The following is a 52091-nucleotide window of genomic DNA, read 5'->3' on the forward strand; positions in this document are numbered from 1 at the left end:
TAGGTAAAACCCAACTTTTACAATGGAACCATGCGGTTCCTTTGATTATTCGGTATTAGCCCCGGTTTCCCGGAGTTATCCCAATCTGTGAGGCAGGTTGCCCACGTGTTACTCACCCGTCCGCCGCTGACGTCAGGGGAGCAAGCTCCCCATCAGTCCGCTCGACTTGCATGTATTAGGCACGCCGCCAGCGTTCGTCCTGAGCCAGGATCAAACTCTCCATAGAAAGTTTGATGTCTCTGACATCATGTCTTGCTTTATTGACGGGATAATGTGTCATTATCCCACGTTTCGCTTGGCTTTTTGTTTAGTTTTCAAAGGTCAAAATTAAATGGTGGGCCTGAGTGGACTCGAACCACCGACCTCACGCTTATCAGGCGTGCGCTCTAACCAGCTGAGCTACAGGCCCTCAAGCAACTTTTCAATCATACCGTTTCCGGCAAGGAATTGCAAGAGGTTTTTTAAAAGTTTTTTTGGAGCGGGTGATGGGAATCGAACCCACATCATCAGCTTGGAAGGCTGAGGTTTTACCACTAAACTACACCCGCATACATTTTAAATTAAATGGTCGGGAAGACAGGATTTGAACCTGCGACCCCTTGGTCCCAAACCAAGTGCTCTGCCAAGCTGAGCTACTTCCCGTATAAAAATAATGGCGCGCCCGAGAGGAGTCGAACCCCTAACCTTCTGATCCGTAGTCAGACGCTCTATCCAATTGAGCTACGGGCGCCTAGTTATATAGGCGTTTATGTCATTCGTTACATTTGCAACAAATATGTATGGTGCGGTCGAGAGGAGTCGAACCTCCACGGGGTCTCCCCCACTAGGCCCTCAACCTAGCGCGTCTGCCATTCCGCCACGACCGCTAAATAAATGGTGCGGGTGAAGGGAGTCGAACCCCCACGCCCGAAGGCACTAGATCCTAAGTCTAGCGCGTCTGCCAATTCCGCCACACCCGCACAAAAAATGGCGGTCCCGACCGGGATCGAACCGGCGATCTCCTGCGTGACAGGCAGGCATGTTAACCGCTACACCACGGGACCATCATTTGTGATTAAATGGTGGAGGATGACGGGCTCGAACCGCCGACCCCCTGCTTGTAAGGCAGGTGCTCTCCCAACTGAGCTAATCCTCCGCTATAAAGTTTTACGTGTCTTGTAAACTTTGTAAATGGTGACCCGTACGGGATTCGAACCCGTGTTACCGCCGTGAAAGGGCGGTGTCTTAACCACTTGACCAACGGGCCAGTTTAAAATGAAACTGGCGGAGAAGGAGGGATTTGAACCCTCGCGCCGCTTGCGCGACCTACACCCTTAGCAGGGGCGCCTCTTCAGCCACTTGAGTACTTCTCCGTATGGCTCCACAGGTAGGACTCGAACCTACGACCGATCGGTTAACAGCCGATTGCTCTACCACTGAGCTACTGTGGAATAATGTTTGACGTCGTTAGCGCGACGTTTTATATCTTAGCACAGCCAACCTCTCTTCGTCAATAACTTATTTGTTATTTTTTAAGAAGTCGTTGTGTGCCGCTTGTCCGTTTCAGCGACTTTTATAATGTACCACAGTTAAAAATCACCGTCAATATTTTATTAAGAAATTGTTTTTATTTTCTCAAGCTTACCTTTACAACGCCCACAAACAAATCTCTTCACATTAATAAGACGCTTCCTTTTGTATTCCAAACCACACTTTGTACATCTATATAGATGTACAGTCTTGATTTCTCTTCGCATTCCCGGGACTACATTACAGTACCTCGATCCCCCTACCTTCCGAAGAAGTGTCTTGAAATCAGCATCCTTATGTTGATACCCCTTCCCCTCTAGGTGCAAGTGGTAATGACATAACTCGTGCTTAATAATCTTCATAAACTCCCCTTCCCCGAAAAGCTCAAGTTGCTTCGGGTTCATTTCAATATTGTGGGATTGGAGCATATAGCGTCCGCCCGTCGTACGCAAACGAGCGTTGAATGTGGCTTTATGTTTAAAAGCTTTGCCAAAATGTTTTAGAGATACACGCTCCACAAGAATTTGCAACTCTTCATTGTTCATAAGAGACCCCTCCCCTACCTCATATAGGACAAGATTACTTTATTACAATAACACAGACAACCACCTGCGCATATAGTATGTAATACTACGAAACCGTCCCACGATATCAGGCTCATCTCCATGTAAAGGAGGACCTTTTATGCCCGCGTGGCTAAAAAAACAACTAAAAGAAGCCTATTACAAAAAGGACAGACGAAGGATTAAGGTTTTAAATCAGTGTTGGTTTTATTACAAAAACAGCGATCAGGAGGCCTGATTTATTGAACCTTTCTTTACTCTCCTTCTTTTAAAAGCAATTTACACAATATTGTGCGGGGACAGACCCCGATCTAAGACACTCAATCTACCCAATCAAAACCAAATCTCTAGCCCCAGCCCTACCACATAATCTGTCGCCATCTCCTACCTTATAAAGAGATAAAAGAACCCGCTGCTTCGTGGCAACGGGTTTACTTTCTTCTATATGAAGGATAGTGAATTACGTCGTTTGTTTTTCCGGTTGGAGCATCGTTAAAGAGATGCGACCTTTTTGTGTGTCCACATCGCCTACCCACACGGTTACAACATCCCCCACAGAAACAACCTCCATCGGATGCTTCACGAAACGATTTGTAAGTTTGGAAATGTGAACGAGCCCATCTTGTTTTACGCCGATGTCAACAAAAGCTCCGAAATCAACTACGTTACGAACCGTCCCCTTTAACTCCATCCCCTTCTCCAAATCTTCCATAGACAAGACGTCTTGCTTGAGTACTGGAGGTGGAACGTCATCACGCGGATCCCTTCCCGGTTTCACAAGAGCATCAAGAATATCCTTCACCGTCGGTTCGCCTGCCCCAAGAGCTTCCGCAAGCTCACGAGCATTGACTCCTTTTAACTTCTCAACGGCTGCCGGGGTTCCCAAGTCTTTAGGTCCAACACCAAGCTTCGCCATGATCTCTTTTGTTACAGCGTAACTCTCTGGATGAATACTTGTTTGATCAAGCGGTTGCTTCCCGCCTGAGATTCTCATGAATCCAATGGCTTGTTCATAGGTTTTCGCACCTAATCGCGGTACTTTCTTCAGTTCTGTACGGCTAGTATAACGCCCTTCTTCTTCTCTTCTTTTTACAATATTGGTCGCAACGGATTTGGACAGTCCTGAAACATATTGCAATAATGAAACAGAGGCCGTATTGACGTTTACACCCACTTTATTTACGACGGTTTCTACAACAAAAGAAAGGGAGTCGTTAAGTTGAGATTGAGAAACGTCGTGCTGGTATTGGCCAACACCTACGGATTTAGGATCGATTTTCACAAGCTCCGCTAACGGATCTTGCAAACGCCTTCCGATGGATATAGCACTTCTTTCTTCTACTTGAAGATCAGGGAATTCTTCTTTCCCTAGCTTTGAGGCGGAATACACACTCGCCCCCGCTTCATTAACAATCACGTAAAACACTTCTTCTTTTACCTCTTTGATCGTATCGGCTACGAATTGTTCTGTTTCACGAGAAGCTGTTCCGTTTCCGACAGCCACAACACTTACACCGTGCTTGGCGATCAGTTTTTTTACTACCTCTCGAGATTTGTCCACTTCATTCCTCGGTGGTGTTGGATAGATAACGGTAATATCCAGAACTTTACCCGTCCCATCTACTACCGCCAACTTACATCCTGTTCGATAGGCCGGGTCGACGGCGAGGACAATTTTATCTTTTAATGGCTGTTGCAATAGGAGGTTTCTTAAGTTTTCAGAGAAAATATGGATTGCCTGCTTTTCAGCAACCTCCGTGGCTTCTTTTCGTATTTCTCGTTCCACAGACGGTTCGATCAATCGTTTGTACCCGTCTTCGATCGCTTCTTTTAACTGGTCTTCCGAAACGCCAGCCTTTGTAATATACTGCTTTTCAATGAAAGAAAGGATCCGATCTTTTGGTGGGCGTATCCCTACTTTAAGGATCTTTTCTTTTTCTCCACGGTTCATGGCAAGTACTCGGTGAGGAACAATCTTCTTAACCGCTTCTTCGTATGTATAATACATCTCATAGATGCCCTTTTCATCAGCGGCTTCATCCTTCACTTGAGAAACAAACCAACCTTCGGCACTCGTTAGCTCACGGGCCCTTTTGCGGACGTCAGGATCATCAGAAACCACCTCACTGATAATATCACGCGCCCCTTGAAGAGCATCGTCTACCGTGGCAACTTCTTTTTCTTCATTAACATATGTCGTTGCTTCTTCGATTACGTTTCCAGTGGTAGGGATCGAAAGGAGCCATTCAGCCAGTGGTTCAAGGCCTTTCTCTTTTGCCACTGTCGCTTTCGTTCTCCGTTTTTGTTTATATGGACGATAGAGGTCCTCTAACTCCTGAAGCTTAACCGCAGCTTCAATACTCGCTTTAAGTTCTGGTGTAAGCTTTTGCTGCTCGTCAATGAGCCTTAGCACTTCACTTTTACGGTTGGCAAGGCTGTTTGCATATTCCCACTCTTTAAGAATGGCACGAATTTGCTCTTCATCCATGCCCCCTGTTAACTCTTTACGGTACCTCGCAATGAAGGGAACGGTGTTTCCCTCTTCAGATAAATCAATGACGTTCTTTACACGGCTCTCTTTAAGCTTGACCGCGCCAGTTACTTGGGTGAGTAACGTTTTTTGTTCATCAGTCCAATCCATGTGTTCATCCTCCTGTCCCTATTCTAGTCTTTATTTTAGCGAACTACCAAGTAAAATACCACCGGCGATAGGCCTCCTTGTTTAAGAACACCTGACTTCATATAGCCTCATCAGCCTTCATACAATTGAAGCCCTACACCTTCGTCTTGTTCCCCAAAAACGGGCTAGCTTCAAAGCTTCCCTTTGATAAGCTCACCTTGGGTTGGAATAGAAGTCACGCCATGCATTTCGGAGCGGCGCACTCCACTTACAGTCATCGTTACGAAAAAGAAAAACAAAAAGGCGCCCCCTACTCTTTTACGAGCCTAGAGACACCTTACCGATCAGTATTGTTGTATCATCAGAGGAATCGACCATCCCCCCAACCACTTGTTCCATTGCCTTTTGCGTGGATGGTAGCTTGGTCATGTAATGATGAAAAACCGGATCAAACTTCAACCCGTCAGAGTAAAGGATAAAACTCATTCCATCTTCATAGCTGATGCGCTGAGCCTTAAACTGACGCTTCTTGCCCGACATGTAACCCCTTGAGGGGATGGGCCGGACCAGCTTCCCAGTGGGAGGGTAGAAGATACAACCGATGTTTCCAACGTTACTATAAACAATCTCTTGAGCATCCTGATCAATCTTAATAATGGTTAAAACAGCGCCACGTTTATGCCATAATGCCTCATTGCATTTATCCATCAGGGTTTCAACAGGGTCTTCTTTACATTTCTCAATCACCCTAACGACTGCCGACGAAGCTTCCATGGCCTCTTCTCCACTACCAAGCCCATCTGCAATCGCGCAGATCACATAGCCATCATCTTTCGAAACATAGAAGGCATCTCCTGAACACCAATTACCTTCCTTCGCGGTATAATAAGATGTAATTTCAATGTCGTCAAGTTGGTGGTATTTGATCATTTATAGACACTCCGATGGTTCGATACGAATCGATTCTCTTAATTTCTGAAGTGCTCTCCTTTGCAAACGAGATACATGCATCTGTGAAATTCCCAGTTGCTCACCGGTTTCTTTTTGACTCATGTTCTCGAAGTACGTGTAATGGAGGATTTGGCGCTCTCGCTCAGTCAGAACGTGGAACGCTTTTTGAAGAAGCATTTGCTGATCTGTTTTTTCATAGCCTTCTTCATTTGAGCCCACGAGATCGAGAAGGGTGACCGCACTGCCCTCATCGTCCGCTTCAATGGAGCGGTCGACCGATAAGGCTTGATAGCTTTTCCCCATTTCCATCGTTTCCAGAACTTCCTCTTCACTTACCCCAATGTGGTTTGCAATTTCTTCAACACGAGGTGAACGTTGGAGGTTGACAGTCAACTCTTCAACGGCTGCTTTGATCTTCGGACCAAGCTCTTTGATCCTTCTCGGAACATGAACGCTCCACGTCTTATCCCGAATAAATCGCTTGATCTCACCTACGATTGTTGGAACGGCGAAGGACTCAAAACTTCTTGCAAAAGCAGGATCAAATCTCCTTAATGCTGCAATTAATCCGATCATCCCTACTTGAATGAGATCTTCATCGTGCCGTTGCCCTTTGGAGAATTTACGTGCCAAGGAGTGAACAAGACCTTCGTATTCCATGACAAGCTTGGTTTGCACTTCTTCTCCACCATGCTTTTGAAATTCGTCTATCCATTCGTAGATGTACTCTTTATTATTGCGTTGCCGATGTTGAGATTCCGTCGCCATTTCGTTCCACCCCATCTCTATGAAGGAACTTGGTCATCACAATAATGACCCCTGAATCGCCGCTAATCTCCACTTTGTCCATCAAGGTTTCGATCAAGAAGAGGCCAAGCCCTCCTTCCTTAAGTTCTTCGACAGGTTGCTCGGCATTTACCGGACCCAGGTTTTGTTTTAGTTGATCCACGTCGAAGCTATTCCCTTTGTCTGCAACCATAAGTTCAATACGATCTTCGTATACGCCACAGCCAATCGTCATTGCCGCTTCATGGGATGCATCCTCTTTATACGCATGATTGACCACATTTGTACACGCTTCTGCTACAGCAATTTTAATATCTTCTATATCATCGTAGGAATAACCAAGTCGGTTTGCAATTCCTGATACGGTTAGTCGAACAACGCCAACATACTCCGGTTTCGCCGGAAGCTTCATTTCAATGAAATCAGGTTTCGTAGTAGACATGCTCTTTTACGCCTCCTCTCTTTCATTAACTTCAATATCTATCACTTCATCAAGACCAGTGATTGTAAACAGGCGTCTGACACGGTCATTTACACCTGTGATTTTTAACGTGCTTCCGCTTTGATCTGTTGCTTTTAAAGCGCCAATAAAGACACCTAGTCCTGTACTATCTATATAGTTAACGCCTGAAAGGTCCACAATAACGTGTTTATTCGGCTCTTCTGTTACAGGGATCAACTCTTCTTTTAATTTCGGCACAGTATATACATCAATTTCACCTTTAAGTGATACGAGGCTCTCTTGTGCTTTTTCTTTAATATCAATGTGAAGATTCATAACTACCCCTCCTGGAATACGAATATAATCATATTATTGCTATATACCCGATCTAAATACAGGCTAAACCTTCCTTCTTAAGATCAGTAGAGTAAAGTCGTCTTTCAGTTCGAAGTCCTGCATCTTTTCAAGCTCACGATAGACTCGATTCACAATTTCTTGCGCAGGCAGGTCAATGTGCTTTCGAATCATGTCCGTAATTTGCTCTCGTTCAATGAAGCCATCTTCCGTTCGACACTCTGTGACCCCATCTGAAAGCAGAACAAAAAAGTCTCCCGGTTCTACGTTTTTAACGTATTCCTTATAGGAAACCTTTTGGGACAAACCAAGGACCAGACCCTTAGTGGTCAATTCTTCAAAGGAATCGGTTTTCTTGGAATAATAAAAACCCGGCTCATGACCTGCACCTGCATAATAAAAGCGGTGACTACGAGGATCATAAGAGCCGTAGACCATCGTGATAAACATGTTGCTGTCGATGTTGCGTTCCACCACGCGGTTTAAACTCTCAAGGAGAGCTGCCGGTTGTAGGCGTTGTTCAGGTATACTGTCCATCGCATATTTGATCATGGACATACACATGGCAGCCGGAACACCTTTCCCAATAACATCTGCCACCGCCAATCCGATGCACCCGTGGTCGTCTTGGATATAGTGATAATAGTCCCCGCTCATCTTTCCTGCAGGGACACTTAACACACCAAGATCCACGTCTGGCGCATGGATTTCATCTTCAGGTAGAAGAGCCTGTTGCATCCGTGCCGCAACATTAAGCTCGGACTCGAGCTGTCTCTGTCTATCTCTTAAACTCTGATGTTCTCGGTACGCAAGACCATAACCGATCATGACCTCAAGCAAGAGGTCAAACGAATCGACTACTTCCTCAGGAAGTTCAGGAACCATTTCCTGAAAGACCGACATATGCAAGCTAACCATTTCTTCAGGAGACATGTCTTTTTCCATCATCTCTTTACTGAATTGCTGAGCTGCATAGAGAGCATGTTCACTTTTACTGTCTAGATACGTATTCAACATGTCTTTGTATAATTGATACATGGATAGCTTTGTTTTTTCCAAGTCTTAGAACCTCCTTAACGGAGCCACTTAATTGCACTAATTGTTGTGCCTTCGTTGAGTTCTGAGTCAATCTTGAACTCGTCCATTAATCGTTTGACTCCGGGTAACCCAGCGCCTAATCCTCCAGAAGTTGTATATCCGTCTTCCATTACTTTACGAATATCCTTAATACCAGGTCCTTCGTCAGTAGCAATGATTCGGATACCGCGCTTTCCGGAAGAGGTGGCTTCTTCAATATAAATTTGTCCTTTATTTGCGTATAGGTAGATGTTTCGTGCAAGTTCAGAAATCGCCGTCGTTACTCTGGCCTGATCCACAGATCCAAACCCGATTTCTCGGGCTAATTTACGACCAGCTTGCCGAGCAGCCACGATCCCCCACTCACTATGAATATCTACATGGGTTTGGACTTGCATTCATCACCCCTCCAATTCATGCTGGAGTCTCTCTAACCCCTGCTCAAGATCTAAAGCTGTCGGCACCTCATCTAATACTATTCCCATATCAATTAACGTAATGGCAACGGCGGGTTGAATCCCCGTTAAAACGACCTTGGCCCCCATAAGGTTGGACATGTCCACCACGTCCCCGAGGACTTTGGCAATGAATGAGTCAATCATATCAACCGAAGTCAGATCGATAACGACTCCCTTTGAGCCCTCTTGATGAATTTTATTTAACACATCTTCCTGAAACTGAAGAGCGGTCTGATCGTCTAAATCCACTTGCACGGAAATCAACAGATAATCATGAAGTTTTAAAATCGGAATCCTCAAAACGCGTTCCTCCTTACTCGTCGATCTCTACAATTTGTCGTGATGTCATTTCTAATGCTGCTTCTATTCCTTTTTTCAAGCTGCTTTTCGTTGGGAACTTCCCTAAGTCAATGCCCAAGTTAACAATGGTTTGAGCTATTTCAGGACGAATTCCTACTAATATACATTTTGCACCAACAAGGCGCACCGCTTCTGATGCTTGAATAATGTGGTGGGCCACCATCGTATCCACAACCGGGACACCGGTAATATCAATGAGAACCACTTGGGAACGGTGCTCAATTACACCGGTGAGTAAGTTCTCCATGATTTGTTTGGCCCGCTCCGTATCAATCGTTCCGATGAGCGGCATCACACTTATATTGTTGAAAACCGGGATAAGTGGGGCAGATAGCTCTTTAAGGGCCATCTTTTGTAAAAAGAAGGTGTTCTCCCACGTTCCCGAGTAATGACTTACAAGGATATTTACAATTTCGTCTGTCCAGTCTTCAATCTCTTGGTAAAACTCAAGAGCGCGACCTTCTTCTTTTTTAATCAACGTGTCGACTGTTGCTTTGCGGAACTCTTGAAGGCCTCTCGTAATATAGTTTAACGGCCATCCTAACTGAATGAGGCGATCAGTGTATTCACTGATTGAGGCTTTTACGTCTTCTTCTTCACGATCCAACGTTCGAAAAAGCATGTCCACGAACTCTCGGTTTGTATTTTGGTAGACAGTATCAGAGATGGTTTGCAAGTAATTCTCCCCGCGAAACTTCTCTACTTCCTTTAGCCATTCATCCGTTATGGTAGACCGGTATTCATGAATAAGAGCACGTATCTGGTGATTCATTTACACTTTCCCCCATTTTAAGCATCATAGTTAAATTCATTATTTCACTGATTACTAGGGATTGCAATGATTCCGTACCTACTACTTTATGTCAAAGCCCTTCAAAGGACGTGTTAATGATAAAAAAACACGGTTAATTCCCTTTTAAAATAAAGATAAACTGTCATTTTTACAAAAAAATAAATTTCTTGAGGACTCCCAAACAACCATGTTCAACTTCGAGCTTGCCTATTAGTCAGCACTCTGTGCAAAAGGCACGTATCACTTAGGAGACCGATTTGTACAAAGATGATTCAATCGAAAAGCACATGCTTTCCGTCCACGACCAATCATGTGTGCTCTATTTTAATATACGACAAAAAAAGTTGCTTTCCTCTTTGAAAAAGCAACTTTTCTCATATGATCTCCTACCTAGAAGTCGATTAGGCCAAGACTGATCATCAACGCATCATTCACTTTTAACATCATGTCGTCATCCAGATGAGTAATCTTGTCTGTTAGACGCTGTTTATCAATCGTTCTAATTTGTTCCAATAATATTACGGAGTCCCTGTCAAAGCCGTAACGCTTCGCATTAATCTCTACATGAGTAGGAAGCTTGGCTTTTTGAATCTGAGCGGTGATTGCAGCGACAATCACGGTAGGACTGAAACGGTTGCCGATATCATTTTGAATGATTAAAACCGGGCGAACGCCTCCTTGCTCCGAACCAACGACGGGTGATAGGTCCGCAAAATAAACGTCCCCGCGTTTTACAATCAACCGTTACACCCCACTAACTAAGCGATCTAAAGTGTGCTCGGCCTCCTCTTCAACAAGAAAGGCTTCCGTCGCAATGTTAAGATTAATTTTTGCCATCTCCATGTACCCTTGTTGCATGGTTTCACGAATCTTGCTTTTCTTTCTCTCACGCAGGTACATCTTCGTTGCCTGATGAATGATTTCGCTTCGATTTACATCTTCTTTGTCTTCCAGTAATCCGTCCAATTCATTCACTAGATGTTGTGGTAAACTTACCATTATTCTTTTTGTGTTCTCTTCAGACACAAAAAACACCTCCAACGCAGCTAACACCCTGATTTTAGTCCTATTCAATCATATCACTAGCCAGCGGCCTTTGCAAAGTGGCATTTGTAATTTAACAGAGAATCGTGTTTGTCGCATACCGGGTTTTTCCATCAACAACAGTCGCAGTCGTTCCCTCTCGATTGAAAAACAAGCACTATAAATGATATTCGCCGCCCCAATTACTATTCCTCTTTTTATTTTGTGAAATTTGTAGAAGTTTAGTCATAAATAACCAGATTGTTGTAAGAAGATTATAATACTCCGTTTTGGAGGTGAATCCGTTTCCCTTTTTTATAGGTTGCTTTTGGTACTCGGTAGCCAATCATACAAGGAATTTCATAATTGATTGTACCTAGGCGCTTCGCAACGTCATCGACTGAAATCGTATCTGTTCCTTGGGAGCCGATCAAGGTCACTTTCGTTCCTACTGGCACCTCTCCTTCCAGTAGCACCATCATTTGATCCATACATACTCTTCCGATAATCGGTGCTCTTTTACCATTCACCAGAACTTCCCCACCGTTCGCATTCGCTCTGATCCAGCCATCTGCATACCCGATCGGAATCGTAGCGATCCACTCTTCAGAGGAAGCACGATACGTTGCACCATAGCTCACCCCGTCTCCTTTTTGGAGCTGCTTCACATGGGTTATCCTGCTGTGCAAAGAGAAGGCTTGTTGCAATGAGACGCCTAAGCGATCTTTCACTTCCTCTGAAGGAACAAGACCGTACATAGATATGCCTACCCGAACCAGCGTATACGCATACTCTTTGTATCGAAGGGCTGTCGCACTGTTGCCGGTATGAATATAGTCGGGTAAAAAATCAAAGGAACTCTTAAGCCAGTTAAGAAAGGATGTAAACCGTTCATGCTGAGCATCCAGATACGTACGATCAACCTCATCCGCCGTGGCGAAGTGTGTGTACACCCCTTCAATATGAAAAAGTTCAGAATGGTCTTTGACTTGATCTAACAAAAGCTGTCCGTCTTCTGTGGATCGAAGCCCGAGGCGCCCCATCCCCGTGTCGACTTTGATATGAAGGTTGACCTTCGTTTTTTCTTTACTTAAATAAGGTGCGGCCTCTTTTACCCAATCAGCCTGAAAAACCGTAAGTGTGAGAGCATGCTTTTGAGCTAGAGCTACATCGCTTGGCCTTGTGTAACCTAACACCAAGATAGGAGCCTCAATTCCCGCCTGCCTAAGAGCCAAGGCTTCATCCAGTATTGCTACCCCTAAGTATGATGCCCCTGCTTGAAGGGCTGTTTTTGCTACTTCTACAGCCCCGTGACCATAGGCATTTGCTTTTACTACAGCCATGTATGTAACGCCATTAGGTAAGCTCTGTTTAATTGCTTTTACGTTGTGTTCGATCGCGTCCAAATTGACTTCGGCCCACGTATCGCGGTAAAACTCCTGTGATTCTCCCAAAACCGGCACCTCTTTTCTCCGTCATCGTTCACTGTATTCCATTTTAATTGGTTTTAAAGGTGTGTCAACAGAAGGGAGTGATTGGAAGGAGGGGAGAAGTGTTTTTCGAGGTTCGGATGATCCACTTATTCTTCGTTTGATCCACTTATTCGGAGATTGATCCACTTATTTTTCAATCCTTCCAGTTATCAAAAGGTTGCTCCACTTATTTCAGAATTGTTCCAGTTAGCCCAAAACCCACTACGCCGCCCCCACCTCAAACTACACCACAAAAAAACCTCGGCAGCATCACAGCCGCCAAGGCCACATTTTTATTTCTCTTCCGTTCCGTACACGCTTCGTGCGATACTCATCATTTCTTCATCGCTCAAGTGCTGAGAAGCAAGGAAGAAATCCGTTCCTTGATAGGACCAAGACACGTTCGTTGTTTCCCCGTCCCTTGAAATCGCTCCAATCGTAAAGCCAAGATCAACGGGTGAGCCATCAGTAATTTGTACTGGTGTACTCGCTGTTACCGCTTGGCTTCTCTGTTGCACAAGCGTAAACGGCTGATCCCCTTCATAAGACAGAATCACACGTCGTCCGTTTTCCGTTTCAAGCTCTCGCGACTCGCTATATTCCGTTCCTTGTGGAGAGTACATTGGGAAAAAGACCGTGAACATCTCTGCGTCCGCTTCTTCATCCCCCTCTTCCGTTACAACAGATTCCCCATCTGATTCTTCGCCCATCGTTGGCACTTCTGAATTCAGCTGAGCTCCTGTCATGTTGCGATCCATATCGAAGTCTCCATCATCAAACGTCGTGTTCAGTTCGAACTCACTGAAGTTGACTTCAACGAGGACTTTTAGGTCCACATCCATGATTCTGACGGACGTCGGTGTAAGGCTCTTTTTATCAAGCATAATTTCCTGTTGGTTCAAGTTTTTGTTCGTATAGTTCGTATTCGTTTGGAAAACGTAATGATCGTCCGTTGCTGTAAACGTGCGCTCCGGATCCATTAAGATATCATTGACCAGGGATTCGTACAAATAGACTTGACTGTTGTTTTCAGGCCAGTCGCTTTGGAAACGGAAGCTCTTGTTCAAAGCCGGAGTCAATACAAAGACCCCTTCATCGTTTCTTAAGATTATCTGGCTTTGATCGCTTTCAGCATTGCTAAGGGCCACTCTGTAGAAGGTTGGATAGCGATACCACACATCCACTTCGTACGTTTGTGGTTCCTTTCCTGTCTGAAGTGTCATGGAAGCTGTCGCTTTGTATCCTTGGAGATCGTCCAAGTTTTTATCCAACGCGTCAATCACATCTTCTTGACTTTTTTCCCCACAAGCAGCAAGCACCATCGCAAGTGCTGCCAACAATAGAAGAGACATGATCTTCTTCATTTACTCAACCCCTCTGTGTCATTTCGACGACAAAGGAGGGATACGTATTAAGGGTAACGGAGTGACAAGAATGCCGTTTGCAACTGATGAATCACATCTGTTGCCGTAACGCTCATCTCGTCCGCCTTTTGAATAAGCTGGTCTGCTGCATGTCCGTGTACGTACACCGCATTCAGAACGCCTTCGATCGGGTCTTGGTGCTGGTGAAGAGATGCCAAGATCATTCCCGTCAGCACATCGCCACTGCCCCCTTTTGCAAGAGCCGGGTTCCCTGAAAGGTTTACCCATTGCCTCCCATCAGGTGCAGTTGTGATTGTATATGCTCCTTTTAAGACAACGATCATTTGATAGTCTTTAGCGAAGGTACGGGCGATTTGAAAACGATTGGCTTCTACTTCTTGTATGGGCGTGTTCGTCAACAATGCCATCTCCCCCGGATGTGGAGAAATGACGGTTAACCCTTTGCGCCCACCCTTCCAATGGTCTATCTCTTTTGATAGATGGTAAAGGGCATCTGCATCCATGACAACTGCCCCGTCAAAATTCTGAAATCGTTCATACAAATCATACCGGTGGCTTCTTCCCATTCCCGGTCCGATGGCTACGCTATCGTAAGGTGTGAGGTCAAGTCCCTCAAGTCCACTCCAAGGAATCTCCCCGTCTTGTGATGGCATGTTCACCAAGGTCGCTTCAGTAGCAGTCTGGGTCACTAGTAATCGAATGTCTTCAGGCAGAGCCACCGTTAAGAGGCCAATGCCTGTTCTAAGAGCCGCTTGTGTAGTGAGACTCAGCGCTCCTGGCATCTTCTTGGAACCACCAATCACAAGACCTTTCCCGTTCATCCCTTTGTGAGCATTCTTTTTGCGTTTCGGAAGTGTGTGACTCACTTGTTCTTCAGACCATACGAACCGTTTGATCATCGTCTCCTTAAACGAACAGGACGGAATCCCGATATCAAGTACCTCCCATTTTCCATAAGCTTCTGCATAGGGATACAAGAATGTCGTCTCTTTCGGAGATTGCAAAATCAACGTTCGTTCCGCCTGAATATAAAGGTCAGCTTCAACACCTTCATCCGCAGGAACGCCACTTGGGATGTCCACCGAGATAACGGCACACGGGCTATCATTGACCCCTTGAACCACCTCGTCATAAGGAGCTCTCAGCTCGCCGGTCACACCGGTTCCAAGTAAGCAGTCCACAATGTGAGTAGAAGAAGCCAGCTTTTCATAAAACAGCTGGGTATTCTTTTCGTAAAAGGAAAGGTCATATCCGCACAAAGAGAAGATTCGTGCATGCTTTTTCGCTGCCCCTCGAAGTTTCTCTTCAGGTGCTACAACCCACATATCCACATTGAACCCCGCTTCAAGAAGCCTTCTTCCGATAACGAAACCATCTCCACCGTTGTTTCCGGAACCTACCACAACCATGATACGACTGTTAAACGATAGGATGTCCTTTAGCCTTGAAAAAACGGCGTTACCCGCATTTTCCATTAGCATCACGTCACTCAGACCAACTTCATTCATGGCATATGCATCGATTTGGCGCATTTCATCACCCGTTACCACGTACATGTTTGCGTACCCTCCCATCCGCAATAACACTATATGAGGCTGTCCCCAACAATATGCAGACTAGCCATGACAAGCTACACTTCCCATATCACCTGAGCTGCCGCGATCGTTTGTGTATGTGTAATCGAGATATGTACAGTGCCCTCTATACCTTGATGCAACCTTACGTGAGGCTTTCCTCTTTCATCTGCTAAAATAGACGCATCTTGAAAAGAAAATTGCTCTCCAATCCCACAACCGAACGCTTTCGCCAACGCCTCTTTTCCCGCAAACCTCCCTGCTAAAAATTCAATCTGCCGCTTCCCGTCAAGCATATGGAAGACCTCTTTTTCTTCGCCAGTCAATATCCGATCCGCAAAACTCTTTTTTCTTTTATATAACGATTCAATTCGCTCAAGTTCAATGACATCCAACCCGATCCCTTTAATCATTCTTTTTCCTCCAACGTTTTTTTCTAGTGTACCACCAGTAGCCTCATAAAGGCACCGCACCTGTTCATATGATAAAATAAGGAGAAATCATATTGAAACGGAACTTCATTTTAAAGGAGTATTGCCATGTTTATTCGCAATGAAAGCTTTCAATCTTATACTCGTTCTTACCCCATTGTAACGGGATTAATCGCCATTCATATTCTTTTGTTCCTATGGATGAACATCTTCCCTACCCTAGGAGGTAACTTCATCTATACTCGCGGGGTTGGTTACAACCTGTTTGTGATGATGGGAGAGTACTGGCGATTGGTTACACCTATTTTTCTTCACGTGTCCCCTATGCACATGCTCTTTAATTCGTTTTCACTCTTTTTGTTTGGTCCGGCTCTTGAACAGATGCTTGGAAAAAGCAAATTCATTGTCGCTTACTTACTTACAGGAATCCTTGCAAATATCGCCACACTTATGATTGGTGGTGTCGAATACCCACCTCATTTAGGGGCTTCCGGTGCCATTTACGGGTTGTTCGGATTATACCTCTACATGGTTTTACAGCGAAAAGACTTGATTGATTCGTCTAACGGCCAGCTTGTGATTACGATTTTGTTTATTGGATTGATCATGACGTTTCTCAATCCACAAATCAACATCTACGCCCACGTATTCGGCCTTATTGCCGGCCTTGCTCTTGGTCCGTTGATTCTTCAGAATGTGCAACCGTTCAATCCTTGGGCAGCTGCCGCACGAAGGCGTGAGCGTCTTGACGATGACGAGATTGGGTTCGACCCTGATCGCTGGGGAAAAAAAGCTAGAAACAAAGGGCGCACGCAAAAAATACTCTTCGCCATTATCGGTGTCCTTGTCGTCATTGGAATCTTATCGAGATTCTTTTAATCCTTAACTAAAAAAAGGTGCGATTTCACATTGAAATCGCACCTTTTTGAATGCGGTCACCTTTCCCCTTGACAAATCATTCTTTATTTATAATAATTATAAACAAGTAAATATTATAAAGATTTAAGAACCTAAAAAAGCACTTACCCTCTTCATCGTTACAATAAAGGGGTAAATGCTTTTCTAAATACATTAGCTACTCCACAAGAGCAACCAATTCCGGCTTAATATCAAAGGATACGATCGCACCAATTTCAACATCTTGCTCAATAGGGGCATAAAGAATCATCGGCTCTTCTGCAGACAATTCATCTGATTGGAGACGGACGTATAACTCTTGGTATTCTCCACCGTAAGTGACACGCTCGACTTTTCCGCAATATTGCCCTTCTTTCGCAAGGCGGCACCCTTCAGGACGAATAGATAATTTCACGCTATCGCTTTGCAGTCGCTCTTTCCATTGTTCCGGAAGGGCAACTTTACCGATATGAGTATCAATACACTTCTTCTCCATGTCCATCGTTCCTGTGAGAAGGTTTGTCTTTCCAACGAATTGCGCAACGAAACAGTTTTTCGGACAACGGTACATCTCTTTAGGCGCTGCAATCTGTTGAATGACTCCTTCATTCATGACGACAACGCGGTCGGACACGGCAAAGGCATCCTTTTGATCGTGTGTGACGATAATCGCTGTTGTGTTCGCTTTACGCAAAATGTTCGTTACATCAAAGCGCATTTTTTCACGAAGGCCCGCATCCAAGTTACTGAATGGCTCATCCATCAACACAACGTTAGGCTTAGGTGCTAGAGCACGAGCTAACGCCACACGCTGTTGCTGACCTCCAGAAAGTTCGGTAGGATATCGATTGGCATACTCCTCAAGACCAACGAGCTCCAATACCTCTTTCGCTCGCTTTTTCTTCTCACGTACACTCCATCTATTTAACCCAAACATCACGTTTTTTAAAATACTCATATGTGGAAACAGGGCATAGTCCTGAAACACCATACCAATTCCTCTTTTTTCTGGAGGAAGGGATTGTCTGTGGTTGACTACTTCTTGATCGTCAATGACTAGCTCTCCCGTGGACGGTTGCTCAAACCCTGCGATCATACGTAGCGTCGTTGTTTTCCCGCAACCACTTGGACCGAGGAGGGTAATGATTTCCCCTTTCTCAATCGAGAGATCAAGAGAGTCAACGGCTGGCTTTAATGTACTTGGAAAGAATTTCGTTATTCCTTTTAGCTGAATGAAACTCATATGTGTACCTCCAGTTCGCTCAATTCCAACACTCGGTCCCCACATTAGGGAACGTCTGAACTGTATGTGAATTCGTGATCCGTGCTTATTTAGAATCATTATTAGTTAGTTGAGAATGATTTTCATTATATATTGGAATTATAGCACACGACTTTTTTTGACGTCAACGAAGGAAGCGTGATTCGTCGAACTATTTTGTATACGCTTCACTTTTTTTGTACGATTGATTGGTTTCACTCCTGATAAGAGCTCCTCTATAGTGTATTTCTCCTTCATTTGTTTATGTTAGTGTCCTCTTTCCCCTCTAAAAACAGCAATCTTTTTTACTTTGGAAGAATAATGCATAATTCCCATTCTTCGTCGCACGATATAAAGAGCTTGTACGAAAGAGGAGCGGTGAAAGATGGATGAAGTGTTGTTAGCCAGAATGCTATTTGGGTCTTCCATGGCGTTTCATATTATTTTTGCCACATTAGGGGTGGGCATTACCCTGATGATTTTAGTAGCTGAAATTGTGAGGGCAATCAAAAAAGATGATCATTATGGCGTGATGGCGAAGCGTTGGACGAAAGGCTTTGCGGTCCTTCTAGGGGTGGCCATTCCGTCGGGTACGATTGTTGGCGTTATGCTTTCCCTACTATGGCCAGGGTATATGGCTATTGTTGGACGGGTTATTGCCCTTCCATTCCAAGTTGAAATCTTCGCTTTTTTCCTTGAGGCTGTATTCATGTCTATCTACGTATATGCAGCAGATCGCTTGTCTAACACGATGAGGATCATCAGTGTGGCATTGGTGGCACTCGGAGCAACCGCTTCTGCTGTGTTAATTACCGATGCTCATGCATGGATGAACACCCCTCGTGGATTTGACATCATAAACGGTGAAATTACGAATGTCGATCCGTGGGCAGCCGTGTTTAATCCGAGTGTGTATGTAACGGTTCTTCACGTTGTAAGTTCCGCTTATATGGCTGGTGCCTTTGTCTTGGCCTCCATTGCTGCTTTTAAACTATTGAAGAAGGATATCACGCCAGATGAGCGGTCTTATCACCGCAAGGGTCTGACCATTGCGTTAATCATTGGTGCCGTGATGAGCCTTTACACAGCATTGAACGGCCATGATACGGCAAAAATGCTGTACGAACATCTCCCTGTTAAACTGGCAGCGGCTGAAGGTTTGTTTGAAACACAAGACAATGCTCCGCTTGCTATTTTCGGTATTCCGGACCCTGAACGTGGCGAGGTTGTAGGAGGGCTTGAGATTCCCGGCATGTTGAGCTGGCTTGCGTCAGGCTCAACTGATGGCGTTGTGCAAGGTCTCTATGATTTCCCTGAGGAGTACTGGCCACCTCTATTTGTTCACACCTTATTTAATATCATGGTTGGAATCGGGTCTCTTTTGCTTGGGCTCTCTTTTGCAGCCCTCTTTTGGCGCTTTGTGTTCCCGAGAAAACCATTACCAAAGTGGCTTTTGGTCATCCTCGTGACTACGGGACCACTGGCAATGCTTGGTATTGAAACCGGATGGATTTTCAGTTGTACCGGTCGTCAGCCTTGGACCATTTACGGTGTACAACTTACTTCAGAAGCGGCGACCAATTCCGGAAACCTCGGATTCTTGTTCGCTTTATTTGTGACCCTGTACGTCACGCTGCTCGTGTTAACGGGACTTGTACTTAAATTCTACTTTGGGCGTAACCCCGTTCGAACGGAACTCGAAAAATTACAAGGATAGGAGGAAACGGGTATGACAGAGCCATACATTGCGATTACTATCATTTGGGCTTTCCTGTTTGTCTATGCCATCGCCGGGTCCATCGACTTTGGCGCCGGGTTTTGGGCGATGTATTACACTCGTAAAGAAAATACAGAAGCATCCGTTATTGCAAACCGTTACCTCTCCCCGTCTTGGGAAGTGACGAACGTCTTTCTTGTATTACTCGTCGTTGCCCTCGTCGGTTTTTTCCCGGGAGCTGCTTCGTATTTGGGTACGCTTATGATCTTGCCTTTTAGCTTCGTACTCATTTTACTTACCATTCGGGGGACGTTCATGGTGTATGCCTATTCGTCCAAAAAGTATTCCCGAATGCTTACGATCATCTCGGGTACGACAGGGTTGTTTATTCCAGCTTTACTTGTTGCTACGTTACCGATTGCCATTGGTGGATTTGTTTCCATCGGTGGCGATCGTGACTACTTGCTATTTAATGAAATTTTTACTTCACCCACTCTTTACACTCATATCGGCTTCGGGTTGAGTACGGAGTTGTTCTTAGCCGCTCTTTTGTTAAGTGACTATTCTCGAGAAGCCCAAAATGAAGAAACGTACTTGGTTTACCGAAGAAACGCCTTACTTATGGGACCAATCACATTGTTGTTCGCTGTGGCCGCTACATTTACCCTTTTACCGGAAGCAGGCTGGATGGTCGAAAACATGATGAACGTCTGGTATTTATTCGCCCTTTCCCTCGTGGCGTTTATTATTGGATATGGCGCCCTGTTCCTTCCTTCTCGCAAAGAAAATCCGGGGAGACCAAGGCTTGCCGTTATTTTCATTGTCATCCAATTCGGGCTCGCAAGTTTTGGGTACGGGTTCTCTCACATGCCATACATTCTCTATCCCGATCTAACAATCCAAGACGCCTTTACTGATCCAGCTATGTTTCGTTGGCTGTTAGTCGGGTATGGTGTTGGACTGGCTATTTTAGTGCCTGCCTTCGTCGTGTTCTGGCGTCTGTTCATGAAAGACAAGCGCTATTTGCAAGCAGAGAAATAAAGGAAGGCACTGAAAAAGTTCGATTTTAAACTTTTTCAATGCCTTATGGAGCTCGCTCATTCGTGTGCGAGCTCGGTTTTTGGTTTTTTGTTTAAACGTGCACAAAAGTAATGCCGCCGCTCACGAACAATGATACGATAAACAACGTGTCACACATTATTGGAGAGGAGCATGCGTAGTGGATCCCACTCGATTAACCGTGTTAACGATCAAATATTTAAAAGAAGGAAAGCGAAGTGCTCTTCAAACCATTTTGGAAGAACTCCATCCCTTTGACTTCGCTGAACTTTACCGTGCTTTACCGGAAAAACATCATTATAAATTTTTGACGTACCTAGACCCTGACCAGCTCGCCGATTTGATCGGAGAACTAGAGCCCGAGCATCAAATGGAAGTGTTACATAAACTGGGCATTGAAAAATCATCCAAGGTCATGGACATAATGGACAACGATGACTTGGCCGATATGCTCGGAGAATTAAGCGTCGAGCGCCTTGAAGAATATCTAGCTACCATGAAAAAAGAAGAATCCAACACTGTTCAGCAACTCATGAGTTACGAACCGGAAACTGCCGGTGGAATCATGACCAATGAATTTGTGTGGATTCGTAATCACTATACGGTTCGTGATGCCGTTGAAAAATTCAAGACCTTCGCGGAGCTTACAAGAAACATCTATTATTTGTATGTAATCGATGAAGACAAAAAACTCGTAGGGGTTGTTTCTTACCGCGACCTTCTTTTAGCAGACATGGATGAAAGAATCAGTGACATTATGTTTAACCGTGTTATCTCGGTCCCGGTGGAAATGGACCAAGAAGAAGTGGCCCAAATTATTCAACGTTACGACTTTCTCGCCTGTCCCGTCGTGGATGAAAAGAATGTTTTAAAGGGTATTGTTACAGTCGATGACGTCATTGACGTATTTATTGAAGAAGCAAACGAGGACATCGAAAAGCTTTCCGCATCCGGTAAGTCGATCGATTTTAATACGAAGTCCTACGTGGCTGCTTATCGACGTTTGCCATGGCTTGTCTTACTCCTTTTTATCGGACTCATCTCAGGAAGTATCCTTGACGGCTTTGAAGACACGTTGAACCAAGTGGTCGCTTTGATCTTCTTCATGCCGATGATAGCCGGCATGACCGGAAATACGGGAACACAATCGCTGGCCGTTGTCGTACGAGGACTCGTAACCAATGACTTGGATAAAAACACCGTCTTAAAACTCGTCTGGCGTGAGTTTAATGTAGGAATTATTATCGGAATTACTTGTGGTATTTTAGTTTTTTTAATCGCTACCGTATGGCAAGATCCAATGCTCGGTTTTGTAGTAGGTATTTCTTTATTTACAACCTTAATTATTGGAACACTAGCAGGTACGATCATCCCATTAACTTTATATAAGTTAGGGGTAGACCCAGCTGTTGCATCAGGACCATTAATTACAACGATTAATGATATCTTTTCACTCCTCATTTATTTTGGAATTGCATCGGCTTTACTTTTTTATTTGATCTAACCGAATTTTCCGCCGCCCTAAACGGGCGGCTTTTTTATGTTTGAAAACCTGACAAACTCCGCCTGTTCGATAAAGAAATGAGATATGATGATTGTTATTGGATGCTTATTTTTTCCTTTTTCAGGGTATTGAAAACCATCATAGATTGACCACCCTCATACATGATGTAGGAATATCATTCTTGAAGGAGGCTTCGGTTCATTGAATAAGAACGAACCATTACACATTTACTCTGAAATCGGACAATTAGAAACGGTCATCGTTAAACGCCCTGGTTATGAAGTGGAAAACCTTACACCAAATACGTTAAAACGGTTATTATTCGATGACATTCCTTACTTACCCGCAATCCAACGAGAGCATGACGCCTTTACAGATCGCCTTCGAGAACGAGGAACCGAAGTATTATATTTGGAACAGCTTCTAAGCGAAACACTCGATGACTCCATTGTACGCCACCAGTTCCTTGACCAATTGATTACAGAAAGCCAAGCGGATTTATCTTGTTCAAGGCAGACCCTGACCGAGTACCTCAGTTCTTTTCCCGTACCGGAAATGGTCGAAAAAATCATGGGCGGAGTAAGAAAGTCAGAAATTAGCGAGGAACGGAAAACCAATTTATACGAACTCATGGAAGATCACCATCCCTTTTACCTCGATCCTATGCCTAACCTCTACTTCACAAGAGACCCTGCTTGTGTGATGGGAAACGGCATAGCCATTAACACGATGGCAGAACCTGCGAGAAAGCGAGAATCCATGTTTATGGATTACATCATGAAGCACCACCCTTCCTTTGAAGGGAATGCACCTGTGTGGTATGAACGAAACGCCCCCTACTCCATTGAGGGAGGCGATCAATTAGTATTAAATGAACAGACCATTGCCATTGGCGTAAGTGCCCGAACGACACCTCAAGCGATTGAGCAGCTGGCTTCAAACTTGTTCGCCGATCGCCCAACATTTACGCGCATCGTGGCCATTGAAATACCTAAATCTCGTGCTTTCATGCATTTGGACACAGTTTTCACCATGGTCGATCACGCTCAATTTACGATTCATCCGGCCATTCAAGGCCCTGATGGAAGAATGAGAATTTACTTAATTGAAGCGGACCAAGATGAGCCAGGGAAAGTCACGATCAAAGAACGACACCATCTAATCGACACGTTAAAGGAAGTGTTGGTTCTCCCTGAAGTGAACCTTATTCCGTGTGGCGGTGGAGATGAAATCGCTTCTGCAAGGGAGCAATGGAATGACGGGTCGAACACGCTGGCTATTGCACCAGGAGTGGTCGTCACCTATGACCGCAATTACGTGTCGAACCGATGTTTACGTGAAGCTGGTATTGAAGTCATTGAAGTTCCGAGCTCAGAGCTGTCTCGCGGACGGGGTGGACCACGGTGCATGAGTATGCCGATCCGACGGTCTTCGGTGTGACTTTATATCATGAAAGAGAGGGTTCCCGAGTGTGGGAGCTCTTTTTTTGTAGGTAAGGTTGTGCTGAGGTACATGGTTGTGGTTGGGAAGATCTTTCGAGGGTCGTATAACGTACTTATTTTTGGTTTGGCGGAGATAAATGTGTAATTAGCGTACTTATTTTTCAATTGTCGGCGATAAATATGTAATTGACGTACTTATTTAATATTTAGCGGCGTTAGCTCCTCGCGCTCCCTCCCCTCCCACAAAACACCCAAATAAAAGAATAAAACACCCTGCTCTCCACTCTCATGGGAAACAGGGTGCTTGTCCTATGTGTCATCTTACAGTAGCTTTTCTCCAAACAAAGAACCGATTAACCCGACAGCAGCTTCAGCCGTTTGGTTCTTCGAATCCAAAATTGGGTTTACTTCTACAAACTCCACGCTTGTAAGTAAGTCTCGTTCAGCCAACATTTCCATCGCAAGGTGAGTCTCACGATAAGAGGTTCCACCAATAACAGGCGTACCTACACCAGGTGCATCATGTGGGTCGAGGGCATCAAGGTCAAGACTCAAGTGAACGCTGTCCGTGTTTTTGGATACATGTTCAATGGCTTCTTCCATCACTTTTGTCATACCCATACGATCGATCTCATGCATCGTGAACACCTTTATTCCTTTTTCACGAATCAACTCGCGTTCACCTTCGTCCAACGAGCGGGCACCAACGATAACAAGGTTTTCGGGCTTGATCTTCGGCGCGTATCCTCCGATTTCAGTTAGAGAAGGATGTCCGATTCCAAGGCTTACCGCAAGAGGCATCCCATGAATGTTACCGGATGGGGAAGTTTCCCCTGTGTTTAAGTCTCCGTGAGCATCAAACCAAATTACGCCGAGGTTCTCACATTTATTTGCCACACCGGCCAATGTTCCAATGGCAATACTGTGGTCTCCTCCAAGGATTAACGGGAAGTCTCCCTCGTCTACCGCTTTTGTGATTTTATCAGAAAGCTCCTGATTGGCTTTTACTACTTCATTTAAATCTTTTAGGTTGCCTTCTTCAACGACGTCATATTTTTCAGGGCGGCCGATCTCAACGTCTCCGCGATCTTTCACATCGTACCCGAGTTTTTCAAGTCGCTCTACCACTCCTGCATAACGAATAGCGCTTGGTCCCATATCCACGCCACGTCGACGTTGGCCCAAGTCCATTGGTACACCGATGATTGAAATTCGTTTGTTGTTCATTGACACTGCACCTCACCTTTTCCATATGTTTCGAATGTTACTGCGCTCTAAAAACGATCATTCCATTCAACTGAACGACCGCTCGGGAGAAAGCGCCTTCCCGAGCAACTTGTCAGGTGAAGAATGACCGTTTCAATCTACCTACTTTAGTATTACGAAGTTCCACGTCTTTTAGCAAACGGGATAGAGCCATGTATGGGCGTATAGCCCAAGCTTGAAAGGGCTCATATGCGTTCTGCTCCCGTATTCATGGCTTTACTTAGAAAAGAAGCCTCTAAGGGCAAATGATACGTTTTGGGGACGTTCTGCAAGACGCCTCATGAAATATCCGTACCAGTCTTCGCCAAATGGGATGTACACTCGCATTTTGTAACCATCATCGGCAATTTCCTTTTGCAGTTCTGCGCGGAAGCCATATAACATCTGAAATTCAAACTGGTCTCGTGAAATATTATGTTCTTTCACAAACGCTTTAATTTCATTGATGATGTTATGATCGTGTGTAGCAATGGCGGCATAGCTACCATTTAATAAGTGAAGTTTGATAATGTTCAGATAATTTTTGTCGATGTCTTGGTCTCGTTGGTACGCCACTGAAGGAGACTCTTTGTAGGCCCCTTTAATCAATCGGATGTTCGTCCCTTCAAGAGCATTTACGTCTTTTTCAGCGCGGAATAAATACGCTTGGATCGCCGTTCCAACGTTGTCGTATTGTTTACGCAAATCATTTAATAAATCGAGAGTAGGCTGTAAGTGGGTGTAGTCTTCCATATCAATGCGAACGAAATTGTCGTATTTCTTTGCCGTATCTAAAATACGGATCATGTTCTCGCGACAAAGGTCCACATCCACATCAAGACCGAGCTGCGTCAATTTTAGCGAGAGGTTACAGTTAACCCCTGTCTCTGCAATCGCTTCCAAAGTTCGAATACAATAATCAGCTGAGTCAATCGCTTCCTCACGGTTAAAAACAAATTCTCCAAGATGGTCGACTGTACAAACAAGCCCATCTTCATTTAACTTCGCGGCTGTTTCCATTGCTTCTTTAATGGATTCACCGGCAATCACTTGTTTGGCACCTAATCTTGGTCCCCATTTTGTTGCTTTATTTTTAATAAATTTGTTTTGCGCCAGGAAGAGAAAGAAATTTCTTGTGATCATCTCCATCCATGAGCCCCCTTACCCTTCACGCCCAGTGCGTGAAATCTGATGTTTTGACACTACTACCAGCATATTTGCGACTAAGAAATTTAAGCACGGCACCTGCCTACTTATCCTTTTCACCAAATCGCTCAAAACTAAACCCGTCTGCTTTCCCCGTAAGCAAGTCGGTTTAACTAGAGCCGCTGCTCTCTTTAATAGGGGGGATTCCCCTACCGCAAAGAGCAGGCCTACTCTAGATTAATAAAACAATGACGTTATCGGCATTATGCTGATAAGACTTTACGAATGCGCTCCAACGCCCACTCCAGATCCTCTTCAGAGATCACTAGAGGTGGGGCAAAGCGAATTACATTTTCGTGGGTTTCTTTACAAAGAAGACCCAGTTCTTTTAGTTCTTCACAATACGAGCGTGCCGGTTCCGTTAGTTCAACACCAATGAACAACCCTTTTCCGCGCACTTCTTTAATTTTCGGATTGTCAATCTTATTCAGCTCATCCATAAAGTAATTCCCTAGGTTTAGAGAGCGATCCACAAGTCCTTCTTCTTCAATTACTTCAAGAGAGGCAACGGATACGGCACAAGCAAGTGGATTTCCTCCAAATGTAGAACCGTGAGAGCCTGGCTCAAACACCCCAAGCACGTCGTCGTTGGCACAGACAACACTGATTGGCATGACGCCCCCTCCGAGTGCTTTACCGAGAATATACATATCCGGCTCAACGTTTTCCCAATCACAAGCAAACAACTTACCAGAACGCCCAAGACCTGCTTGAATTTCATCAGCTACGTAAAGAACGTTGTTTTCTTTACAAATGTCGTAAGCTTCTTTCAAGAAACCTTCAGGTGGCATGTTGATTCCCGCTTCTCCTTGAATTGGTTCAAAGATAAACGCTGCTGTATTCGGTGTAATCGCATCTTTAAGGGCTTGTGCGTCCCCGTAAGGAATTACCTTAATCCCTGGAAGCATTGGTCCAAAATCCGCTTTGTATTCTTCGTTTGAAGAAAGAGACACAGCTGTCATCGTACGGCCGTGGAAGTTCTCTTCACAAACAATGATTTCTGCTTGATTCTTCTCTACACCTTTTACACGGTAAGCCCAGCGACGTACAGCTTTAACTGCTGTTTCAACCGCTTCCGCCCCTGTGTTCATAGGAAGGATCATGTTTTTGTTCGTCATTGCCGTCACTTTTTCATAAAAAGGACCCAGTTGATCGTTGTGAAACGCGCGAGACGTCAACGTGATGCGGTCAGCCTGGTCTTTTAATGCTTGAATGATCTTTGGGTGACGGTGACCTTGGTTTACTGCAGAGTAGGCGCTAAGCATATCGATGTAGCGGTTGCCTTCCGGATCTTCAACCCAAACACCCTCTGCTTTTGAAATGACAATCGGTAGTGGATGATAGTTTCTCGCACCATACTTCTCTGTTAAGTCAATAATCTCTTTGGTTTTTGCCATTTAGACGCCTCCATTCTGTGATAAACGTTTCAAAAAGACCGGGGATGAGCCGGTCTTTTTGATGCTCTTTTCGTAAAACATTCTCTTACAAAGGCATTGGGGATCTTCAGTTTATGTCTTTCGTTTTGCTTCGTAGATCCTCCAAACTCCTAATTGATGCTTTCGCGCGAGTATTTCTTTGCGTAAAATTAAATGTTAATCACTTGAAGCAACACTACTTCTTTATTTAGCAACTGGTCAATTAAAACTGATCTGTAACTGTTTTTGGCTGTAGGAAGTGCAAGAGGTAGTCAGGTCCTCCAGCTTTGGAGTCTGTTCCTGACATGTTGAATCCACCAAATGGCTGATATCCAACAATTGCTCCTGTACATCCACGGTTGAAGTAAAGGTTTCCAACATGGAAATCTTCACGAGCTTGCTCTAAACGTGCACGGTTGTTTGAGATTACCGCACCAGTCAGGCCGTAATCTGTGTTGTTCGCAATCTCAAGGGCGTGATCGTAATCTTTCGCCTTAGTGAAGGCAACAACAGGTCCGAAGATCTCTTCTTGCATGAGACGCGCTTCTGGGTCAATGTCAGCAAAGATGGTTGGTTTCACGAAATAACCTTCGGAAGCGTCACCTTCTCCACCTGCCATGAGACGACCTTCTTCTTTTCCAATCTCAACGTATTTCATGATTTTATCGAACGCAGCTTGGTCGTTTACAGGACCCATGAAGTTGCTGTTGTCGTTGAAAGTTGCTCCAACTGCTAGCTCTTTCGTAAGCTCTACAGAACGCTCAAGAACTTGATCGTACACATCTTCGTGAATAACCGCACGGGAACATGCAGAACATTTCTGACCCGAGAATCCGAACGCAGAAGATACGATCGACTGTGCCGCAAGCTCTAGATCTGCTTCTTTATCCACAACGATGGTGTCTTTTCCGCCCATTTCAGCGATAACACGCTTTAGCCACTTTTGACCTTTTTGTACTTTAGCCGCACGCTCGTAAATGCGTACTCCAACGTCACGGGATCCCGTAAAGTTGATGAAGCGTGTGCGTGGGTGGTCGACGAGGTAATCCCCGATTTCAGCACCGCTACCAGGAATGTAGTTTACAACGCCTGCTGGCATACCCGCTTCTTCCAAAACTTCCATGAACTTGTATGCGACAACAGGTGTCGTTGTTGCTGGCTTAAGAAGGATCGTGTTACCTGCAACCATCGGACCTGCCACTGTTCCTGCCATGATGGCGAAAGCAAAGTTCCAAGGCGAAATCGTAACACCGACACCTAATGGAATATAGTTGAATTGATTATCTTCAATGTCACGTGAATTGATCGGCATGCCGTCTTTCAAACGATTAATTTGACGAGCATAATACTCTAGGAAATCAATCGCTTCAGCAGTATCAGCATCCGCTTCATTCCATGGCTTACCTGCTTCGTACACTAAGTAAGCAGAGAACTCATGCTTACGGCGACGAATCATGGCTGAAGCACGGTAAAGAATGTTGGCACGGTGCTCCGGCTTCCACTTTCTCCACGTTTCGAACGTCTCATCGGCAATTTTGTGCGCTTTTTCAGCATGATCTTGTGTTGCTTTTGAAACATAACCGACAACTTCTTTATGGTTGGCCGGGTTTTCTGATACGAATTTATCTTCAGTCATTACGCGCTCTCCGCCAATAATCAATGGATACTCTTTACCGAGTTCTCCACCAACTAATTTCAACGCTGCTTCCATCTCTTTACGGTTTTCCTCTACTGTGAAATCCGTGAATGGTTCGTGTTTGTAAGGTACTACCATGGAAAATCCACTCCTTTTAAAAAGATTCATCAAAATATTAATGTTTACACTTTTCTAATAATGCAAGAACCGTGCCAAAACGAAAACCCTTACATGAGCGGGCGCTCAGTTCTCCTATGTGCAAAAAATGATGGCGGTGAAAAATAATTTTGCGGTTTTTCCGCAAAATGTGTTTGCGCCTCCTAAAACGGGAAGGGTAAACTATAGCTATTGGCTATGCAATCAGGTGAGGGGGGTTTTTTATGTACGATGAGCGTTTGTTACCAAAGCTTGACTATATTTATCATCAGCTTCTAGATGCGGTAGACGTGGGCATTCACATTGTTGATCATGAAGGTGTGAGTGTTGTTTATAACCGGAAAATGAGTGAAATCGAGGATATGGACAAAATTGATGTTCTCCATCGTAATATCATGGATATTTTCATGTTCACCGGTGAAGAAGAAAGCCGCTTGATGCAAGCCTTACGTAAAGGAGACCTTCGAAAAAACGCCAAACAAACGTATTTTAACTATAAAGGACAAGAGATTACAACGATAAACGATACGTTTCCCCTTCGAAGCGAGGGAGGCGATATTATCGGAGCCGTTGAAATCGCGAAAGACATTACTCGCCTTGAACGACTGACTCGGGAAAACGCTCGGGAAAAACCTGACGCTAGATACACGTTTGACCAAATTATCGGAAAGAGCGATGCAATCATGGAGGTCATCTCCAACGCAAAACGAGCGACCCGAACAACTTCCTCTGTGTTAATTACCGGAGAAACAGGAACAGGGAAAGAGCTTTTCGCTCAAAGCATACATAATGGAAGTGAGCGCTCGTCCAAACCATTTATCAGTCAAAATTGCGCCGCACTTCCGGATACACTTATTGAAAGTATTCTGTTCGGTACAGTCAAAGGTGCGTTTACCGGGGCCAATGAACATCCCGGTCTTTTTGAACAAGCAGACGGCGGCACCTTACTTCTTGACGAGATCAACTCGTTGAGTGCTCCTCTTCAAGCAAAGCTATTACGCGCGTTACAAGAGAAGAAAATCCGGCGTATCGGCGACACAAAAGATAGACCTGTGGATGTACGTATCTTGGCTACTGTAAACGAGGACCCCCTTGTTTCCATAAATAAAAACGACCTTCGAGAGGACTTGTACTATCGATTGAGCGTTGTATCCATCGTTGTTCCACCTCTTAGAAAAAGAAAAGACGATCTTGTACACTTGGTCGAACATTTTATCGAGAAATACAATTACCGTTTTCAGTTGAAAGTTCCCTGCGTATCGCTAGGCGTTATGGAGCTGTTCAACGAATATGACTGGCCTGGTAACGTACGTGAACTAGAACATATGATTGAAGGCGCTATGAACCTGATCCAATATGACGAGGAGATCGATTACACGCACCTCCCTCCTCACGTGAGACACAAGTTCCCTTTATATGCGACGTACTCTTTCGCCCCGGTTCAGGCTTTTCCTCCAGCCGTGGAAAAGAAACCGAATCGCACTCTTCAATCGTTTATGGAAGAAGCGGAACGAGTCTATATTGAAGAAATCCTGCAACAATGTGAATGGAACGTTACACAAGCTGCAAAAGAACTTGGCGTAAGCCGACAAAGTCTTCAGTATCGTTTGAAGAAATATGGGATTAAAAAGTAATCTAAGAATCTAAAAAGGCTGTGATAAGACAATCGTCTTCCTCACAGCCTTTTAAAGTTAAGCCAGCTTCTGCTGATTCACAAAGCTCTTATAACGCTCATTTGACTCGTACAATTCCTCATGCGTTCCTCTTCCGGTCACTTCACCATTTTCCAGTACGATGATTTGGTCCGCACCAAGCACCGTTGAAAGGCGGTGTGCGATGACCAACGTCGTTCGATTTTTCATGACGTTGTCTAACGCTTCTTGAATTTTTTGTTCCGATTCACTGTCCAAACTAGACGTTGCCTCATCGAGCATGAGTAAAGACGGATCCTTGATTAACGCACGCGCTATGGCGATACGTTGCTTCTGCCCACCAGAAAGCTTAATTCCTCGCTCCCCCACTTCCGTATCGAAGCGATCGGGTAAGGATAGGACATATTCATCGATATTGGCAAGCTTTGAAGCTGCAAGTAGTTCATCATCTGTCACCGTTCGCTCTACACCATAGGCGATATTCTCTCTAATCGTCCCTGCCATTAGTGGACTCTCTTGAGACACATATCCGATGGATGTGCGCCACGACTGCAAGTCCAATTCATGAATCGCCTTGTTTCCTGCTTCAATGGTGCCTTCCGAAGGGGTATAAAACCGTTCAATAAGAGAAAACAAGGTCGACTTACCACTCCCGCTCGGACCAACAATTGCCGTCACTTGATTTGGAGGAACTTCAAACGATACGTTACGCAAAACCGAATCGTTCTCTCCGTAATGAAAGCTTACATCGCGAAAAGCTAGGTGCCCCTTCTCCCTTTGTTGGTTATGACCTCTCCGGTAATCTTCCTCTTCCAGATCATAGAGGGCACGAATTCGCTCTGTTGCACCCATCGCTTTTTGTACCTCGGCAAAAAACGAAGCGAACCGACTTACCGGTACCACGATCATGAACAGATATAAAATAAAAGCGACCAATTCACCAGCCGAAATCGCCCCGGAAGCGACGCGCACGCCTCCGTAACCGATAATAAAAACAAGCATCCCCATCATGGCAAACGAAATTAAAGGGTTCAGAAATGCAAATACCTTTGCCTCTTTTAAACCAAAGGTAAACAACCCGTCCACTCTCTCTTCACCGCTCAATGCTTCTTTTTTCTCTGCACTATAAGCTTTTACAAGACGAATCTCTGATAACACTTGGGTAAGAACCGTTGTGAAGTTGGCCATCTCCTTTTGTATCGACTTTGAAATGCGATACATCTTTCTCCCCAAAGGAATGATGATAAACAAAATGACCGGCACAACAGAAAGCATCACAAGGGTCATTTGCCAATCGAGAAAAAGCAAGATCACTACTGCTCCAATGATGGAGATGATCCCTGTCACAGCTGAAACGAGATGATTTGTAATCAGTGCTTTTACAATATTCGTGTCATTTGTAATCCTACTAATCGTTTCCCCTGTCCGATTCGTATCGTAATACGATACAGGCAGCTTCAACACTTTATTCCAAAGTCGAATCCGCAAACTTCGTACGACATATTCACCGACATAAGTAAGGAGGTATATGGAAAAACCTGTAGAAATCGCCTGTACAATAAACAAGGCCACAAATCCTAAAATTAAGCGTGTATCAAGAGCACCTGTAGCAAGCTGATCCACAACGTTTTGCGTAAATAAGGGAATGACGAGCCCTACTCCAGTTTCAATCAAGCTAAGAAATAAGGCAATCGCAACAATCCATTTCGGCGGTTTTGTTTGCTTCACCATTTCCCAAAAAGCGCGAAACGTCACTTTTTCATTCTCATCTTGTATGTCCTTCTCTTCAACCGTGTCGTTTTTCATCTTATTCTCCTCACTTGGCCTTTCGACATGAACATTTCCCGGGAAACACCCTTCGACTTCTCTTCATTCCCGCCGTCGTTTCTCGTAACATAACGGTGTCCTTCGTATTTTTTCCTATGATTCGCCACGAACATACATGAAGGGAAATGTTCATGTATTTCCTACGGATTAAAAATGGATTGGTTTCATAGTAAGAAACGAATTTCTCCTTAAGTACTGATCTTACCTTATTACAATAAAAATGAGTTTCCCTTACGTCAATTTCCAACGCCCCGCTGAACGCCAGCAGTCCCCTATCCGCGCGGTTCCGGCGAGCATTCACAAAAAAAGTAGCGCAATAAAAAAAGAGTGATACTCACTAATCATTAGAGTACCACTCTTTCTATATTACCTGGTTTAGACCCAGCTTGTTCATGTTATTGCTCATTAGGCTTGCGATCTTCTGGACTCACTTGTTCTCCAAGCGTAATTCCGTCCACTTCGGTTGCACCTTCACCTTCAAAAACGACATAATCATAGCCGTATTCTCCCGCGGTATAAAGAAGTGCTTTTAGCATCATTCCTTGTTCTTTAGACCCTTCTTCAAAGGAGTACGCTTCATCAAAGGTAATGATAAGACCACCATTCTCTTCCTTAACCTCTGAGATCAGCTCTCCTTCTTCGGAATACTCCGGAAGTGGGGAATGAAGGTTAGCATTACCTTCCATCTCTTTCATCCACTCTACTGTTTCTTCGAATGTCCCCAAGGATTCGTCTTCCGAGAGCACTTGAGAACTGTGAACAAGGACCGTTTCGCCGGTTTCTGTTGTGTACAGTACATATCCTAATGGACCTTCACCGTTACGTAGATCCCAAGATTCTACAACTCCCTCGGCTCCGAATAAAAATCCGTCTTCACCTTCTGTCGTTAGAACGACTTGTTCATACCCTAAAGAAGTAAATACTTCCATTATACCTTCACGATAATTATTCGTTTCGGAGCTAGAAAGACTCGCATAACGCTCTTCATCTTCTTCAGTGAAATCCAGTTGTACCGTTTCATCATTGATAAACGTAATTTCATTAAGACCCGGAAGTGTCAGTTTTTCCGTTTCTCCCTCTTCTGTTAAGAGTTGTGCCAGGAGCTCTTCTAGGGGCTCAGTTGTTTCAACTGTTTCGTTCTTGATAGCAACAACGAAATCCGTTTCCGTACTATACACGTAAGGAACTGGGAGCGTGACCATTCGCGTCTCTTGCTCTTGTTCTTGTTCTTCCTGTTCAGTTTCAGTATCATCGTTTTCTTGGAGGTCTGCCGAATTGACTTCATTTTCCTCATCACGCTCAATAGAGTCTGATTCTCTTGTGACATTTTCTTCATAATCTGCCTCTTCACCTGCGCTGTCATCTGTAGCCGGGGCTTCGTGACTTTCAGGTTCCGTTTCCATATCGTCTGATACTTCCTCATCTTCTTCTACGTACATAGCCGTTTCATTATCTGAGGATGAATCGCCCTGATCAGAGGAATTCAAGATCAAAGACTGCTCATTTTGATTGGATAAAAAAGATGGCACAATGAGAACAAGGAGAAAAATCGCAGCCGCACTTGCCATGACTGGGTAGAGCCATGGTTTTTTCTGACGGATAGCAGCCCTTTGCGGTGCAGGTTGTTCAGCTGCGCGCTTTTCAATTTTGGCGAACAAGTCATCTTTTGATTGGCGGTCTTTTATGGGGGGAAGATCTTTTAACGTATTTTCAATGTCTTGTTCATCCCAGCGAGACTTTTTTGTCATGTTCTGGCCTCCTTCTCTCCTAAATGCTTCTTTAACGCTTTAATTGCTCGGTGTTGTGTGGTTTTTACTTTACTTTCCGTCCAGCCAAGAACAGCTGCCGCTTCTTGTATGGACATGGATTGAATATATCTTAGAATGAGCACTTGTTTTTGATCGTCCGTACAGTGCTCCATCATTTCATATACGTGCTTGACGTCTTCATTTTGTTCTACAATCTCGTCAGGAAGTGGTGAAGGATCGTGGATTTCGAAGGCTCTCTCTGAAAGCTCATACTGCTTACCGATCCACTTTCGCTTCTTTCTGTTTTGACTTCGCATCCAATCAATTGCCACATGCTTCGCAATGGAATAGAGCCACGTCTTTTCAGAGCTCTTTCCTTCAAACCCTTTGTAAGAATGAAGGACTTTTATATACACTTCTTGAACCAGTTCTTCCGCCGTTTCACGGCTTCGAACCATGTAAAACAGGTACTGGAATAACGCGTGATGATAGGTTTCATACAAGCGTTCGAACTCCTCCCGCACAGTTTCCCCTCCCTGTCATTATAATTTGTCGATATAAATGAGTAGATGTTACATGTTTTTTCACATTTAATTGTTTTATTTTGAAAATACCCAAACCCAATATAACGAGCCGGCTATAAATCCAATAATGGTCAACAAAATAAATAATTGAATATTCTTTTTACGCATACCCTTTTCCGCCTTCCTACATTAAAAAATACGATACTCGTTATTATACCAAACGATATTTTAAGAGGACAGGCTAGCCTTTTAATAACCATAAAAAAAGAGGTTGATCCAAGTCGTAATGGATCAACCTCCCATGAACGTTTGAGGCACTCTTTTCTGTTATTTTCTCACTGTCCCTCTCGTATGCGAATCGCAAGCTCGGGATCATCAGTGATCACTCCGGCTACAGGCAAGCTCAAAAAGTATGCAAGCCACTTCGGATCGTTTACCGTATAAGGACGAACAGGAATTCCTTTAGACTCCATCTCTTCTATTTCTTCTGTCGTAAACATTGGGAAATAGTAATGAAAACTGTCGAACCCATGTCGCTTTATATAATCAACCGTATCCAAAAGCGTTCCGTGCACGAGGGCCGCTCGCTCCACCTCAGGTGCAACTCTCTTTATCTTCTCCAGTGCCATATGATCAAAGCCGTTTACTCATCTTTTTTACCTTTAATCCAAAAATGATATTCTCTGCTTCGAAGTAATGTACTCTTCCCGCACCCCGAAGGACCGACCAAAATAAAGAATTCACCATCTTCTATTCTTACGTTCACGTCATCTACAGCGAACGACTGATGATCATAGCTTTTAGACAGGTGAACTAAATCAATTTGTTTCATACTGTATCCTCCTCACTATCGCAATTCCTCCCCTATACTAGCAGTCATATATTGACCGAATATGTAGGTTGTGTAGTCGTTTTGTGTATTTCTTTTCGACCTGTTCACGTTCTACGCTTTCAATTTACAAACCGATTTCTTATGTAGGGAATGTAAACGATATTATTTTTCCATATCAAATAGTCACAGGAGAAGGTGCGTGCCTCCCGTGACTTTCGACATGTTTTCGCATTTTTTTCAGAAAATATGAAAGAAGATGTGATAATCTTGTAACGGATTTGAAAAGGAAACGACTAACTCAATAACCAAAAAGATGAAAGAAGGGGTCATTATGAAGAGAGCAAAATGGTTGTTTGTGACGTTAAGTGCAACATTAGTCTTGGCTGCATGCGGTCAGGGGGAAACCGACGAGGATGTATCTGGAACAGATGGAGACTCTGCAGAAGAAGTGGTAGAAGATGACGTAGAGGACGGCGACGAAGAAGAAAGTGCCGACGATGAAGCAGAAGACACAGAGGTTGAAGAAGCGACTGAAGAAGACGACGCTACGGAAGATGAGGCTACCGAAGAAGAGGAAGAAGCCACAGAAGAGGACGCTTCTACTGAAGACGAAGCTACTGAGGAAGAAGCGGCTGAAGAAGAGGAGGTTGCAGTCTTGAACGGCGTAACTTACTACTACAGTGACGATCAATTAATGGATACGTACCGCGTGTCCACAAGCGACTCCGTAACGATGGACGAGGCAGGAGCAAAGGAAGTTGTTCAAACGTGGATTAATGGGCCTGAGAAAGACGGGTTGATGGGCCTTTTACCAAGTAACGTATCGGTTCAAAGTGTTGAGTTTTCTGATGGTGTTGCCCATGTCTCATTCTCTTCAAACATCAAGGAAACAAACCTTGGTTCTTCAGGAGAATTGATGTTCACTGAACAACTATCACTCTTAATGACTCAGTTTGGATATGACCGCACTCAGTTGCTTATTGATGGTAACGTGCCTAATGAATTTCTCGGTCACATGGATGTAAGTGAACCATTCCAAGCACCTTCATCGGCTGAATACAGCGAATATTAAAGGAAGCCAAAAGTGCCGCACTCACCTGAGTGCGGTTTTTTTGTAGCTATTTCGCTATAATAGAGTCAGAACATTCACGAAACACAGAAAGGGAGATCATTCATGCTTAAAAGTACAGATCAAACAATCATGCACAGTTACCCAGGTCTCGTCGCCTTAGTAACAGCTAAATATGAAGACACTCAAAATATAATGGCTGCCGGCTGGCATTCGTATATTTCGTTCGATCCACCGATATATGGTGTGGCAGTGGCAGAAGAACGGTTTACCCATCACCTCATGAAGGCTTCTGGCAGTTTCGCTATTAACTTTGTGCCTGCGGAGTACGCCAGGTACATCGATGGAGCGGGCAAGAAGTCAGGAAGAGACGGCGATAAGTTTGAGGCATTGGGCATTGAATGGAAACCCGGGGAAACGATTGAAGCCCCTATTTTAAAAGAAGCGTATGTGGCCTATGAATGCAAGATTATGGACGTAAACCGCTACGGAGATCATGACTGGTTTGTTGGGGAAATGACGTGTTTTCACCGAGACGATTCGAAATTTGGAGCCGACAGACTACCTGACTTTGAAAAAGTAAATCTCCCTCTCTACCTCGGTCGATCACAATATTTGATTGCTGACAAAAAAACGAGCACGCTCAAGCTGGAGAAGTAAACGGGGAGATTGGTGCCAGGCGCTGTGTGAAGAAACGCACGTGGTGCCTGACACCATGTGAGAAGTTGAACACAGTGCCTTTTGTTATCTGTTCTTTAATAACCTTAAACTATTTAACGTTACTAGAAGCGTGGCGCCGATGTCTGCGAAGATGGCAATCCATAAGGTAAGTAAGCCAAAGGGGATAAGCATAAGGGCCGCCATTTTCAACACGAATGAGAAGATGATGTTTTGTTTTATGATTCTCATCGTTTTTCTACTGAGGCTAATCATATAGCCTACTTTTGAAAGGTCATCCCCCATAAGAGAAATGTCCGCCGTTTCCAAAGCGGCGTCTGTCCCGCCCTTCCCCATTGCGATCGAAATGTTAGCCGCAGCCAGTGCCGGAGCATCGTTTACACCATCTCCAACCATCCCTACTCTGAATCCCTCTTTTTGAAGTTGCTTCACAATCGTAAGCTTCTCTTCAGGCAAGAGTCTTGCCCGCACGTCGGTTATTCCAGCTTGGTTTCCGGTTGCCTTTGCGGTTTGAAGATGGTCTCCTGTAAGCATGACGATTTTTTTCAATCCGAGAGATTTTAGTTCTTGAACCGCTTGTTTTGCCCTGTCCTTTACCTCATCTTGCAAAGCTAGAAATCCGAGAATTTTGTTATCGGTACCGACTACAATAAGGGTGTTTCCGGCTTCGAGTAACCGTTCCCCTTGTTTTTTAACCTGCTCATCGTAAAGTCCTGGATAGGTTTCCATTACATACTCGGGGCTTGAAGCGAAGGATTCCACCCCTTTGACGACACCACGGATCCCCCGTCCTGGAAGGTTTTCCAATTGTTCAACGTCTATATCAGACTTAGAGAAATCTCGTTCCTTCGTGTAACGTACAACCGCTTTTCCAATGGGGTGTGTGGAATATTGCTCTAAAGCCTGTGCAACAACGAGCATCTCACTTTCCTCTACAAACGACACGACCTCCGTCACCACAGGCGCCCCTTTCGTTAACGTCCCTGTTTTATCAAACGCGATCGCCGTCATATTACCCGCTTGCTCTAAGTGAAGGCCACCTTTTATGAGAATCCCTTGATTAGCACTATGACCAATGGCGGTCACAATGGCTACTGGTGTTGAAATAATGAGTGCGCACGGACAACCAACAACGAGTGTGGCCAGGCCAAGGTAGATCCATTGGCTCCATTCCCCTTGAAACACAATCGGCGGGATCGTGGCTACCAATAAAGCGAGTACCATAATCGCGGGGGTATACACCTTTGCAAAGCGGTCAATAAACTGCTGTGCCGGTGCTTTTTCTTGCTGTGCTTCTTCCACTAGATGAATGATCTTTGCTAATGCTGTCTCCTCTGGTCTTTTTGTTACTTTCATCTTTAAAAGTCCATCTTCATTTAATGTTCCGGCAAAAACGTTGTCTCCTGTTTTTTTATAAGCAGGCATACTTTCGCCGGTGATCGGGGCCTCATTCACAGTGGACGCGCCTTCAATCACCGTTCCGTCCACGGGTATTTTCTCTCCAGGCTTGACGATCAAAACGTCAGACAACTGAACGTCTTTTACTGGAATAGTCACCCTTTGATCTCCTTGGATCATCGTGGTGTAACGGGGTGCCAGATCGATGAGATTTCGCAGGGATTTCCTCGCTTTGTCCATCGAGTAACTCTCTAGCGCTTCACTGATGGCAAACAATACGACCACCACAGCCGCTTCCCCCCACTCCCCAATGAAGGCAGCCCCGATAATGGCAACTGTCATCAATGTACGCATCGTAAACTCGAGTTTCACAAGGTTTTTGAGCCCTTGCCAAAACAAGCGGTAGCCGCCGATTACGATTGCAGAAATAAATAGGGCCAAAGTAAATGGATGGTATTCGCCCAGCTGAAACAAGAAAACCCAACCTGCAATCGTGAGAAGAGAAGCAACGCTGACTCGGACGTTTTTTCCTTTTTTCCAAAATGGCGTCGTTTCTTCTTCCAAGCCATACTCTGCTTTCTTGATCCGTAAATCCTCAAAAGAGCCGGCCTCTTCTATCTCTTGAACCGAGGCTTCACCTTCCACCACAATTTTACTTGCTGCAAAATTGACTTTTGCACTGGTCACTCCTTTTATGCTCTGAACGTTTCGCTCGAACTGCGTTGCACAATTCGCACACGTAAACCCACGAACGACGTACTCTTCTCGTTTAGTCATCACTTTTTCCTTCCCGCTCATGAATCATGGCGAGTGTAATCACGTCCTTCACGTGGTCATCGTCCAAGCTGTAAAAAACGAGCTTTCCTTCTTTTCGGTATTTCACAAGTCCTTGTTTGTGCAACGTACGAAGATGATGGGACGCGGTCGCAGTGGAGGCATCTAGCAGATTTGCTACGTCACACACACACAATTCCTCTGTTAATGTTAATGCGTAACAAGCGGTAAATCGTTTTTCGTCTGCCAACACCTTAAAGATTCGGCTCGTCTTTTTCATGTCATGCTCATTGATTTGTTTTGTTAACGATTCAACCTTCTCTTGATCAAACGTATAAGCTTCACATATGTCTGTTTGCTTCATTCTCCCTCACCCCTATAGCCAGTATATTCAAACCTTTATTTGAATATACTTTAAATCAAGCAAATAATCAAACGAATGTTTGAATGAGTTTTGATGGTGCCTGACCCTGTGTGCACAGCTGAACACAGGGTCAGGCACCACGTGAACAGGTGAGCAAAATACCGCCTGTACTATTTCTCTGTTTCAGTGAATAAAGGTCAGTATACGATCAAACCGGTAGGGGGTATTCGTGAGATGATTTTGCTGTTTTTACTTGTTCCACTTGGACTGTTTGTATATAGTCACTGGAAGTACGGGGATGCTCTTTCTTTGATGGAGCAAATGATGAACGTCATGGCCATCGCCATGTTAGTGGGGGTTGCTACAGGCTTTTACTTTGGAGGCCTTTTTCACGGGACATTTACCCACTCTCTGGTGGCATCCGTTGTTGTCGCTGCTATCTTGGGTATGATCTTGGGATTCCCATTCAAAGGTCTTCCCGTCATTGAAGGACTGTTTTCAGGGGCGATGGCGGGGATGATGGGGGCCATGACAGCGGAGATGTTGCCACTGTCATTCGTTTCAACGACGGTTGTTCTTTTGCTGATGGTTTCTGTAACGGCTATCCTTTGGACTGCCCAGAGAACCATAAGGGAACATGCGTTGTCACAAAACAAAACAAGCCACGCATATAACTACACGTGGCTTGTCTTCTCTCTTGTTTATTTAGGGTTTTCATTTATGGTGATGATCACAGCGCCTGTTTATGTGGAACCAGGTGGACATCAACCACCAGTTGAATCTCATCACCAAAATCACTCTCATACCCCGTAACCCATCAACCTAAACCTTTTCGAGTAGGAGTTCACAAAATTGTGCGGGGTCAGACCCCACCAAGATGCGAAGCGGTTCGCCGGAGGTAAGGGTGAGCTGATCTCGTATTTCTTTTGGCATATAAAATGAACCGTTTTCGTTGATGTGACTTTGAATATCTAGTGTTTCATCTATGCTTTTCGTTGATAGTAGGATGCTTTTATTATCGACCACGAGAATGATGGTATCCATTGGACTTAATCCAAGTTTCTCTCGTAGTTTTTTTGGAATTGTAACGGCGAATGCCTTATTCATTTTACATGTCCGGTTCGTATCGACCCACTCTTGAGAGGATTTAACACAAGAATCTGTTCCCATTTTAGGATACCCCCTTATGTGTCTTTTTCCAAAATGAACGATGTTAAACATTTCTAACCGTAATAGAGCTACTCAATGACTTACGTTGTGACAGGCGAGACCGTTTTAAACTTCTTTAACCTTAACGTATTTAATACGACTGAAACGGAACTGAAAGCCATGGCAGCTCCTGCGAGCATTGGGTTGAGTAACAGTCCGAAGAACGGATATAATAGGCCAGCTGCTACCGGAATCAATATAATGTTATAACCGAACGCCCAGCCAAGGTTCTGCCAAATCATCCGCATGGTTGATTTTGATAAACGCAAAGCAGTCACAATGCTTATCACGTCTCCGCGCATGAGCGTAATGTTGGCCGTCTCCATGGCCACGTCCGTTCCGGTCCCGATCGCAATACTGATGTTCGCTTGAGCTAGGGCCGGCGCGTCATTGATTCCGTCACCAACCATCGCTACTTGCTTACCTTCTTCTTGCAATGTCTTCACGTAAGCCGCCTTATCTCCTGGCAAGACCTCTGCTTCAAACCGAGCAATGCCAACTTCTTTGGCAATCGCCGCAGCTGTACGCTGATTATCTCCTGTCAGCATGACGACTTCGATCCCCATCCCTTGTAATTGACGAACCGCCTCTTTGGCATCGTCCTTTAACGGGTCCGCAACAGCAATGATGCCAGCAAACGTCCCTTCTGAAGCGATAAACATTGGCGTCTTTCCTTGCTCTGCAAGTGAGTGTGCCTGATCCAAAAAACTCCGAACCTCTATACCTTCTCGTTCCATCAAACGCTCATTCCCAACCACGACACGCTTTCCTTCCAATTGCGCTTCAAGACCAAATCCTGTGATCGATTGAAACGATTCTGGCTCGGTTAAAGAAAGTTGCTGCTCTTTAGCCTGACGAACAATCGCCTCTCCAAGAGGATGCTCTGACGCCGTTTCCACAGAGGCGACCGTCGTTAGAAGACGCTCCTCTGTCCATCCAGACGCAGTTAAAACGTCTGTGACAGCAGGTCGACCTTTCGTAATCGTCCCCGTTTTATCGAGAATGACCGTGTCCACTTTATGAGCCTGCTCAAGACTTGACGCATCTTTGATCAATACGCCGTTCTCTGCTCCTTTTTCCGTACCGACCATAATCGCAGTCGGTGTTGCAAGCCCAAGTGCACACGGACAAGCAATGATCAAAATGGCAATGAACGTCGTTAAGGCAAAGATAAAGGACGGATCTGGTCCAAAGATAAGCCACACAAGAAAGCTAAGAGATGCTAACGCGACTACTGTAGGAACAAAATAAGCGGATATCACGTCGACCATGCGCTGGATTGGCGCCTTTGATCCTTGTGCGTCGTTTACCATTCGAATAATCCCTGCAAGCGTCGTGTCTTTCCCTACTTTTGATGCTTCCATCGTAAATGAGCCCGTTTTATTGATCGTTGCCCCAATCACCGAATCAGCCTCTTTTTTCATAACAGGAACCGATTCGCCTGTAAGCATGGATTCATCAACGGAGGAAGACCCCTTGATTACCGTACCATCTACGGGTATCCGCTCTCCAGGACGTACCACAATATGATCACCGACACGGACGTCTTCCACTGGAAGGTCCAGCTCTTTTCCGTCTCTCACAACGCGAGCCGTTTTTGCCTGCAAATTCATGAGCTTTTTGATTGCCGTAGACGTTTGCCCTTTTGCTTTCGCTTCAAAATAGCGCCCAAGTAAGATCAGCGTTGTAATGACTGTCGTCACATCGTAATAGAGCTGATACGGAAATCCCGCACTTGTAAGGGGTCCCGGAAAAAGGGTCATGGCAGCGGAATACGCCCACGCCGATGTGGTTCCCATCGCTACAAGTACATTCATATCAGCGGACTTGCTTTTGAGTACCTTATAACTGTTCTTGTAAAATCGCCAGCCCGGCACGAGCTGAACATACGTCGTTAGAACGAGAAGGAAAAAAGGATTGGACAACCATCCAGGTACCCACGTCCCCCACGTATGCATCATGTGAGGAATACTTCCAATTAAAACGATGATCGTAACAACAGCTGCGATTGAAAAGTCTCGTAATAATTTCTTCGACTCCACCTCTTGTTTTTTGGACAAGTCTTCCTCTTTTTCGTCGGTTATCGGTTTCGCACCAAAGCCGATTTTCTCAACTGATGCAATAATATCATTGACCTGTTGGTCAGTGATGTCACCTGTGACTTGCGCTTGGTGAGTCGCTAAATTGACGTTAACGGACTCCACCCCATCGACTTTGGAGATTTTCTTCTCCACGCGATTCACACACGAGGCACAGTGCATCCCTTCTATTCCAAAGCGTACTTTTGCCATATGAAAGTACCTCCTGTAAAAAATTTGATTGATGACTCTCTACGCCCAATATACCTCATGGGGGTATTTAATTCAAGAGAAGAAACTCCAGTTTCGGGGTCTGACCCTGTGTTCATTCATTCACAAATTCACAGGTGGCAAAAAAAGGACAGGGAAACGCCTAACGGGTTCCGTTCCCTATCACAAAACGTCAATTTGCAAAGGGAAATGCAAAAGGTATGAGAATTCATAGGCGGAGAATTTCCGCCTAATGTAGGTAAAGGAGGTTAAGAAGCCGAAGATAAGCGGAGATATTCCGGTTAACAGCTCTAAACAAGACAAAATCTAAAGATTCGGATAATATAAGCGGAAAAACTCCCCTTATTATTAAGGAAATATGGGTATTTCTAAATTTAGCCGGAATTTCTCCCTTTATTTTTTAAACCCAGTGAAATGATCATCCATTTATAACAGTGCTTACCCGATATTTTCTGTATATCAATTTGTAAGTGTCTTTTGCTGCGGTACACTGGCTATTGTATCCCCGCATTTTACTAGACAAATGGCAATACAAATCCCCCCAAAAAAATGATCCAAATCCCATTATATCAACAAAAATGACCTTCAAATTTCCATACAATTTGAAGGTCATTTAACGGTACCCGTTAGGAAACGCTCCCGTCCTTTTTGTAGCCTATTCTTCTGAAACCACGTTGCCTTCATCAAGAATATGTGTCCAATTGTCTCCCCCATCATGAGTGATAAAGCCATTCCCAAAGAAGGTTGTGTAGACAATCTCTTCTGTATCCTCAGGATTCACAGCAACGTATTGAATAAAATCTTGTTCGTGGAGATCAGGCACATCCAATACAACCGTTTCTTCCCCATCGAACCTTATTAGCTGTATTTCACCGGCCCAAATCCCTGCATAAAAGTCCTCTTCAACATACGCTCCTGCAAGAACAGGCGTCTTCAGCTCCGTTTCTTCAAAGGTTTGACCGTAGTCCTCTGATACAAACAGCCCTTCCGTTGTTCCCACAGACACTCTGCTTTCTTCCGTCGGATGTACAGCGATCACGAAGTTCGGATACCCTCCTGCATCATAAGACGCTTCCGGCAATCCGTCCCCCTCACTTTTTTCCCACGATTCTGCATCGTCCAACGTATAGTAAAGTCCTGTTTCCTCAAGCCTATCGGTTTCCTTCGGGTTATAAACATAGATGGCATTTGAAAAATAACCGGTTCCCTTTACATGAAAGTCCGTTTCCCCCAAAAGGTCTAAAACTTCAAGGGTTTGCCCACCATCTTCACTTTTCACCAGGCCAATCGGATCCACTTCAAAAGACGATGCCTCACCGGGATGACCGCTCGTGTAGAAACCATCTTCTACAGGGCTAAAGCCCATGTAGTCATTGCGTTCTTCTCCCGTTTCATACCATGTGCCATCCTCAAAAAGGGCTAAACCGTGATGAGTGGCAACGTACACAATTCCTTCATTTCCTGCATAGCCCAAACCGTGTATGTGGGTGACTTCCAACTCGCTATTCTCCACATAAAAGTCGTCATTGGCTAAATCTATCACTTGTTCCGCTTCTTCGTTTTGTTCTTCCGCTTCTTCTGGCTCTGCTGCAGGTGCTTCTGGCTCTTCTTCTGTTTGACAGGCAGCGAGTACAAAAACACCAGCAAGCGCGCTTAACCATACTGCTTTTTTCACTTCATTTTACCCCCTATAGGTATGTCCAATGCCTCTAGTGTATGCCCGTCAATTTAAATAATCAAGTCGGTTCACAACTTTGCTACATATGAAGGCACTGTAAAAATTAAAGACCGAATTTTTACAGTGCCTTATCTACATTCGACGAGGGGCTTTCATCCCAAGGAGACGCATTCCTTCTTGCAAGACCGTTCCTACCGCTTTGGTTAACGCAAGGCGATCACCCATCTCTTGGCCCTCCTCCAAAATCTTAACCTTACCGTAGTACTTATTATAAGAAGAAGCCAAACTCACCAGATACTTCGCAATCACGGAAGGCTCATAGTCACGCCACGCTCGCTCCACCGCCCTCGGAAAGTAGTGCAACTCTTTAATAACCTCCCAAGACCCATCGTCCATAAGCCCTGTATTTACCTTCGCCTCTCCACTCCCTTTTTCAAGGATACTTTGCGTTCTCACATACGTATACTGCACATACGGCCCAGTCTCTCCCTCAAAGGTAAGCATGTGGTCCAGGTTAAATTCAACCGAATTCATTCGCTCATTTTTCAAATCATGAAACACAACTGCACCTACACCTACAGCTTCCGCCACTTCCTCTTTGTTCATCAAACCAGGATTTTTAACCATCATGTTTTCTTTCGCACGCTCGATTGCGTCCCGAAGAACTTCCTCCAGCAATACGATCTTCCCTTTCCGAGTACTCATCTTTTTCCCGTCTTTTAAAATCAACCCAAAGGGAACGTGAACCATGTCTTGTTCCCAGTCGTGTCCCATCTTCCTAAGAACTGTCTTGATTTGGTTAAAATGAAGCTGCTGTTCTGCCCCCACGACGTATACGCTTTTTGAAAAATCAAAGCGTGTCTTCCTATACATAGCCGCCGCCAGGTCTCGGGTCGCATAAAGCGTGGTACCATCCGTTTTTCTAATCAAGCACGGGGGACTATCTGCCCCTAAGTCCACCACATGAGCCCCCTCAGACTCTGTGAGGAGCCCTTTCTCGGTCAACTCATCTACTACAGAACTCATTTTATCGTTGTAAAAGGATTCTCCTTGAACGTGATCAAACGTGACACCTAACAAACGGTACACACGCTCAAACTCTTTCAACGATTCATCACGGAACCAAGTCCAAAGCTTCGTCGCTTCCTCATCTCCCAGTTCGAGCTTCTTAAACCACGCTCGCCCCTCATCAATGAACGACGGATCATGTTCAGCTTTTTCGTGAAAAGAAATGTAGTACTTCATAAGCGTAGGGATCGGTGATTCTTTGACCTCTTCTTCTGATCCCCATCTTGTATACGCACACATCAGTTTGCCAAATTGCGTACCCCAATCTCCTAAGTGATTAATTCGAATGGAGGTGTATCCGCTTTTTTCAGCGATGTTTGCCAGTGCTTGACCAATAATCGTAGAGCGAAGGTGCCCCATGGAAAAGGGCTTTGCAATGTTAGGAGAGGAAAAATCAAATACCGCATTCTCTTTCTTCCCAAGATTATTCGAGCCATAACCTTCTTCCTCGGTTAAAATACGATTCAATACATTCGTACTAAAGATCGTTCGCTTGAAAAAGACATTCACATATGGACCTGCCGCTTCTACTCGATCTATGTGCTGCGACTTTACTTGTTGAGCTAACTCCTGAGCGATTTCAACCGGAGATTTCTTCATTTTTTTCGCCAATTGAAAACAAGGAAAAGCCAAGTCTCCGTGAGACTCATGCTTTGGTTGCTCAATTGATGATCTGATTTCTTTTTTCGTCAACACTCCTTCTAAATGAGGAGAAAGTGCCTCTGTATAAACGTTGTAGTCCATTAATGAAAACCTCCTTATTTTTTAAAAAGCTACTGAAAAAATACAAGTACGCTTTTTCAGTGCCTGTAAAAAACTAAAAAAGTCCCGCCTCTATTCGTAAATAGAGACGAGACTTTGCCCGCGGTACCACTCTGATTGTTATAAAACCTCTTGACTTGATAACGGGGTTCTCCCGAATGTAGACATACATTTTCTCCGAAGTGCGGTTCACAAGTCTGGTTCCACCGGGCTCTCACCATCCCCGGCTCGCTTTGGGCTTCTTTCTTGCTACTCTCTTCATCACAGAATGTCTGATATACCATTTTTTGTATCATACACAACATTCCTGCTAGTAGCAAGTTATTTTTAAAAATTAGATTTATCATCTTTTCAAAGGCAACTCATGTGAATACAAGTGCAATCGTGGTAAAATAATGTGGATTATGAAAGGGGCAAGACGATGAGTGAGAAAAGCTTTGGTCAAATGATGACCACTGAAAAAAACAAAATTGAGCAAGAGGTTACTATAAATCAATCGTATTACATGAAGAAATGGGGACAGTCAAAAGCACCGGAACGTTTTTCCGGTTGGAACTGGTCCGCTTTCTTGTTATCTCCATTTTGGTTTTCCTATAGACGCATGTTTGGATGGACAAGCGCCTACTTTGCTATTTTACTTCTATATAGCATTGTGGATAGCTTTATTCCTTACCTTGGATATATTTTGGGGATAGAATCAACGCTTTTCCAGGTCAGCGGTTATGTGATTGTCGTGGCTACCTTACATGTGGTATCCGGCATTTACGGCAATGCTTTTTATGCTAAAAAAATCAAAGGAAATCTACTTGCAAAACATAATCAAAAGCCGGATCGAGCACAGGTTCCGCTGTTCTCACAACCGGGGGCGAGCGTCATCTCTGCTATTGTCGCGCCTATCGTGATCATAATTTTCGCCATCTATCCGTTTTTGTCTTTAACTGCTTGGGACTACTCTCCATCTCTTCCTAAGGGTGCGTTTGTTTACCTTGACGAGGAAGGGACACCGGATACCATATGGGAGCTCGACCGGGAGCCAACCTTACCTTTATTTAGCTCAAGCATCATGCTCTATTATGAAAATAAAGAGCCCATTGGTCGTGACGGACTTGAGATCGAAATGTATAAAGTAAACGGAGACGATCGAGAACTCATTCTTGAACGATCGGAAACGTTCTTCCGTTCAAGCACCGTGAACATTCCTCTTCTCGACACCGGTCATCAGGACATTTCTTCCGGTGACTATGAAGTGGACGTTTACGTGGGGGATGAACTTCAAGATACGGCTGTATTTACGATGGTATCTCCTCATTCTTCATAAAAAATGGTTCCCATCGCATGTTGTCGATGGGAACCATTTTCTATCTCATTAAGTAAAGGGCGAAAAATATAGTGTAAGTCCATATCCTTTCCGACTGAACAAAGCACAAAATGTCGGGAAGAATAAGGATTTAGCACTTATCATTTGAATGGAAGGGAGGCAAGTTCATGGATATGTTAAAAGGTATGAACGCCGCACTACAGTATATTGAAGAGAACCTGAGTGACAACATCGATTTAAAAGAAGTGGCTAAGGTTGCATGTTGTTCTGAATATCACTTTAAGCGTCTTTTCTCGCTTTTGTCAGGAATCACCTTAACCGAATACATTCGAAGAAGACGTTTGACATCAGCAGCATATGAATTAAAGGATTCAAGTGTAAAGGTGATTGATGTAGCACTTAAATACGGATATCAGTCGCCGGATGCATTTACACGTGCCTTCCAAAACTACCATGGTGTAACTCCTTCCACAGCCCGTCATACAGAGCAGAGCGTAAAGGCATATCCAAGAATGACCTTTCAATTAACCATTCAAGGGGGAACGGAAATGAAGTACCGTATCGTAAAAAAAGAAGCATTTAAGGTGGTAGGTGTAAAATACGAAGTAGAGATGGTTAACGGTCTACTCACACCTGATTACGAACAAATGATGTCTGCTATAAGTGATGAGAAGATGAAAGAATTACAGTTCAACTCAACAAGAGAGCCCCGTGGTGTCATTCATGTGACAGCCAACTATTCAGAAAACACGGAAGGAAAGGCAACCTTTGATCAATTTATCGGGGCAGCTACAAATCAAACTCCGTCAGACCACGATTCCACTTTAGAAGTACCTGCCTTGACATGGGGCGTATTTGAAGTAGAAGGAAACTGGGAGGAAGTCGAAAACCACTGGCAGCGTATCTATTCTGAATGGTTGCCTTCATCATCTTACGAATTGGCAAACGGACCGGAAATACTGGCCAGCGAAGATGAAAAAAGTGAAATTTGGATCTCGATAAAGGAAAAGTAAAAACGTTTGTATGACAAATGTTTATGTCACAGAAGGTTGTCTACCCTACTACACCGCATAGCCGTGGACTTAAGGATTAAGTGTAGAAAATCAGTTGAAGAAAGGTTTAGCCGGAATGTTCTTCGCTTTCCGCGGCGGTGCCGGCGAGCCTCCTCGGGCAAAGCCCTTGCGGGGTCTCTCCTGGCTCCCACGGCCGCAGGAGTCTGCGAACATTCCGGCTACACCTGATCACATGTCCAAGTTCATATCATTTGTATAAATAAGAGCTTATCGGTTCAAGTTCCCTTTACAGAGTGATTTGAATGCCACTTGTATGGCCAACTCATTACATTTCTAATGTGAAGCCTGATTACATTTGAAGCGCGAAGTACGTTATATGAAAACGAAGAGATTGAAGTCAGTGAGCTGAAATGCATGAAAGAATTACGTGAGAGTGCAGAAGAGTCCTTTCAAACAAGTGGATCACCAATTAAGATAAATAACCTATTTCATCAATACACAGAAGCCATTCGAAGACGATGAAGGAGGAAGAAAAGCTGATACTTTTACAGACTCGAATAAGCTGTTAGTTTGTTTTATAAAGATTACCTTTTGTTAAAGTAGAAAATGGAGTGGAAGGTGGCGACTCCAGCGACGAGCGTTTACATCATGAGTATACTTCGAGTTGCTTCGACGCAGACGCTTCGGAGCATTTGCTTGTAGAGGAAGAAGCAGGAAGCTCTTCAGCCGAAGACCCCGCAGGGCGCCTTTCTCGAGTTATCATGAACGAAACTAGCCCCTTACACGTAAAGTCGTAGGTTAATTTGGTAAGAATGTTTATTGACTAAATAAAACAAAAACCAAATTAGAGCTACATTACGGAAGGAGCTAGTTATTATGAAGGATACCTTAAAATTTGTAGGTTTAGACGTGTCAAAAGATAAAATTGCAGTCGCAATTGCCGATGAGGGACGAGAATTGCCGAGATATTATGGCATGATTCCTCATACACCTGAAGCAATTAAAAAGTTAATTAAGTCAATAGGAGATCCCCACACGTTGCGTATGTGCTACGAAGCAGGCCCAACAGGTTACTCGCTTCAAAGGCTACTTCAATCTCTAGATATACAGTGTGAAGTTATTGCGCCGTCTTTGATTCCTCAAAAACCAGGTGAGCGTATTAAAACAGATAGGCGGGACTCGATCCGTCTTGCACAATTATATCGAGCTGGAGAATTGACTCCGGTATACATCCCGAATTCAGATGATGAGGCTCTTCGTGATTTGGTGAGAGCACGTGAAGACGCCAAAGAAGATGAATTACGTGCCAAACACCGGTTATCTAAATTCTTGTTGCGTAATGATATTAAGCCACCTAAAGGTGTAAACAAGTGGACGAAGAAATACCGCGATTGGCTCGACAAATTAACATTTGAACGTTCTTCATTACGAGTTGTTTTTCAAGAGTATTATCATCAAATTAAAGAGTTGGAACAACGAATCCTTAGATATGAAGAAGAGGTGAAAGTTCAAGCGAACGAAGGTGTCCATGCCCCAATGATTCAATCGTTACAAGCATTAAGAGGTATTGCACTGATTACTGCGACAAGCCTAGTAGCTGAAGTTGGTTCCTTTAGGCGATTCCCTACCGCAGGTCACTTTATGTCCTACGTAGGTTTAATTCCGAGTGAATACTCTAGTGGCGACAGAAGGCAACAGGGGGAAATTACGAAAACAGGAAATCGTCATGTTCGTCGTTTGTTAGTTGAGTCTGCATGGAGTTATCGATATAAGCCTGCGGTGAAAGGAGAATTGAAGAAGAGACAAAATGGACTTTCTCCAGCCATTCAGGGCATTTCATGGAAGGCTCAAAACAGGCTGCACAATAAGTATTTTAGGTTACTATCTAGAGGGAAAGAAAGTGGAAAAGCCATCACTGCAGTAGCTAGAGAACTGGCTGGGTTTATATGGGCTGTTACTCAAGAAGATAAAAACGCTCTTAAGTAGAGTTCGTTGAGATAAGAGTCGTAAGACTGTAGAGAAATGATTTTGGTGTTGATATGCAATAAAAAAAGATGGCTGAGAATAGGGCTCGAAGGCAAAGAGTAATACCGGGAAGGAAAACCCACGTGCCTCCTCTGTGCTACCCTTGTCAAAGGTTAACGCACGCTCCGAGTTAGTGGAAATGTCCTTCATACGGAAAGATAAAATGTGAAAACCCACGAATATCAGAATGCTAACCGCAGTAGAGTTTTTGCCTTCGTGCCGTGTTCTCAACATCTAATCAAAAGGAGGTAGGGTATCTAAGAATATTTCCACCCTTTAGCTTTATAAGAGTCTCAACCCTTTGAATGGCAGTCAAGGAGAGCACTTGACAACCATTCAAAGGGTTGAGGAAGAATGATTAGCTAAAGGGGGACAAAATCAGACTGAATATAAAGGACAACCAAGTCAAGAAGCCCAGAATAGCTTTCCTTCTTAAAGTTGCCCAAAAACAGGATCATAATCAATATTTCAGCGGGGCCTTGAAAGTTTCGTTCATATCAGGAGGCT

44 protein-coding genes, 11 tRNA genes, 1 pseudogene and 2 other annotated features (1 of these 58 running past the window's edge) are annotated in these 52091 nt (G+C 44.4%); of the genes and pseudogenes, 13 read left to right on the top strand and 43 right to left on the bottom strand.

The window, feature by feature from the left end; genetic code table 11:
* Positions 1 to 180: a sequence feature (most likely nonfunctional fraction of RNA operon), on the bottom strand (it extends 159 nt beyond the left edge of the window).
* Between the two features lie 152 nt (positions 181 to 332).
* From G476_RS0102605 to G476_RS0102665, 12 genes are all read right to left on the bottom strand, one after another.
* A tRNA-Ile gene (locus G476_RS0102605) sits at positions 333 to 409 on the bottom strand.
* 65 nt (positions 410 to 474) lie between these two features.
* A tRNA-Gly gene (locus tag G476_RS0102615) sits at positions 475 to 548 on the bottom strand.
* Positions 549 to 565: 17 nt separating this feature from the next.
* Positions 566 to 642 (bottom strand) — tRNA-Pro (locus G476_RS0102620).
* Positions 643 to 653: 11 nt separating this feature from the next.
* Positions 654 to 730, bottom strand: a tRNA-Arg gene (locus G476_RS0102625).
* A gap of 50 nt (positions 731 to 780) precedes the next feature.
* Positions 781 to 866 (bottom strand) — tRNA-Leu (locus G476_RS0102630).
* An 8-nt stretch (positions 867 to 874) separates the two neighbouring features.
* Positions 875 to 959: transfer RNA gene (locus G476_RS0102635), tRNA-Leu, on the bottom strand.
* An 8-nt stretch (positions 960 to 967) separates the two neighbouring features.
* Positions 968 to 1043, bottom strand: a tRNA-Asp gene (locus tag G476_RS0102640).
* Positions 1044 to 1059: 16 nt separating this feature from the next.
* A tRNA-Val gene (locus tag G476_RS0102645) sits at positions 1060 to 1135 on the bottom strand.
* A gap of 36 nt (positions 1136 to 1171) precedes the next feature.
* A tRNA-Glu gene (locus tag G476_RS0102650) sits at positions 1172 to 1246 on the bottom strand.
* 15 nt (positions 1247 to 1261) lie between these two features.
* A tRNA-Ser gene (locus G476_RS0102655) sits at positions 1262 to 1352 on the bottom strand.
* Between the two features lie 3 nt (positions 1353 to 1355).
* Positions 1356 to 1430, bottom strand: a tRNA-Asn gene (locus tag G476_RS0102660).
* Between the two features lie 162 nt (positions 1431 to 1592).
* Entirely contained in the window at positions 1593 to 2054 is a 462-nt protein-coding gene (locus G476_RS0102665; protein WP_026688721.1) for a SprT family protein, read from the bottom strand.
* 139 nt (positions 2055 to 2193) lie between these two features.
* Here G476_RS0102665 and cmpA point away from each other — a divergent pair, with 139 nt between their 5' ends.
* Positions 2194 to 2310 carry a cortex morphogenetic protein CmpA gene (gene cmpA / locus G476_RS23460; protein ID WP_156906505.1) on the top strand — a complete coding sequence of 39 codons (117 nt, stop codon included), beginning with the start codon at positions 2194 to 2196 and terminating at the stop codon, positions 2308 to 2310.
* A gap of 222 nt (positions 2311 to 2532) precedes the next feature.
* Here the strand turns inward: cmpA and G476_RS0102675 are convergent, their stop codons facing one another.
* The 15 genes from G476_RS0102675 to acpS all read right to left on the bottom strand — a co-directional run bounded on the left by G476_RS0102675 (position 2533) and on the right by acpS (position 15780).
* Positions 2533 to 4713 (bottom strand): Tex family protein, encoded by a 2181-nt coding sequence (locus G476_RS0102675; RefSeq protein WP_026688722.1) that lies wholly within the window; start codon positions 4711 to 4713, stop codon positions 2533 to 2535.
* Positions 4714 to 5010: 297 nt separating this feature from the next.
* Entirely contained in the window at positions 5011 to 5622 is a 612-nt protein-coding gene (locus G476_RS0102685; RefSeq protein WP_026688723.1) for a SpoIIE family protein phosphatase, read from the bottom strand.
* Positions 5623 to 6411, bottom strand: a complete 789-nt coding sequence (gene sigB, locus G476_RS0102690) for an RNA polymerase sigma factor SigB (RefSeq protein WP_026688724.1) — start codon at positions 6409 to 6411, stop codon at positions 5623 to 5625.
* Positions 6377 to 6871, bottom strand: coding sequence for an anti-sigma B factor RsbW (rsbW, locus tag G476_RS0102695; protein WP_026688725.1), 495 nt, complete (start codon positions 6869 to 6871; stop codon positions 6377 to 6379). Before rsbW ends, sigB begins: the two co-directional genes overlap by 35 nt.
* Positions 6872 to 6877: 6 nt before the next feature.
* Entirely contained in the window at positions 6878 to 7207 is a 330-nt protein-coding gene (locus tag G476_RS0102700) for an STAS domain-containing protein (protein WP_026688726.1), read from the bottom strand.
* Between the two features lie 63 nt (positions 7208 to 7270).
* Complete coding sequence (locus tag G476_RS0102705) at positions 7271 to 8284, bottom strand: PP2C family protein-serine/threonine phosphatase (protein WP_026688727.1); 1014 nt, start codon at positions 8282 to 8284, stop codon at positions 7271 to 7273.
* Between the two features lie 14 nt (positions 8285 to 8298).
* Positions 8299 to 8700: an anti-sigma regulatory factor gene (locus G476_RS0102710; RefSeq protein ID WP_026688728.1), complete on the bottom strand. Its 402-nt coding sequence runs from the start codon at positions 8698 to 8700 to the stop codon at positions 8299 to 8301.
* A gap of 3 nt (positions 8701 to 8703) precedes the next feature.
* Positions 8704 to 9060, bottom strand: a complete 357-nt coding sequence (locus G476_RS0102715; RefSeq protein ID WP_026688729.1) for an STAS domain-containing protein — start codon at positions 9058 to 9060, stop codon at positions 8704 to 8706.
* A gap of 13 nt (positions 9061 to 9073) precedes the next feature.
* Positions 9074 to 9892: an RsbT co-antagonist protein RsbRA gene (locus tag G476_RS0102720; protein ID WP_026688730.1), complete on the bottom strand. Its 819-nt coding sequence runs from the start codon at positions 9890 to 9892 to the stop codon at positions 9074 to 9076.
* A 411-nt stretch (positions 9893 to 10303) separates the two neighbouring features.
* Positions 10304 to 10654, bottom strand: a complete 351-nt coding sequence (locus G476_RS0102725; protein ID WP_026688731.1) for a type II toxin-antitoxin system PemK/MazF family toxin — start codon at positions 10652 to 10654, stop codon at positions 10304 to 10306.
* Positions 10655 to 10657: 3 nt separating this feature from the next.
* Entirely contained in the window at positions 10658 to 10939 is a 282-nt protein-coding gene (locus G476_RS0102730) for a CopG family ribbon-helix-helix protein (protein WP_026688732.1), read from the bottom strand.
* Positions 10940 to 11211: 272 nt separating this feature from the next.
* A complete protein-coding gene (gene alr / locus G476_RS0102735) occupies positions 11212 to 12390 on the bottom strand; it encodes an alanine racemase (RefSeq protein WP_035186021.1) in 1179 nt (392 codons plus the stop codon).
* Between the two features lie 311 nt (positions 12391 to 12701).
* Positions 12702 to 13772, bottom strand: a complete 1071-nt coding sequence (locus G476_RS0102740; RefSeq protein WP_026688734.1) for a LolA family protein — start codon at positions 13770 to 13772, stop codon at positions 12702 to 12704.
* Positions 13773 to 13819: 47 nt separating this feature from the next.
* Positions 13820 to 15349 carry a bifunctional ADP-dependent NAD(P)H-hydrate dehydratase/NAD(P)H-hydrate epimerase gene (locus G476_RS0102745; protein WP_026688735.1) on the bottom strand — a complete coding sequence of 510 codons (1530 nt, stop codon included), beginning with the start codon at positions 15347 to 15349 and terminating at the stop codon, positions 13820 to 13822.
* Positions 15350 to 15423: 74 nt separating this feature from the next.
* Entirely contained in the window at positions 15424 to 15780 is a 357-nt protein-coding gene (gene acpS / locus G476_RS0102750; protein ID WP_026688736.1) for a holo-ACP synthase, read from the bottom strand.
* A 126-nt stretch (positions 15781 to 15906) separates the two neighbouring features.
* Between acpS and G476_RS0102755 the strand changes: the two genes are divergently transcribed.
* Positions 15907 to 16677: a rhomboid family intramembrane serine protease gene (locus G476_RS0102755; RefSeq protein WP_026688737.1), complete on the top strand. Its 771-nt coding sequence runs from the start codon at positions 15907 to 15909 to the stop codon at positions 16675 to 16677.
* A 196-nt stretch (positions 16678 to 16873) separates the two neighbouring features.
* On the opposite strand, the gene G476_RS0102760 is transcribed toward G476_RS0102755, so the two are convergent.
* A complete protein-coding gene (locus G476_RS0102760; protein ID WP_026688738.1) occupies positions 16874 to 17938 on the bottom strand; it encodes an ABC transporter ATP-binding protein in 1065 nt (354 codons plus the stop codon).
* A gap of 403 nt (positions 17939 to 18341) precedes the next feature.
* On the opposite strand from G476_RS0102760, the gene G476_RS0102765 reads away from it, so the two are divergent.
* The 4 genes from G476_RS0102765 to arcA all read left to right on the top strand — a co-directional run bounded on the left by G476_RS0102765 (position 18342) and on the right by arcA (position 23676).
* Positions 18342 to 19673 carry a cytochrome ubiquinol oxidase subunit I gene (locus G476_RS0102765; RefSeq protein WP_026688739.1) on the top strand — a complete coding sequence of 444 codons (1332 nt, stop codon included), beginning with the start codon at positions 18342 to 18344 and terminating at the stop codon, positions 19671 to 19673.
* Positions 19674 to 19685: 12 nt separating this feature from the next.
* Positions 19686 to 20714: a cytochrome d ubiquinol oxidase subunit II gene (locus G476_RS0102770; RefSeq protein ID WP_026688740.1), complete on the top strand. Its 1029-nt coding sequence runs from the start codon at positions 19686 to 19688 to the stop codon at positions 20712 to 20714.
* A gap of 178 nt (positions 20715 to 20892) precedes the next feature.
* On the top strand, positions 20893 to 22236 hold the full coding sequence (mgtE, locus tag G476_RS0102775; protein ID WP_026688741.1) for a magnesium transporter: 1344 nt from the start codon (positions 20893 to 20895) through the stop codon (positions 22234 to 22236).
* Between the two features lie 201 nt (positions 22237 to 22437).
* Positions 22438 to 23676, top strand: a complete 1239-nt coding sequence (gene arcA / locus G476_RS0102780; RefSeq protein ID WP_026688742.1) for an arginine deiminase — start codon at positions 22438 to 22440, stop codon at positions 23674 to 23676.
* 323 nt (positions 23677 to 23999) lie between these two features.
* Here the strand turns inward: arcA and rocF are convergent, their stop codons facing one another.
* The 4 genes from rocF to pruA all read right to left on the bottom strand — a co-directional run bounded on the left by rocF (position 24000) and on the right by pruA (position 29318).
* Positions 24000 to 24905, bottom strand: coding sequence for an arginase (gene rocF / locus G476_RS0102785; RefSeq protein ID WP_026688743.1), 906 nt, complete (start codon positions 24903 to 24905; stop codon positions 24000 to 24002).
* Between the two features lie 255 nt (positions 24906 to 25160).
* On the bottom strand, positions 25161 to 26072 hold the full coding sequence (locus G476_RS0102790) for a proline dehydrogenase family protein (RefSeq protein WP_026688744.1): 912 nt from the start codon (positions 26070 to 26072) through the stop codon (positions 25161 to 25163).
* A gap of 260 nt (positions 26073 to 26332) precedes the next feature.
* Complete coding sequence (locus G476_RS0102795) at positions 26333 to 27526, bottom strand: ornithine--oxo-acid transaminase (protein ID WP_026688745.1); 1194 nt, start codon at positions 27524 to 27526, stop codon at positions 26333 to 26335.
* A 241-nt stretch (positions 27527 to 27767) separates the two neighbouring features.
* Complete coding sequence (gene pruA / locus G476_RS0102800) at positions 27768 to 29318, bottom strand: L-glutamate gamma-semialdehyde dehydrogenase (RefSeq protein ID WP_026688746.1); 1551 nt, start codon at positions 29316 to 29318, stop codon at positions 27768 to 27770.
* Between the two features lie 242 nt (positions 29319 to 29560).
* On the opposite strand from pruA, the gene G476_RS0102805 reads away from it, so the two are divergent.
* Positions 29561 to 30970: a sigma-54 interaction domain-containing protein gene (locus G476_RS0102805; protein ID WP_051314626.1), complete on the top strand. Its 1410-nt coding sequence runs from the start codon at positions 29561 to 29563 to the stop codon at positions 30968 to 30970.
* A gap of 57 nt (positions 30971 to 31027) precedes the next feature.
* Here G476_RS0102805 and G476_RS0102810 read toward each other — a convergent pair whose 3' ends face one another.
* The 5 genes and pseudogenes from G476_RS0102810 to G476_RS0102830 form a co-directional block, all read right to left on the bottom strand.
* The gene (locus tag G476_RS0102810) at positions 31028 to 32794 is read right to left on the bottom strand and encodes an ABC transporter ATP-binding protein (RefSeq protein ID WP_051314627.1); all 1767 of its coding nucleotides are present in this window, start codon (positions 32792 to 32794) and stop codon (positions 31028 to 31030) included.
* A 416-nt stretch (positions 32795 to 33210) separates the two neighbouring features.
* Complete coding sequence (locus G476_RS0102815; protein ID WP_026688749.1) at positions 33211 to 34563, bottom strand: GerMN domain-containing protein; 1353 nt, start codon at positions 34561 to 34563, stop codon at positions 33211 to 33213.
* Positions 34560 to 35087, bottom strand: coding sequence for an RNA polymerase sigma factor SigX (gene sigX / locus G476_RS0102820; protein ID WP_026688750.1), 528 nt, complete (start codon positions 35085 to 35087; stop codon positions 34560 to 34562). The genes G476_RS0102815 and sigX overlap by 4 nt, the downstream gene beginning before the upstream one ends.
* Before the next feature lie 335 nt (positions 35088 to 35422).
* A complete protein-coding gene (locus G476_RS0102825) occupies positions 35423 to 35716 on the bottom strand; it encodes a glycerophosphodiester phosphodiesterase family protein (protein ID WP_156906506.1) in 294 nt (97 codons plus the stop codon).
* A gap of 59 nt (positions 35717 to 35775) precedes the next feature.
* Positions 35776 to 35919: pseudogene (locus tag G476_RS0102830) on the bottom strand (ATP-binding cassette domain-containing protein); the annotation flags it as partial.
* 331 nt (positions 35920 to 36250) lie between these two features.
* On the opposite strand from G476_RS0102830, the gene G476_RS21135 reads away from it, so the two are divergent.
* Positions 36251 to 36991, top strand: a complete 741-nt coding sequence (locus G476_RS21135) for a GerMN domain-containing protein (protein ID WP_051314628.1) — start codon at positions 36251 to 36253, stop codon at positions 36989 to 36991.
* Between the two features lie 102 nt (positions 36992 to 37093).
* Positions 37094 to 37648, top strand: a complete 555-nt coding sequence (locus tag G476_RS0102840; RefSeq protein WP_026688753.1) for a flavin reductase family protein — start codon at positions 37094 to 37096, stop codon at positions 37646 to 37648.
* An 84-nt stretch (positions 37649 to 37732) separates the two neighbouring features.
* On the opposite strand, the gene G476_RS0102845 is transcribed toward G476_RS0102840, so the two are convergent.
* Positions 37733 to 39862, bottom strand: a complete 2130-nt coding sequence (locus tag G476_RS0102845; protein WP_026688754.1) for a heavy metal translocating P-type ATPase — start codon at positions 39860 to 39862, stop codon at positions 37733 to 37735.
* Entirely contained in the window at positions 39834 to 40202 is a 369-nt protein-coding gene (locus G476_RS0102850; RefSeq protein WP_026688755.1) for an ArsR/SmtB family transcription factor, read from the bottom strand. Before G476_RS0102850 ends, G476_RS0102845 begins: the two co-directional genes overlap by 29 nt.
* A 234-nt stretch (positions 40203 to 40436) precedes the next feature.
* Between G476_RS0102850 and G476_RS0102855 the strand changes: the two genes are divergently transcribed.
* On the top strand, positions 40437 to 41015 hold the full coding sequence (locus tag G476_RS0102855) for a hypothetical protein (protein ID WP_026688756.1): 579 nt from the start codon (positions 40437 to 40439) through the stop codon (positions 41013 to 41015).
* Positions 41016 to 41024: 9 nt separating this feature from the next.
* Here the strand turns inward: G476_RS0102855 and G476_RS0102860 are convergent, their stop codons facing one another.
* From G476_RS0102860 to argS, 4 genes are all read right to left on the bottom strand, one after another.
* Positions 41025 to 41372 carry an AbrB/MazE/SpoVT family DNA-binding domain-containing protein gene (locus tag G476_RS0102860; protein WP_026688757.1) on the bottom strand — a complete coding sequence of 116 codons (348 nt, stop codon included), beginning with the start codon at positions 41370 to 41372 and terminating at the stop codon, positions 41025 to 41027.
* A gap of 80 nt (positions 41373 to 41452) precedes the next feature.
* Positions 41453 to 43702 carry a heavy metal translocating P-type ATPase gene (locus G476_RS0102865; protein ID WP_026688758.1) on the bottom strand — a complete coding sequence of 750 codons (2250 nt, stop codon included), beginning with the start codon at positions 43700 to 43702 and terminating at the stop codon, positions 41453 to 41455.
* Between the two features lie 673 nt (positions 43703 to 44375).
* On the bottom strand, positions 44376 to 45395 hold the full coding sequence (locus G476_RS21140) for a F510_1955 family glycosylhydrolase (RefSeq protein WP_051314629.1): 1020 nt from the start codon (positions 45393 to 45395) through the stop codon (positions 44376 to 44378).
* Between the two features lie 135 nt (positions 45396 to 45530).
* Complete coding sequence (gene argS / locus G476_RS0102875; RefSeq protein ID WP_026688759.1) at positions 45531 to 47210, bottom strand: arginine--tRNA ligase; 1680 nt, start codon at positions 47208 to 47210, stop codon at positions 45531 to 45533.
* A 99-nt stretch (positions 47211 to 47309) separates the two neighbouring features.
* Positions 47310 to 47502: a binding site (T-box leader), on the bottom strand.
* 147 nt (positions 47503 to 47649) lie between these two features.
* Between argS and G476_RS0102885 the strand changes: the two genes are divergently transcribed.
* The 3 genes from G476_RS0102885 (at position 47650) to G476_RS0102895 (ending at position 51545) form a co-directional block, all read left to right on the top strand.
* Positions 47650 to 48546 (top strand): DUF2628 domain-containing protein, encoded by an 897-nt coding sequence (locus tag G476_RS0102885; RefSeq protein ID WP_026688761.1) that lies wholly within the window; start codon positions 47650 to 47652, stop codon positions 48544 to 48546.
* A gap of 167 nt (positions 48547 to 48713) precedes the next feature.
* Positions 48714 to 49559 carry an AraC family transcriptional regulator gene (locus G476_RS0102890; RefSeq protein ID WP_026688762.1) on the top strand — a complete coding sequence of 282 codons (846 nt, stop codon included), beginning with the start codon at positions 48714 to 48716 and terminating at the stop codon, positions 49557 to 49559.
* 876 nt (positions 49560 to 50435) lie between these two features.
* Positions 50436 to 51545: an IS110 family RNA-guided transposase gene (locus G476_RS0102895; RefSeq protein WP_026688301.1), complete on the top strand. Its 1110-nt coding sequence runs from the start codon at positions 50436 to 50438 to the stop codon at positions 51543 to 51545.
* The last annotated feature ends 546 nt before the right edge of the window (positions 51546 to 52091 follow it).

The sequence above is a fragment of the Alteribacter aurantiacus DSM 18675 genome, from assembly GCF_000429705.1.
Classification (GTDB): domain Bacteria; phylum Bacillota; class Bacilli; order Bacillales; family Salisediminibacteriaceae; genus Alteribacter; species Alteribacter aurantiacus.

Bases quoted from the DNA above. Each gene is read 5' to 3' on its own strand.
- G476_RS0102665 (WP_026688721.1), bottom strand. From the start codon at position 2,054: ATGAACAATGAAGAGTTGCAAATTCTTGTGGAGCGTGTATCTCTAAAA.
- cmpA (WP_156906505.1), top strand. From the start codon at position 2,194: ATGCCCGCGTGGCTAAAAAAACAACTAAAAGAAGCCTATTACAAAAAG.
- G476_RS0102675 (WP_026688722.1), bottom strand. From the start codon at position 4,713: ATGGATTGGACTGATGAACAAAAAACGTTACTCACCCAAGTAACTGGC.
- G476_RS0102685 (WP_026688723.1), bottom strand. From the start codon at position 5,622: ATGATCAAATACCACCAACTTGACGACATTGAAATTACATCTTATTAT.
- sigB (WP_026688724.1), bottom strand. From the start codon at position 6,411: ATGGCGACGGAATCTCAACATCGGCAACGCAATAATAAAGAGTACATC.
- rsbW (WP_026688725.1), bottom strand. From the start codon at position 6,871: ATGTCTACTACGAAACCTGATTTCATTGAAATGAAGCTTCCGGCGAAA.
- G476_RS0102700 (WP_026688726.1), bottom strand. From the start codon at position 7,207: ATGAATCTTCACATTGATATTAAAGAAAAAGCACAAGAGAGCCTCGTA.
- G476_RS0102710 (WP_026688728.1), bottom strand. From the start codon at position 8,700: ATGCAAGTCCAAACCCATGTAGATATTCATAGTGAGTGGGGGATCGTG.
- G476_RS0102720 (WP_026688730.1), bottom strand. From the start codon at position 9,892: ATGAATCACCAGATACGTGCTCTTATTCATGAATACCGGTCTACCATA.
- G476_RS0102740 (WP_026688734.1), bottom strand. From the start codon at position 13,772: ATGAAGAAGATCATGTCTCTTCTATTGTTGGCAGCACTTGCGATGGTG.
- G476_RS0102745 (WP_026688735.1), bottom strand. From the start codon at position 15,349: ATGTACGTGGTAACGGGTGATGAAATGCGCCAAATCGATGCATATGCC.
- acpS (WP_026688736.1), bottom strand. From the start codon at position 15,780: ATGATTAAAGGGATCGGGTTGGATGTCATTGAACTTGAGCGAATTGAA.
- G476_RS0102755 (WP_026688737.1), top strand. From the start codon at position 15,907: ATGTTTATTCGCAATGAAAGCTTTCAATCTTATACTCGTTCTTACCCC.
- G476_RS0102760 (WP_026688738.1), bottom strand. From the start codon at position 17,938: ATGAGTTTCATTCAGCTAAAAGGAATAACGAAATTCTTTCCAAGTACA.
- G476_RS0102765 (WP_026688739.1), top strand. From the start codon at position 18,342: ATGGATGAAGTGTTGTTAGCCAGAATGCTATTTGGGTCTTCCATGGCG.
- G476_RS0102770 (WP_026688740.1), top strand. From the start codon at position 19,686: ATGACAGAGCCATACATTGCGATTACTATCATTTGGGCTTTCCTGTTT.
- rocF (WP_026688743.1), bottom strand. From the start codon at position 24,905: ATGAACAACAAACGAATTTCAATCATCGGTGTACCAATGGACTTGGGC.
- G476_RS0102790 (WP_026688744.1), bottom strand. From the start codon at position 26,072: ATGGAGATGATCACAAGAAATTTCTTTCTCTTCCTGGCGCAAAACAAA.
- G476_RS0102795 (WP_026688745.1), bottom strand. From the start codon at position 27,526: ATGGCAAAAACCAAAGAGATTATTGACTTAACAGAGAAGTATGGTGCG.
- pruA (WP_026688746.1), bottom strand. From the start codon at position 29,318: ATGGTAGTACCTTACAAACACGAACCATTCACGGATTTCACAGTAGAG.
- G476_RS0102805 (WP_051314626.1), top strand. From the start codon at position 29,561: ATGTACGATGAGCGTTTGTTACCAAAGCTTGACTATATTTATCATCAG.
- G476_RS0102810 (WP_051314627.1), bottom strand. From the start codon at position 32,794: ATGAAAAACGACACGGTTGAAGAGAAGGACATACAAGATGAGAATGAA.
- G476_RS0102815 (WP_026688749.1), bottom strand. From the start codon at position 34,563: ATGACAAAAAAGTCTCGCTGGGATGAACAAGACATTGAAAATACGTTA.
- G476_RS0102825 (WP_156906506.1), bottom strand. From the start codon at position 35,716: ATGGCACTGGAGAAGATAAAGAGAGTTGCACCTGAGGTGGAGCGAGCG.
- G476_RS21135 (WP_051314628.1), top strand. From the start codon at position 36,251: ATGAAGAGAGCAAAATGGTTGTTTGTGACGTTAAGTGCAACATTAGTC.
- G476_RS0102840 (WP_026688753.1), top strand. From the start codon at position 37,094: ATGCTTAAAAGTACAGATCAAACAATCATGCACAGTTACCCAGGTCTC.
- G476_RS0102845 (WP_026688754.1), bottom strand. From the start codon at position 39,862: ATGAGCGGGAAGGAAAAAGTGATGACTAAACGAGAAGAGTACGTCGTT.
- G476_RS0102850 (WP_026688755.1), bottom strand. From the start codon at position 40,202: ATGAAGCAAACAGACATATGTGAAGCTTATACGTTTGATCAAGAGAAG.
- G476_RS0102855 (WP_026688756.1), top strand. From the start codon at position 40,437: ATGATTTTGCTGTTTTTACTTGTTCCACTTGGACTGTTTGTATATAGT.
- G476_RS0102860 (WP_026688757.1), bottom strand. From the start codon at position 41,372: ATGGGAACAGATTCTTGTGTTAAATCCTCTCAAGAGTGGGTCGATACG.
- G476_RS0102865 (WP_026688758.1), bottom strand. From the start codon at position 43,702: ATGGCAAAAGTACGCTTTGGAATAGAAGGGATGCACTGTGCCTCGTGT.
- argS (WP_026688759.1), bottom strand. From the start codon at position 47,210: ATGGACTACAACGTTTATACAGAGGCACTTTCTCCTCATTTAGAAGGA.
- G476_RS0102885 (WP_026688761.1), top strand. From the start codon at position 47,650: ATGAGTGAGAAAAGCTTTGGTCAAATGATGACCACTGAAAAAAACAAA.
- G476_RS0102890 (WP_026688762.1), top strand. From the start codon at position 48,714: ATGGATATGTTAAAAGGTATGAACGCCGCACTACAGTATATTGAAGAG.
- G476_RS0102895 (WP_026688301.1), top strand. From the start codon at position 50,436: ATGAAGGATACCTTAAAATTTGTAGGTTTAGACGTGTCAAAAGATAAA.